This is a genomic window from Pauljensenia sp. 20925_1_34 (assembly GCF_041432775.1).
Lineage (GTDB): Bacteria > Actinomycetota > Actinomycetes > Actinomycetales > Actinomycetaceae > Pauljensenia.
Genome location: NZ_JAPWAG010000021.1, coordinates 1 through 40,581 on the forward strand (window position 1 = coordinate 1; position 40,581 = coordinate 40,581).

Below are 40,581 nucleotides of genomic sequence, written 5' to 3' on the forward strand. Positions count from 1 at the left end.
CCCCTACAGAACGCATCCCCGCGCCCCCTGACATTTGTCATGGCTCCTCCTGCATCAAAGGACACTTCCGGCCCCATTAATACGAGCGCAAACTGGGTGCCATGAACGCACAAGCAACGCCCGCCCTCCAGGCGACGAACATCCACCAGTCTTTCGGCCACGTCGACGCGCTGCGCGGCGTGGACCTGACCCTTATGCCCGGCGAGATCGTGGCGCTCCTCGGCGTCAACGGCGCGGGCAAGAGCACCTTCCTGGACATCGTCCTCGGCCTGGCCACCCCCACGCAGGGGGACATCAGCGTCTACGGCATGAGCCCGCGCGAGGCCGTGCGCCGCTCACTCGTCGGCGCCATGCTCCAGTCCGGGGCCTTGCCGCGCGACGGAAAGGTCCGCAAGACGATCGACCTGGTCGCCGCCATGCACGCCAACCCGATCCCCACCGACGAGCTCCTCGAGCGCACGAACCTGACGAAGCTTGCCAAGCGGCCGCTCAACAAGCTCTCCGGCGGCGAGGTACAGCGCGTGCGCCTCGCCCTCGCCCTGTCCGGCAACCCGGACTTCCTGATCCTCGACGAGGCCACGGCCGGCATGGACGCCCTGGCGCGGCGCGCATTCTGGGACACAATGCACGCCGAGGCCGCGGAGGGCCGCACGCTCCTCTTCGCCACGCACTACCTGACCGAGGCCCGCAAGGAGGCCGATCGCATCGTCATCATCGACGCCGGCAAGGTCCTCGTGGATGCGCCGACCGAGCAGGTCGTCGCCGACAACGAGGACCTCGAAGACGTTTTCGAGCGCATCACCTCCCACGCCGACGCCGAGTGAGCGCGACGAACGCCCACCCCGATGAGCCGGCCCCGGCCTCGTCCCGAGGCCGACGCCGAGGCCCCCGCCCCACGAACCCAGACACGACACACGAAGAAGGAATCATGACCACCCACGCACCCGCGCGTACCACCGACCGACCGATCCCCTCCCCCTTCACGGGGGCCGCGAAGCTGTGGCGCGCGACGTTCCTGTCGCACATCCTTAACCCGTGGAACATGGCGTTTGCCCTGCTCCTGCCCCTGTTTATGTACGCGATGTTCGGGATGACCGATGTTGCGCGCACCACGCAGACTGGGCGCGGCAACGTGGCCGCCGCGATGGTCGTCATGATGACCACGTACGGCGTGATCCTGGTGGGCGGGTCGCTCGGCGCGACGCTGTCCGTCGAGCGCACGACCGGCATTTCGCGTATGTACGCGCTGACCCCGATCCAGCCGTGGGTGATTCTCCTCGTGCGCCTCACGGCCCTGGTGGCGCTCAGCGCGTTCATCGCGCTCATCTGCTTCAGTGTTGGCCTGGCCACCGGCTCGCAGATGACGGCGGGCGCGTGGGCGGCCAGCGCCGCGGTCGTCATCGCGCTGTCGGCCCTGGGTGCGCTCATCGGCCTGGCGTGCGGCTACACGATTAAGGGCGAGAACGCCTACAGTGCCTCGGCGTTCGTCATGGTGTTCGGCGCGTTTGTGTCCGGCATGTTCATCCCGCTGGAGCAGATGCCGCCCTTCGTCTCCCACGTCGCGCCCTTCACGCCCCTGTATGGCGCCGTCCAGGCGATCTACGCGGTCGCCGGTACCGTCCCGATGCCGACGGCGGCGTGGCTCAACATCGTCGGGTGGGTGGTTATCACTGCGGGCATCGCCTGGTGGGGCGCGTCCCACGACACGGCTCGCTAGGCTGGTGTCATGAAGGAGCGCTTGATCTCCCTGGCGTGGGCGGCCCCGTGGATGCTGTTCATGGGGTTTCCCCTCGCCTACGCCCTGGAACTGCCGGATCCGGCCCAGCGCGCGGGCCTCATCGGATTATGTGCCCTTGTCGCGGTCGTGAACTCGGCGACGTGGCTGGCCAATCCCCTGCCCGCGCGCAACTCCTTCACGAGGCCGTTCATCCTCTCCCACGCGGCGCTGGCGGCGGCGACGGTCGCCTACCTCGTGTACGCGGTTTCCGTTGACACGCCTCACGCGTTCATGCTGACGTCGTATCTGCTGGTCGCGTGGGTGTTTCAGGCGCCGGGCAGGTTCATCGTCGCGGGCCTCGTGCCGGTGACCGCTATCGCGGGTGTGGCCGCTTACGCGCAGGGTGAGCCCCTGTGGATGGTCTGGTACCTGGTGCTGCTGTGTGTCTTCGTGGGGGTGGCGCGTTGGCGCATGGAGCGTTCGGCCCGCGAGCATCTGCGCCGCCAGGATGCGATCCAGCGCGCAAAGGCCGCGGAGCGTGCGCGCCTGAGCACGGATCTGCATGACATTCTCGGGCATTCGTTGACGGGGATCACGATGGTGTCCGAGCTGGCGGGTCGCCTCCTGGAGGCTGGGCGCGTGGAGGAGGCGCGCGAGCAGATTCGCGCGGTGACCATGCAGTCGAACGAGGCCTTGGCTGACGTGCGCCGCATCGTGGCGGCCACGCGGGCCTTGTCCCCGGGAGAGGAGCTCGAGGAGGCCCGCGCCCTCCTGGAGGTCGCGCGCATCGACGCGGACATCGCCAGCGAGGGCGAGCCGCCGTCGGGGCCTCGTTCGGCCGCTGCCGCTCACGTGATCCGAGAAGGCGTCACGAACGCGATCCTGCACGCACGCCCCTCGTGGGTGCGGGTACGTCTTTCCCCTGATGGCGTGACGGTCACGAACGACGGCTACTCGGCCACCTACGCCGCGTCGAGCGCGGGATCAGGGTCGGGCCTGGCGGGCCTGACCAAGCTGGTCGGCGACGAGGGCACGCTCACGTGGAGCGCGTCGGGCTCCACGTGGACGCTCGCGCTGTCCTTCGACGCTGCACCCGACGCCCACTCGTCGTGACCTTCGACGCTGCACCCGACGCTCACTCGTCCTGATTGTCCGAGGCCGTGGCCCCATCGACGAGGCCGTGGCCCCTCCCAGGGCCCCGCGCGGTCCCGGAACCACGCCCCCTCCCAGGGCCCCGCGCGGTCCCGGGAAGGTGAGTCGGCCTCGTCCTGAGAGGTGAGCACACCCGAGAGATGATCCTGCGACCTGCGCTAGCCTAGTACCCCAAGCGCAGGCAGACAGGAGGGTGACGTGACGATTCGGGTACTCGTGGCCGATGACCAGGCGATGATTCGCGGGGCGTTGGCTGGGTTGCTGGACCTGGAGCGCGATATTGAGGTCGTCGCGCAGGCCGCGGACGGCGCGCAGGCACTCGATGAGCTGGCGCGCCTGGCATCAGCGGACGCCCCTGCCCACGCGAGTGCCCCCGTCGACGTCGCCATCATCGACGTCGAGATGCCCCGCATGGACGGCATCACGGCCACGCAGGCGATTCGCTCCCGCTTCCCGGGGGTGCGCGTGCTCATCGTGACGACCTTCGGGCGCCCGGGTTACTTGCAGCGCGCCCTCGACGCGGGGGCGACGGGCTTCACGGTGAAGGACGCGCCGGTCGAGACTCTCGCCGAGGGCGTGCGGACGGTGGCCGCGGGCGGGCGGGCGATCGACCAGAATCTGGCGTTGGAGGCGCTGGCGACGGGGTCTTCTCCCCTGACGGATCGCGAGGCCGACGTGTTGCGCGAGGTCGAGGGCGGAGGGACTATCGCGGACATTGCCCACTCCCTGCACCTGAGCCAGGGGACGGTGCGCAACCACGTGTCCTCGTCGATGCTGAAGATGAACGCGCGCACCCGCGCCGAGGCCGCGTCCCTGGCCCGCGCCGCCGGCTGGCTATAAAATCCTGGACCCTACGCACGTGGTATCAGAGTGATACCATGCATGCATGGCTATGACACTCCGCCTCGACGAGGAACACGCGCGCAAGCTGGAAGAGCTCGCGCAACGCTCCGGCACGTCAAAGCACGATGCCGTTCTGCGCGCGATCGACGAGGAATTCAATCGCATGACCCACCGTCAGCGCGTCACCGACGCGCTCAACCAAACCGTCGAGCGCTGGGGAGACGCGCTGGAGCGACTAGGACAATAGCCGTGCAGTGCGAGTTTTTGTCGCTCGAGGACCTGCTCGATATTGTGGCCGCGCTTCGCCTCGGGCCGGTTCGAGACCTCGGTCTCCTCAACGCAGCAGCACTGCGCCCCCAGACCACGCTCATGGGCCACGAGGCATACCCGCCACTCTCGGAGAAAGCCGCGGCCTTACTCGAATCGCTGACGAAGAATCACGCACTCGTCGACGGCAACAAGCGCCTGGCGTGGGCAGCCTGTAGCGTCTTCTTGTCCCTCAACGCAGCCGTCATTCGCGAGTCAGTCTCCAACGACGACGTGTACGAGCTTGTGATTGCGGTCGCGTCGTCTCAGGCGACGCGCGAGCAGGTGTGCGCCGCGTTGGAAGAGTGGACCTCTACGCGCCCATGAAACGCGAGTTGCGCGCGAACAGGGGCAGGAGCCGTACGCCCAGGTAGGTGCCCAGCGTGTTCGTGATGAGGTCGTCGATGTCGACGACGCGGTAGGTGCAGGGCACGAGGCCGAACAGGCCCGTGTACTGCGTGAACTCGATGAGGCAGGAGAGCACCGCGCCGACCAGAAGCCACACGAGCACGCGTCGGCTGGGGATTGCGCGGGCCAGGCGCCCGCCGTCGGTGGGCAGGTTCTCGCTGGCCGTGCGGGAGCGCCGGATCCGCCACGTCATCTCGGCCAGGGCGCCCATCGGCATGAACAGGACGATATTAAGCAGGATCGACAGGGCATACAGGGTCCCGCGCAGCTGCTCGCCATCCCGGAATTGTTCGGCGACGGCGCTCAGCGACCCGAAGGGCGTGTAGTTGTCCCAGTGCAGAATCGCGGCGCACGCCGCCTGCGGGTCGGAGGGGATCGGCAGGAGCACGAAAATCAGCAGGCCCGCCAGGTAGAGGATCCACGCGAGCGGGAGCGCGCGCGGCAGCCTCCACATCGACGAGGCCATGGCTGCGACCACGGGGATCTCCGCGGTCCTGGGGGTATCTGGGTTTTCCTCGCGCTCCAGGAGAGCGCCGGTGTCCCGTGAGCGCCGATAGATGAGGGGAAGGGCCTTAGACACGGTCAAGTGAGAGTGTTTCTGGCTGTCGGTCTCGGCGTCGTGGGCGGAGGCGTGCGCGGCGAGGCGACCGTCGCGCAGGCGCTTGCGGTCGGCGCGCCGACCGAGAATCCACCACAGGGCGCACGTGAGCGCGCTAAATCCTGCGTAGAATCCCAGGTCCATCGCCCAGTTGATTGCCGTATACATGTCACTCCTCTTCCTGAGGCGAACATTACCGGCGTTGCTCGGGAACGTACACGACGTTGCGGGGTGTTCCACATTCGATGGACACATGTTGAGAAATTGCCTGAGATTCGCCTTGAAATCGCTTGGTCAGACGCGCATGAATATCCCTGTCATGTATGTGAGCATCACGCACGTGCCAATACTTCAAACAGGCTGACAGTTTCGGACTAGTAATCACCCCGGACAGGTCGCCAGCTGGGTCGCCAACGCATCCTGTTCGGCCTGGGTGACGCTGAGCCCGTAGGAGTTTTTCACCGCGATCTGGAGTTTGACGTAGTCGCAGCGGAAATCGGCGTTGGGCGGCAGCCACTGGTCGGCTGACGCGGCAGACTTGTCCTGATTCGCCTGGCCGTCGACCGCGAGGAGGTTGTTGGGGTCGTTGGCGAACTCCGTTCGGCGCTGCTCATCCCACTGCCACGCGCCCGAGCGCCAGGCATCGGCCAGGGCGACGACGTGGTCGATCTGGACCAGGGACGACGTCTTCTCCCCCCTCTCGAACTGGATCGTCTGTCCCGTGTATGGCTCGGCGAGAGTGCCGGAAAGGACCACGCAGTCATGCGTCCCGGGCTTGAAGGTGGGCCGCGCCAGGTCACGGGCCAGGATGTCGTTGCGAGTGTCGCAGCCATTGTGATTCGTGTCCGCCCAGCGCTGCCCGAAGGCCTCGCGGTCGTATTCCGGGACGGCCGCGGACTGGTCCGGGGAGCGGATCGTGAGTTCGCGCAGCTGACGCGCCGCCTCGCTGTCGGGCAGTGAGGACAGGGCTTGACCGCTGCGCATCGGCGGCCACCCCAGGCGCGTGCGCAGGTCCAGCAGGTCCCAGCCGACGCCGGGCGCGAACGCCCACACAAAGGCAGCGAGGATCAGCAGGGCACCGACCTTATCCCCGATGTTCCTGCGACGCCGACGTCTGCGTGCCATGAATCCTCCTTACCGTGCGCCATCCCCACGCAGCCAATGTACATGGGGGCACCGTTGCAAGCTAGTTTGTTGTAGCTTGCAGGACGGTCTTGCGGCCGTCCGCTCCAAGTCTTACGCGGTTGTCGCCGCGGCTTGGTTCGCACTTCACTGGGTCCAGCGTTGCACGACCCGACAGGTCGTTCCGTCTTGCGGTCCCTCTATGTGCGTTTAGGGTCTCCGGGGCACTCCCGGCGACCTTGATGTTGATGGCCGCGTTCAGATCACGGTCCATGGTCACACCGCAGTGTTCGCACCTGTAGGTTCGCTCAGTGACGGAGAGCTTGGCTTTCACCCTCCCGCAGCGTGAGCACATCTTGCTACTGGGGTACCAGCGGTCAACAACATGCAGTCTCGCGCCGGTCCTCGCGGTCTTGTACTCCAGTTGGCGGCGCAGCTCAGCGAACGACGCATCGTTTACCGCCTTGGCGAGCCGATGGTTCCTGACCATGCCCGCCACGTTCAGGTCCTCGATACTGATGTCCGAGTATGTGCCAGCGAGCCAGGTGGTGAGCTTGTCCAGCAGGTCGCGGCGTCGGCTTGCGATGCGCGCGTGGATGCGCGCCACCTTGTTCCGCGCCTTGAGGCGACGCTTCGACCCTCTGGTTTTGCGGCTCAACGCCTTGTGCGCGCGCTTCAACCGCCGCTCACTGGCCGCGAGGCAGCGCGGGTTCTCGATGACGGTGCCGTCCGAGAGCGTGGCAAGTGTTTTCACGCCTAGATCAATGCCGACCGCTCCTGCCTTCGGGGCCTGCTTCACCGTCGGGGCGTCACGTTCGACGGTCAAGCTCGCGTACCAGCGTCCCGCACGGCGCGAGACCGTCATGCGCACCACCTTCGCCCCTCTCACGCGGCCCGTCACGTTCTCCATGCAGTGCACGCGGCCGATACGCGGCAGTCGCAAGGCCTTCAGATCGCCCTCGATCAGGCCGAAGCTGCCAGTCGTGTACGCGAACCTTGGTCTCTGCCGATCTTTCGCCTTGAACGTGGGGAACCCGACCCTGCGGCCCTTGCGTTCACCCTTGCGGCTTTTCGACCAGTTCGACAAGGCGTTCGCCAACGATTCAAGCCCGCTACTGTAGGCTTCCTTCGAGTTCTCGCGCCACCACGGCGTCCCGTCCGCATTCACGGCCAGCGTGTCCTTGTTCGCGTTCCACCAGCGGCGCAGCCCATACAGCGACCACTCCGGCTTCTCCTTGGCCTCGATGGCGGCCCTGACATGGGCGAGCCCAGCGTTGTACGCAAACCTGGCCGCTCCCGCGTGTGACAGTAACAGCCGTTCCTGCGCGGGGGTCGGATCCAACGCCACCATGACAGCCTCAAGCATCAAGCGCCGCCTTCAACGCGGCCTCCGCCTTATTTCTCGCCGCGCGCCGCCCATACAGTCGGGCGCACAACGAGGTCAATACCTCGGTCATGTCACGCATCAGATCATCATCCAACTCCGAATCGTCCACGACGATCAGCCGTCGCCCCTGCGCCGCCAATGCGGATTCGACCAGCCCGGCGTTCACGCGGGCCAAGCGGTCACGATGCTCCACAATGATCGTGCCCACCGTAGGGTCAGCGAGAATCCGGTTCAATGTACGGCGTTTGCCGTTCACGCCCGAACCAACCTCCGACACGACCTCAACGCCCGACGCGCCCAGATTCAGGGCGAACGCCTTCAACCTATCTGCCTGACGTTGCAGGTCGACCTTCTGATCGGCAGACGAGACACGCACATAGCACACGGTGCGCGAACCCGCCGCAGGCGCGCCCGAAGCCTCATACTTCGGGTCGTGGACCAGCCACACGCTCCCCGCCTTCTCCACCGCAACGGGCATACGGCCCTCACGGCACCACTTCCACACCGTCTGCTCGTTCAAGCCCTCAAGAGCCGCCCACTCCTTCACACGCATAAACAAAGCATAGCGCATGCCAGCAAATCACAACAAACCAAAACCACAACAGCATACGACCCCGAGCGATTCGTCGGGGTGCCCCCATCATGGACTAGGCCGCCTACATCTGCGTACCGGCCGAGGTCCCGTGCGTTTCCGCTACTTCAACGAGCGCACAAACTGACGCCCGAAGTAGATGGCCACGATGATAAGCGTCAGCGCGCCCATCGAGACCAGCTGAGCCCGCCCCTCGCCACTCATGAGCATGAGGACGGCGATACCTCCCAGCCCCACGAGGACCAGCCACGGCAGCCACGGCCAGCCTGGCATGCGGATCCCCAGGTTGCCAGAACGCTCCAACGAAGGGTGCAGGCGGATCAGCGAGATGATGATGAAGGTCCACACGATCAGCAGGACCATACCGATCGCGTTGATGAGCATCGTCAGGATCGAGCCCGGCAGATACCAGTTGCCCACCACGGCCAGGAGGGCCAGCAGAACGACGAGGCCCACCGCGCGCTTCGGGGTACGCCCGGCCTCAATGTCGCCTTCCAGCTCGGCGGCCAGGACGGCCTCGTCATCCTCGAGGGCGGCCTCGACGACCGTGCGCGAACGCTCCTTCGTGGCCGCGGGCGCCCCGAGCAGCCAGCGCGGGCCCATGTCACGGGCGGACAGGGAGTAGACCATGCGCGAGGACGCGTAGATGTTCGCGGAGAACGCGGAGACAAGCGCCATGAAGATGATGACGTTCATAATCGTTCCGACGGCCCGAATGCCCGCCATCTCGAGGATCGTCTTAAAGGCGTCAGGACCCATGGCCTCGCTATCCCACGGCAGCAGGGCAATCAGCAGAAGGACAGAACCGACGTAGAACACGAGGATACGGGTAACGACCGAGCGGATCGCGCTAGCCATGGCAGCGCGGGGATCCTCGGCCTCGGCCGCGGCAATCGTGACGATCTCGAGGCCACCGAAGGAGGTAATCACCGCGAGCAGCGCGACCGCAATGCCGGACAGCCCCGTGGGTGCAAATCCGCTGTGTCCCAGGATGTTCTGCAAGACGCCCTCATGGCCGGGCAGCGGCCCGACGAAGACTGTTCGCGCTACTAGGAACACGCCGACGGCCAGGAAGGCGATGATCGCAATGATCTTCACCATCGACAGCCAGGCCTCGATCTCGCCGTACTGACCGGCGGCCAGCAGGTTAATGCCGCCGATGACGACGACAATGACGAGGGCGATCACCCACTGGGGCACCTCAGGGAACCACTTGACGAAGTACTCGGCCGCACCCGTGACCTCCAGGCCCGAGACCATAATCAGCATGACCCAGTACAGCCACCCGATCGTAAACCCTGCCCACCGGCCGATCCCGGCCTCGGCGTAGGACGAGAAGGATCCCGTCGACGGCAGGGACGAGGCCAACTCGGCCAGGGCCAGCATGACCGACACGACGATCATGGCGGCGACCAGATAGGACACGAGGACGGCGGGGCCGGCCTGCGCGATCGCGGAACCCGTACCCACGAAGAAGCCGGCGCCGATCGCCAGGCCCAGGGCCATCATGGACAGGTGCCACGTCTTGAACTGCTTGCGTGCAGGGGCGCTAGCCGTCGACGCGGCGGAGGACGTAGAAGGAGATGTTGATTTGGGATTCACACCGCCATACTAACGCCTGCCCCTGCGCAGAGCTTTCAACTGCGAATATGTGAGAGTGATCGTCCATTCACGGGTCTGCGGCAGCCTCCAGCGCCGCCAATGCGCCATACCTGTAAAGACCAGACCCACGACGATGGAAGCACCCATGCCGAGGACCGGCTGACCCATATACCAAAACACGACCGTGACGACCGAGCAGACGAAGGCCGGTGTCGCGTACAGGTTATTGCCTCCGAAAACCCGGGGCACGAGGCCCGCAGAAATGTCGCGAATCATACCGCCGCCGATCGCGGTCATGACGCCCAGCAGGATCGCGGGCATGATCGCGAAGCCGGCATCCAGGGTCTTGATCGCGCCCGTCGCACTCCAGCAGCCCAGCACCATGCCATCCGCGATGACAAGGAGAACCGACCACGCGCGCGAGTTCATGTGGAAGGCCATCGCGATGAGCGCACCAAGAATCGCGAACCACAAATAATAGGGGTCGGTGATCGCCACGGGAGCGCCCGTGCGCGTCGACAGGAGCATGTCGCGGACCATGCCGCCCGCGAGCGCAGTCATGATCGCGAGAATACAGAAACCGACGGCGTCGAAGTTGCGTTCGCGCGCAACCTTGCCGCCGAGGATGCCATTGAGAAGAACGCCCATGAGGTCAATGGCTCGGAAGACCTCGGGCAGGGATTGGTTCAGCGCGTCGAGCAAGTGCATGGCAATCCGAAACGTCGGTGAGTGCGGGTCGTCCTCATGGTACAGTGCCGCCGCCCGCTTCCGCTCGGCCCACCCGCGCCCGGGTCCCGCCCGCTTCCGCTTGGCCCCGCGCTCGCGTCAGCCCGGCCCCGGCCTCACGCCCGGGTCCCGCCCGCTTCCGCTCGACCCCGCGCCCGGATCCCGCCCGCTTCCGCTTGACCCCGCGCTCGCGTCAGCCCGGCCCCGGCCTCGTCCCCGCGCGCCTCGCCCACCCGCCCGGGGTGCGACAATGTCACCATGACTGCTCTCTTCGCTGGGCTGACCACCCTGGATGTCCTTCACCGCCTCGACCACGTGCCGGATGTGGGCGTGAAAGTGACGTCGACGGGGTTCACGATGGCGGCTGGCGGCCCGGCGACGAACGCGGCGGTGACCTACGCGGCACTGAGTGCGGTCGCGCGTTCTCTCTCCATCGACGAGGCCGTGGCCCCCTCCTCGGGTCCCGTATCCTGCGGGGATGGGCCAGTGCTGTTGACGGCACTCGGCTCGGGCCCGGTGTCGGCTTTTCTCGCGGCGGATTTGGCGGCCGCGGGCGTGACAGTCCTGGACGCGACGACGCCTCTCTCGGCCGACGCCGCGTCTCCCGGCGACCACGCGACAGCGTCCCCCGCCTCGCACCTTCCTGAGCCGGGCGAGCGCGGGGCGGCCCAGGCCTCGTCCCCCACGAGTCGGGAGCCCGCCGTCTCGTCGATCATCGAGCACCCGGCCGGGCGCATGGTCGCCTCGACGAACGCGCGGCTGGAGGCCGATCCCGCGCGCGTCGCCGCCGAGCTGCCGCGGCGCGTCGGCGTCGTCCTGATCGACGGGCACAACCCGGCACTGGCGCAGGCGGCGCTGACTCTGGGCGTGCCGGAGGTCGGCGGTGACGATCCTTTCGCCCAGCTCGAGGCCCGCCCGCCGCACCTGCGCGTCCTGGACGGCGGATCGTGGAAGGACTGGCTGCCCGCCCTGCTGGGCTTCGTCGACGTCGCCGTCGTGTCGGAGGATTTCGCGCCGCCGCTCGTCGCGCGCGCCGGCGGGGAGGAGGTCGCGGGCTTCCTGCGCGGCTTCGGCATCACGCGCACCGTGCGCACGCGCGGCGAGCGGCCCGTCCAGTACTGGTGGGACGGGACCCATGGCGAGGTTCCCGTGCGCGAGGTGGCGCACGCCTCGACGATGGGGGCCGGTGACGCGTTCCACGGCGCGTTCGCGTGGGCGCTGGAGCGCGCCGGGGACTCCGACCCGGAGCGCCTTATCCGTTTCGCGTCGGCCGTTGCGGGGGTGTCGGTCTCGTCTTTCGGTACGAGGCAGTGGCTGGCTTCCCCGGACCTGGCCGAGTTGGTGCGCGGCTGGTAGGCGCGCGGCCGACTCTCGCGCGCGGATCATTCCCCGCGAGGCCCAGAAGCGCTGATTACCGCCGGGGCACCACGCCGGAGCACCGCTACGCGGCGCTCCCCAAAAGTCGCACGTAATTTAACTCGGTCAGTTTTCGAGACACCCCACAAACGTTGCAATTCCAACGACGCATTTTCAAAATCTGAAATATTCACGAGGGAATTACGTGCGACATTTTTGGGAAACCATGCCCTTGAGGGCCGAGGAACCCCGACAGCTAGCGCCCCACGGGCACCCACCGACTCGCCCACTGCACGGCGACGTCCGGCAGCTCGGGCAGACTCGCGGCGGAGGAGGCGCGCAGGGCGCGCGCCACGGCCTCGTCACTGACGGGCACGCCGTCGACCGGCGTGTACTCGTCGACGATACCGGCGGGCGGCTCGGTCATTTCGACGAGAGACCCGACGGGCAGCAGATGGAAGGCGTCGCGCGTGCGGTCGACCAACCCGGTTTCCTCATCGAAGCTGTCGTGCGTGATGAGGATGGGCGCGGTCACGCCACGCAGGGCCTTCTCGCCCGAGACCATGGACATGTCGGCCAGGGTGCCCTTGTTGATGGTGAAGTGGCGACGCACCGAGCAACTGTCGTCAGGCACAGTGGTGGTGCCATGGCGCTCGAGGTCGGACAGCTGCACGTCGGAAAACACCAGGTCCCAGTCGTAGGACAGCGGCCCGAGCACCGGTGAGACCAGCACGTAGGTCTGCACGGAGGGCGGGTTGGCGCGCAGAGCGACGGTGGCACCGAATTCGTGGCCGACGCAGATTTGACGCGCGAAGCCCTGGTCGGCCAGCCAACCGGAGGCCGCGCGGAAGTCCTCAATGAGCGGGTCAAAGGTGATGATTTCGTCGCCGGATTCCCCGTGGCCGGAGAAGTCGAAGGCGAGGGTCGCGTAGCCCGCGCGGCGCAGCGCGCGCCCGAGGGAGTCGAACATGCCCGATGCGTGACGATCCGACAAAAAGGTGTGAGAAAAGATCACCGCGGCGTCGCGGGAATCCACCGGGCGCGTGAAAGTCCCGGAGATGAACACTCCCCGGGGCGTCTGAATCGTTATCTGGCTCACGTATTAAACATAGCGCGTTTGCCGCCCTGAAGGAAAGGGGATGCCCACAGTGCGCGCAAATGTGACAAGGGGACGAGGCCTTGGCTGGACTCCGAGAGAAATCTCCCCTAGGCGGCAGGGGCGTGCGTGCGGGGGCGGGCCGCCACTAAGATAAAGGGTGGATATGCGCGGGTGAACAGGCCCGCGCGAGGGCGTTGACCCTGATCGCGGGGCGGCGCCCCCACGCAGCGAGAGAAGGACACTCATGGGAACCAAGACCGGCATCCTCATCGGCGTTGGCATCGGATACGTTCTGGGCGCGCGCGCCGGGCGTGAACGCTACGAGCAGATCCGTGCCGGCGCCTCGAAGGTTCGCCGTTTCCCGATCGTCGCGCGCCCCCTGGACGCCGCGGGCCAGAAGGTGTCGGATATTGTGCGAGCGGGCGGCGAGCAGGTGACCGACAAGGTCGCCGACGCCGTCAAGGAGCGCCTGTTCGGCGCGCCCTCCTCCCAGCCGACGACGGTCGATGCGCAGGCTACCTCCTCGACGACCCAGCGTTGAGCGCACTGGGGAACGAGGCCTCGGCAATGAACGCGGACCAGGTGGCCTCCGACCGGGAGCCGACGCGCGAGCAGATTAAGCGCTGGCGCAAGCACCTGGCGGAGGAGCGCATGGAGGCGCGCACCTACCGTGACCTATCGGAGCGTCGCACGGGCGAGGAGCGCGCGGTCCTCTTGCAGCTTGAGGAGGCGGAGCGCCGCCACGAGGAGTATTGGCTGGCGCGCCTGGGTGAGCGGGCCCTGCCTGCGCCGAAGCCGCCGCTGCGCACGCGCGCCGCGTCCGTCCTCGCCCACCTTTTCGGCACGATCTTCATTCTGGCGATGGCCCAGCGCGCCGAGCAGCGTTCCGCTCGCGACGTGGATGATGACGTGCCGACGCACATGCAGGCGGACGAGCATATTCACGCCGAGGTCATTCGTTCCCTGGCGGCCAAGTCCCGCGAGACGCTGGCGGGCACGTTCCGCGCGGCGGTGTTTGGGGCGAATGACGGCCTGGTGTCGAACTTGGCGCTTGTGCTGGGTGTGGCGGCGTCGGGCATGGAGCCGCACGTCGTGTTGCTGACGGGCGTGTCGGGCCTGCTCGCGGGTGCTTTGTCGATGGGTGCTGGCGAGTGGGTGAGCGTGCGCAGTCAGCGTGAGCTGCTTGACGCCTCGATCCCGGATCCGGACGCGCATCAGGCGGTCCCGGATTTGGACGTGGACGCGAACGAGCTGGCCCTCGTGTTTCGTGCGCGCGGGGAGAGCGAGGAGGAGGCGGAGGCTCACGCGAAGCAGGTTTTCGCGCGTCTCGCTAAGCCGGCGACCGGCGAGTCCGGCGCGATCGCGGTGCGCGCCGCGCTGGGCGGCAGCCCCGAGTTGGACGGCGCGGGCGAGCAGGTGGGCACGCCCATGAAGGCGGCGCTGTCCTCGTTCTGTTTCTTCGCGGCGGGCGCGTTCTTCCCGCTGGTTCCCTACATTCTGGGCCTGACTGGCCTGACGGCTATCGCCGTCGCGGCCGCGATTGTGGGCGTGGCCCTGCTGTTCACGGGCGGCGTGGTCGGCATCCTGTCGGGCCAGCCTCCGATGCCTCGCGCACTGCGCCAGCTCGTCGTGGGTTACGGCGCCGCGGGCGTCACCTACCTGCTGGGCTTGTTGTTCGGCACGACGGTCGCCTGAGTCTTCCACGCCGGGAACGAGGCCGGGGCCGCCTCGTGCTTCCCCTGACCTCAAGGGCGTGGTGAGGCGGCCCAGACCAGCATTCCCGTATCGTCACGCGGTCACATTGGCGCGACTGATTGTCGCGCGAGAGCGCAGGGTGCCGTGTCACCACGGCCAGTAACGCTGATTTTGTGCCGGCTTGGGCTCAACCCTGTGCCCGTGTTCGCCGACGACTTGATCGAAGATGTCGCCGGAATCGACGATGTCAAATTGCCATCCAATACGACGCCCGTGACCGTCAACGGCATCTGGCTCGAACGTCTCTTCCCACGTGTCCGGCTTGATACGGAAGAGGGCACGCGTGACGCCTCGATAGGCGGCGGCGACGTACTCAATTCCTTTCTGCTGGATCGTATCCTCGCTTAATTTCCACCACGAGCAAGTAGACTCACCGATTTCTTGGTAGTGCTGTTTTCGCACGGAGGACTCGAGCCACTCCCGTTTGTAGCCGTATCCCTGACGGGTTCCTCCTCCTGGAATGTCAGACTCATCGTCCACCCAGTCCCCCAGCGGAAAAATGAGGAGCGGCTCGTCATACTCGAGTACGGGAGCAGCCTTCTCCTCGATCAACCTCTCAAGACGCACGATCCCATGTCCACGAGAAGCTTCCTTGCGGAGATTTGTCAGTTGCTTTCGAGCCCCATCGGGATGACGCGACTCCCCCTTGTCTAGCGGCACGACCGGGAAAGACGTCAGGAGGTCGATACACGCGGCTTCCACCTGCGTATATTCAGCCTTGTTCAGCCCATGACGAATAATCCAAATATCAATGTCGCCGTCAAGTTCGCGGATTTTACGCACTTTGTCTGAAAAGGCCTGCTCGTCCACCTCAGTCTCAAGGTCTCCGCCGTCATAGGTCCACAGGGCTTCTCGGCCGTGAGCCGCGAAGCGCTCCCCCGTTCCTTTCCCAATGTAGAAGGGAATTCCGTTGCGAGGGTCGACGAGCGCGTAGACATAGTGCCCGAGTTCGTCGGCAACCTGTCGAAGAACGTCGGGGGATACCTCATCTTTTGTCACAGACACCATTGTTCGCTTCTTTCTTTAGAGGAATAAACACACTTCCAATTTTACATGCAGGCCGAGGCGCTCGTTGTATCTGCGGAGACCGTTAGCGAAGTCGGTGCCGCAGGCCGGGATCCGCATGGAGGTCCCCTGTGCGACACTGGTCGCGCGCGGCGCGCTGTCGGGCCTGGCGGTCGGTGACGCTCTGGGCACTGACACGCCGTTCCACGAACTATGTCGATGAATCCGGATGTCTGGCACGACGTCAAGACGGGGCGCATCAGCCTGCACTCAGACGTGTCATTCACGCGCACCGCCGATCTGGGGAAGATTCGCTTTGCGACGACACCAATCACGCTCGCACCGCACCACATGGATACCATTGATGCGAAAACTGCCGCATGGACTGACGCGGCAGGAAGAGGGGACACCCCATGGATCAGACACGGTTGAATCCCGAGCATGTGCGTGTCACGCCCGAGGGGGCGCGCATGATGACTCCATCGCGCCTCAGCGAGATCCTCGACGCGTGGGAGTCTCTCACATGGCCCGCCAGCCGGGCGGACGCCGCGGCCTTCCGCGATCACTTCGGATGGACTCCCGACCCCAGAGAAAGCCTACTCTTCACCTCCGACGTCGTGCCCGAACGATCATCCTCCTACATCGTCTACAACGCCTTCGACGGCGTCGCAGGCCTTATGTTCTATCTCGCAGCGCACCTAGACCCACATGACAAGAAGCAATGCGAGCAAGCGTTTTCTTACTACAACGAGTACCTCGAACAACGCCTTCATAACCGACTGGCCAGCAAAAGAACATTCGACGAGTCCTGCGTTGAGCTTATCTCCCAGGATAAAATCCTCTACTTCCTCGGCGGCGCCGCAGACAAGATCACACTATCTCTGAACTCTCCATCGGAGACGGGTAACCTGCTCGACTTCCTCGACCGCAAAGCCCGCGGCGAACTGGAAGACTGGGAACGTGAGTAACAGATCCTGACGTTCCATGTGCCCACACCCAACAGATACCCAACAATGTCGCACGTAATTCCCCCACCCCTCTTTCAAACTTTGAAATCAGACCGTTGAAATCATGCGGTTTTCGACCGCACTCAAAAACTGACCCAAGGGAATTACGTGCGACATTTGTCGGTAAGCCAGAGCGCTCCTGGGGGACGAGGCCAGAAACCCGTTGAAGTGCGGCCTGTGGCACACTGTGGGGATGACAGATTTTCTTTCTCGCGCACGCGGTGCCCTGGTGGGCCTCGCCGTCGGTGACGCTCTGGGCACCACGAACGAGTTTCAGCCCGCGGGCTCCTTTGAGCCGATCACGGACATGGTCGGCGGAGGCGTCTTCGGCCTCGAACCAGGCCAGTGGACGGACGACACGTCGATGGCGCTGTGCCTGGCGGATTCTCTGCTGGCATTGAACCGCTACGACTCCTACGACGTCATGGAGCGCTACGACCGCTGGCGCAAGGACGGGTACCGCTCCTCGACTGGAACCTGCTTCGACATCGGCAACCAGGTGATGCGCTCCCTGTGGGACTTCCACGAGAACCCGCGCATCCCCGAGGGCGCGCCCCGCTCCACCAGCGCAGGCAACGGCGCGATCATGCGCCTGGCGCCCGTCGTCATCGCCGGCTTCGAGGAGCGCGAGATCCGCGAGATCGTCGTCACCGCTGGCCTGAGTGCGCGCGAGACCCACTATTCGGTCGAGGCCGAGGCCGCCACCGAGGTCTTCGCCGCCCTCCTCGTGGGCGCACTGCTGGGGTGGGCGCCGGAGCACATCATCAACGTCGGCTGGGCCTCAACGGGTCCCGCCTTCGACGAGATGGCCGCGCGCGTCATCAGTGACGACCCGGCCGAGCGCGCCTCGTGGGAGTCAGAGACCAGCGGTTACATCGTCAACGGCCTGCGCCTCGCTGTTCACGGCCTCCTGGATTTCCCGTCCTTCAAGGATGCGACCCTGGCGATCGCAAACCTTGGCGGGGACGCGGACACGAACTGCGCGATCTACGGCCAGCTGGGCGGCGCTTTCTACGGGATCGAGGCCATCCCGGCCTCGTGGAGGTCCACCCTGTACCAGGGCGAGGAGATCGACGCGCTTGCCCGCGCCCTCGTGGAGCTGCGCCTGGAAGAGCCGCTGACGCGTTTCGACGAGGACCTGTAAGCCCCCGCGGCCCGCGGCACGCCCCCGCGTCGTCGCTTCACCGCCCGCTGCACCCACGCCTCGTCAACCTACACCCAACAGATACCCAACAATGTCGCACGTAATTCCCCCACCCCTCTTTCAAACTTTGAAATCGGACCGTTGAAATCATGCGGATTTAAGCCGCACCCAAAAACTGACCGGAGGGAATTACGTGCGACTTTTGGTGTCTGAGCCCCTTCCGCCGCATCCCACGCGCCACTCAGCCACCGCCTCTGGCCAGCGACTAGACTGGCGGCATCATGCCTGACTCTCGCCCCACGCCTTCGTCCAACCCCAACGCACGCCGCCAACGCGCGCGCAACACGGGTCGCGGTTCCGACGATCAGCACGGCCCCCGCCCCACTCGCCGGACGGGCCGCCCGCAGCGCGAGCACGCGCGCAGCAACGACAGCAACCACGTCGACCGCGCGAACCGAAGCAATCGCCGCCCCCAGCGCGAGCACGCGCGCCCCTTTAAGCCCTTCACGCCGGAGCAGCTAGCCGAGCGCGCGGCCGCGATCCCGGTCATCTCCTTCCCGGACCTGCCGGTGAGCGCCCGCCGCGACGAGATCGCGCGCGCCATCCGCGACCACCAGGTGGTCATCGTGTCGGGCGAGACGGGCTCGGGTAAGACGACGCAGCTGCCGAAAATCTGCATGCAGCTGGGCCGCGGCGTGGCCGGCATGATCGGGCACACCCAGCCGCGCAGGCTCGCGGCGCGCTCGGTCGCGGACCGCATCGCCCACGAGCTGGGCCAGACCGTGGGCCGCGAGCGCGGCCAGGTGGTCGGCTACCAGGTGCGTTTCACGGACGAGGTCGGCCCCACGACCCTGGTCAAGCTCATGACGGACGGCATTCTGCTGGCGGAGATTCAGTCGGATCCGATGCTGCGCCGCTACGACACGCTCATCATCGACGAGGCCCACGAGCGCAGCCTGAACATCGACTTCATCTTGGGCTACGTGGCGCGCCTGCTGCCCGCGCGCCCGGACCTGAAGGTCATCATCACGTCGGCGACGATCGATTCGGACCGTTTTGCGCGCCATTTCGGCACGTGGGAGGGCACTCCCGGCTCGGGTCGCCTGATCGAGCCGGCGCCGGTCATCGAGGTGTCGGGCCGCACGTACCCGGTGGAGATCCGCTACCGTCCCCTCGGCCCGACGACGCCCTCGTCGTACACGTCCGAGGCCTCGGCGCAGCAGGCGAACGATCCCACCGAGACCGTCGAGACCACTGACGTCACCGAGTCCGGCCCCATGCAGTTGGTCCTGGAGGACCCGGACGACGAGCTGGCGACGCTGGGCTACGGCATGGGCGAGGACATCGACGTGGAGACCGCGATCTGCCACGCGGTGGACGAGCTGAGCGCGGAGGGCGACGGCGACATCCTGGTCTTCCTGCCCGGCGAGCGCGACATCCGCGACACGGAGGCGGCCCTCCTCGATCACTTGAAGGGACGAGGCCGGCGCGCGGGAGACGACAAGGGCGCACGCCCGGGGGACATCGAGATCCTGCCCCTGTACGCGCGGCTGACGGCGGCCGAGCAGCATCGCGTGTTCGAGCCGCACCGGCTGCGCCGCGTGGTCCTGGCGACGAATGTCGCGGAGACATCGCTGACGGTGCCGGGCATCCGCTACGTCATCGACCCGGGTTTGGCGCGTATTTCCCGCTATTCCAACAAGACGAAGGTGCAGCGCCTGCCGATCGAGCCGGTCAGCCAGGCCAGCGCGAACCAGCGCGCGGGCCGCTGCGGCCGAGTCGCCGAAGGCGTGGCGATCCGCCTGTTCTCCCAGGCCGACTACCTCTCGCGCCCGCGTTTCACGGAGCCGGAAATCCTGCGCACGTCGCTGGCCAGCGTCATCTTGCAGATGGCGTCCCTCGGCCTGGGCGCGGTCGAAGACTTCCCATTCCTGGACGCCCCGGATCGGCGCGCGGTGCGCGACGGCGTGGCCCTCCTCGTCGAGATCGGCGCGCTCGCGTCCGGCGAGCCGCAGGAGCGCCGAGGCCGTGGCGACCGTTCCCGCACACGCGACGAACGCGGCACACACGACGCAGGCAACGCGCGGGATACCCGCGAGGATCAGGACGCCTCGGGCACCGCGCCCACCGCCCGGGACGCTGAGCAGCCGGACGCGGCCCAGGCCTCGTCCCAGTACAGGCTCACCGGCATCGGCCGGGACCTGGCGCGCCTGCCGATCGACCCGCGCCTGGGGCGCATGCTGCTGGAGGCCGAGCGCCTGGGATGCGCCTCGGAGGTGCTCGTCATCGTGGCGGCGCTGTCGATCCAGGACGTGCGCGAGCGTCCGGCCGAGCATCAGGGCACGGCGGACGCCTCGCACGCGCGTCTGGCGGACCCGCATTCGGACTTCATCACCTACCTGAACCTGTGGCGCTACCTGGCGGTGCAGGCCCGCGACCTGTCGGGCTCGGCGTTCCGGCGCATGTGCCGCGCGGAGTTCTTCCACTACCTGCGGTGGCGCGAGTGGCGCGACGTGGTCGGCCAGCTGCGCCAGATGGCGCGGGCGCTGGGGATCGGCGTGGGGCCGGTGGGCGAGCCGTCGACGGGCGACGTCGTGGAGGCCGCCCGCTTCGGCGGTGCGCAGGACGCGGCCGTGCGCGCGGTCCTGGCCTACGGGCAGGGCACGGCGAGCGTGGACGCGGACCAGGTGCACCGCTCGCTGCTGGTCGGCCTGCTGTCCTACCTGGGGTCGTGGGACGAGACGAAGCGCGACTACGAGGGCGCGCGCGGCACGCACTTCACGATCTGGCCGGGCTCGGGCGTGAGCGGGCACCCCGCCTGGGTGATGACGGCGGAGCTCGTGGAGACCTCGCGCCTGTTTGCGCGCACGGTGGCCCGCATCCGCCCGGAGTGGGTGGAGCCGGCGGCGCGCGGCCTGCTCAAGCGCTCGTATTCGGAGCCGTTCTGGTCGGTCGGCAAGGGCGCGGCGATGGTCCGCGAGCGCGTGACCCTCTACGGGCTGACGCTGGCGGCGGACCGCGAGGTGCTGCTGGGCCGCCTGGGTGACCTCGTCATCGACGAGGCCGTGGCCGCCTCGCGCTCTCACGCTCCGCGCGCGGGGTCGTTGGAGGCGTTGGCGGCCGGCTTGGTGTCGGCGTCGAAGGACCCCCTGTCGTCCGGGTCGTTTGAGCCGCGTCATTTCGAGGAGTTGGCGGCCACGCGCGAGGGGACGACAGCGCACGAGCTGGCCCGCGAGATGTTCATTCGCAACGCCCTGGTGGATGGCCAGTGGAGGGAGAGGCACGGTTTCCAGCGCCGAAACGAGGCCCTGGTGGAGCAAGCGCGCGAGGTTGAGCGCCGCAGCCGCACCCACGGCCTCGTCGCGGACGAGCAGGCGCGCTTCCGTTTCTTCGACGACCTAATCCCCGAGCACGTGACCAGCGCGGCGGCGTTCAACCGCTGGTGGAAGGACGAGCGCCGCGAGCGCCCGGATCTACTCATTTACCCGGCGTCCCTGCTGATGCCGCGCGAGGCGACGTCGGGCGAGGGCTTCCCGGACCGGTGGCAGTGCGGCGAGCTGTCGCTGCCCTTGAGCTACGAGTTCGCGCCGGGCAGCCCGCGCGACGGCGTGTCGATGCGCATCCCGATCGAGGTGCTCGAGCGCGTGAGCGATGCGGGCACGGACTGGCTGGTGCCCGGCATGCGCGAGGACCTGCTGACCGAGGCAATCCGCGCGCTGCCCAAGGGCGTGCGCCGCCTCCTGGCCCCCGCGCCGGACGTGGCCGCGTCGGTCGCGCGCTGGATCGAGCAGGCGGGTGACAAACCGGCCGAGGCCGTGGTGGCGTCGGCGGGTTCCGACGCTGCGGGGTCCGGCGGTGCGGGGTCCGGCGGTGCGGGGTCAGCGAAGGGCGGCGGGAAGAAGACCGCCCAGTCCGACGAGCCTGACCCCCTAAGCCTGGACGCCGCGATGGGCCGCCTGGCCGCGTGGGGCGCGACCTCGGGCCGAGTCTCGACGCGCAATTCTCCCGCAAAGGCCTCCAAGAAGGGCGCGCAGAAGGCCACCGCACAGCAGGTCTCGGCGGGAGCGAGCGCGGGCGCGACGGGCACAGCGGCGCAGCCGCGCACAGCGGCGCAGCCGCGCACAGCGGCGCAGCCGGGCGCGAATCCCACGACCGGCACGATCGTCGGCACTGGGAGTCACGCGGGAGCAGTCGCATCGGGCGCGGCCACGTCGGCCAACGCCTCCGGCACTGCTGCCCCCACGCGTCGCACGCTCACCGACGGCCCCGTCCTGGACGCCCTCGCTCACGCGGTGCGCGTCCTGCGCGGCGTAGACCTGTCCGACTCCGACCTGGCGCACGCGCGCGCCCACCTGCCTGACCATCTGCGCATGACCTTCGTCGTCACCGACGCGTCGGGCAAGGAGCTGGGCTCGGGCAAGGACCTGGCCTACCTGCAACGCTCCCTGGCCAGCGCCGCCAACAAGGCGGTGCGCACGGCCGTGCGCGCGGCCCTCGAGGAGGCCAGTGAGAAGCAGACCCGCAGGAACAAGCGCGGGCGCAGCACCTCAGGGAAGGCCGCCACCGGCGCGAACAACACCGCGAGTGGAGTACCCTCCCCCACGGACACCTCCACGGGATCGCCCGGTGGGGAGAGTCCCTCCACCCGCGCCTCCGACTCCAGCGAGGGCGCGCAGTCAGCACCCGGGGGCGCGCATGCGCCGAAGGGCACCCAGGCCTCGTCCCCGGACCCCACCTTCCACGCCGACGGCATCACGCAGATGCCGACGCTGCCGCGCTCGATCACGCAGACCTCGGGCGCGATGACGCTGCGGGCGTTCCCCGCGCTGGTCCCCCAGGGCAGCGCCGCGGCCCCCGCGGCAGGCGTGCGCGTCATGGCGAGCGCCGCCGAGGCCGACCGCGAGCACCGTGCCGGCCTCGCCCGCCTGCTGCTCACCCGCGTCGCCCTGGCAACGAACCGCGTCACCACGCGGTGGACGGGCCGCGAGGCCCTCATGCTGGCGGCCTCCCCCTACGCGGACACGGCGGCCCTGGTCGCGGACGCGCAGCTGGCCTCGGCCCTCGCCCTGGTCGACGAGCTGAGCACCCCGGCCGACGTGCGCGATCCCGAGGCCTTCGAAACCCTCGTCGCGGCCGCGCGCGACGCCCACGAGGACCGCGTCTACCAGATCCTCTCCCACGTCGTGCGGGCCCTGGAGGCCAGCGCCGAGGCCGACGCCGCCGTGCGCTCCCACCCGCAGGCCTCGCTCGAGGAGACGACGCGCGACGTCGCCCGCCACGGGCGCACCCTCCTGTACGAGGGCTTCGTGTCGGCCACCCCGGCCTCGGCGCTGCCGCACCTGGGGCGCTACCTGCGCGCGGGGGCCGTGCGCATTGAGCGCGCCGCTTCCTCGCCGGGGGCGCTGGGGCGCGACCTGGAGGACATGGACCGCATCCACGAGGCCGAGGCCGAGATCGCCGCCACGCGGCAGGCCCTGGAGCGTCGGCCCTACGACGCCCGCGCCGCCGCCGCGCTCACGCAGGCGCGGTGGATGGCCGAGGAGCTGCGCGTCTCCATGTTCGCCCAGACCCTGGGAACACCCAACAAGGTCTCCATGAAGCGCCTCCTCGGCGTGCTCGCGGGGGCGCGATGAAGCGGGCCAACATGCATGCCTCCATGTTCGCCCAGACCCTGGGCACGCCGGGCAATGGCGCCCCGAAGCGCCTGCTCGGCATGCTCGCGGGGGCGCGATGAAGCGGGACGAGGCGCGCACCCTCGCGCGCTCACTCATGGACGCGGCGGGGTTGGCCGACTGGCGTTTCCGCTTCGACCACGCCAAGCGGCGGGCCGGGGCGTGCACGCACTCCACGCGCACGATCAGCCTGTCCGGGCCTCTCACCGACCTGTACGACGAGGACACGATCCGCGGCGTCATCCTGCACGAGATCGCCCACGCCCTCGTCGGCCCCGCCCACGGGCACGACGCCGCGTGGAAGCGGGCGGCCCGTGCCCTCGGCGCGCCTGACTCCGCGCGATTGTCCTCCTCCCTCCCCGCCCCGGACGCGCCCTGGGTGGGCACGTGCCCTCGCTGCGGCGCCACGCGACGCCTGTACCGCGCCCCGCGCCGCGTCTCCTCGTGCGGGGTGTGCTCGCGCTCCTTCGACCCCGCGCTCATCCTCGCGTGGGAGCATCACGGGAAGGCGGCCTCGCCCGGGCGCGCCTACGAGCGCGAGCTCGCCTCGATCCGCCGCTCTCGCCGCTGACCGCCGCCTGGCACCCTGGAACCCACGCCGCCCGGCACCCACACCACATCCGGCTTCACACCCCGGTTACCCAAAAATGTCGCACGTAATTCCCCCCTCACTCTTTCAAACTTTGAAATCGCACTGTTGGTATTTCAACGTTTGTAGACAGGTTAAAAACTGACTCGACGGAAATTACGTGCGACTTTTGGGAGGGACCCACCAACCACGCACGGACCCCTTCCCCACCCCGGCCTCACACACCCGGTTACCCAAAAATGTCGCACGTAATTCCCCCCTCAGTCTTTCAAACTTTGAAATCGCACTGTTGGTATTTCGACGTTTGTGGACAGGTTAAAAACTGACTCGACGGAAATTACGTGCGAGTTTTGGGGAGGGGCCTCCCAGGCCCAGCCTCGGGCCCAGCCTCGAGGCCAGCCGGGCCTGCCGGGGCCGGAATGCTGCCCGCGGCGTGCATCTGCCCACGTCACAGGCCCGAACACAGCCAAAGGCAAGCAGACACACACCCCCCGGGGATACCCTTGATCCCAACACCCCCCGAGAGAAGGAAGCCATGGGTACCATCGCCAGCCCCGACGCCAGCACCGCTCCCGACCGCGAAGTCCTCACATGGCAGGGCTTCGGCGACGCGTCCCGCGAGCTCACCCAGCAGATCATTGACTCCGGGTGGATCCCGGACCTGATTGTCGCGATTGCGCGCGGCGGCCTCATTCCCGCGGGCGCGATTGCCTACGCGATGGACGTCAAGGCGATCGGCACGATGAACGTCGAGTTCTACTCCGGCATCGGCGAAACCCTCGACGAGCCCATGCTGCTTCCCCCGCTCATGGACGTCTCCGCGATGGACGGCAAGCGTGTCCTCGTCGTCGACGACGTCGCCGACTCCGGCAAGACCCTCAAGATGGTCATGGACCTCATCGACGAGCACGGCCTCACTCTCGACGGCTCCGCCGCCGTGCGCGTCGAGGCGCGCAGCGCGGTGATCTACAAGAAGCCGGTCTCCATCATCGACCCCGACTACGTGTGGGCACACACCGACAAGTGGATCAACTTCCCCTGGTCGACGCTTCCCGTCATCAAGCCCTGAGGCAGGCGCAGATGGGCAACGAGGCCATGGCAGGCGCAGTGGAATCGCAGCAGGAGGGCGGACCCCGGGAGGGCGCGCAAGCCTCGTCGATGACCGCTCGCATTGTCGAGGCCGTGGTGCGCCGCGCACGCCTCGGTGACCCCGTGCGCGTGTTGGGGCTGACCGGCCCGCCGGGGACGGGCAAGACGACGATTGCGGCCGAGCTGGCTCGCGCCCTCCCGCAGGCGGGCATCCCGGTCGCAGGGCTCGCGCCCATGGATGGCTTCCACATGTCGAACGCGCTGCTGGCGGCGCGCGAACTGGCGGACCATAAGGGTGCGCCCGACACCTTTGACGTAGGCGGATACGTAGCTCTCCTGGGGCGGGTGCGCCGCGCGAACGGCGTGGTGTTGGCTCCCGATTATCGGCGCGACCTGCACGAGCCGGTTGCCGCGTCTCTGCCTATCGAGGTCGACGGCGTTGTCATCACCGAGGGCAACTACCTGGGTCTCGAACTGCCCGGCTGGGCCGACGTGCGAGGCCTCATTGACCTGCTCGTTTATATCGACACCCCTTTTGACGAGCTGGCCTCTCGCCTGATTGAGCGGCACATGAGTTTTGGGCGCGATCGCGCGGATGCGGCGCACTGGGTGCGCACGGTGGACGCGGCGAACATGGCGCTTGTGGAGCGCACGAAGGCCCGCGCGGACCTCGTTCTCTCCCTCTAGCGCGCGCCCCCACGCGCCTGCACCCCCGCGCCTCCACGCCTGCACCCCCGCGCCTCCACGCCTGCGAGCCTGCACACCCGCGCCTCCACACCCGGTTACCCAAAAATGTCGCACGTAATTTTCACCGGGTCAGTTTTAGAGTACGGCCGAAAAGCGCATGATTTCAACGATCCGATTTCAAAGTTTGAAGTTCTCGGGAGGGAATTACGTGCGACTTTTGGGTGTCGGGTAATTAACACCAACCCAAGCCCAGGATTTTCACACCTCCAGGCGCCACGTCGCGCACATTTCCACCCTTTACAAGTAAGGTGAACCTATGTTCCTTTTGCTTGGTCTTCTTGGCGGTCTCGTCACGGGCATTTCTCCGTGCATTCTTCCCGTCCTCCCCGTCCTCTTCCTCGGCGCCGCCGGGGGACGCGATTCCGCAAAGGCCGCCACGGCCTCGTCCCCTGAGAACGCGAGCAACAGCGTCGATCCCGGGCTCTTCCGCGTCGCGCCGGGCGTGAACGTCGGCAAGGGCAGCGGCTCCCCCAAGGTCGCCGCACGCAAGGCCGGCGACGACTCGCCGAGCGTCGCGCGCCGCCCCCTGCTGATCGTCGCCGGCCTGATCACCTCGTTCATGCTGATCACGGTTGCAGGGTCGGCGCTGCTGAGCCTGCTGCACCTGCCGCAGACCGCGATCCGCTGGGCGGGCATTGTGCTGCTTGTGGCCGTGGGCATCGGCATGATCGTTCCGAAGGTTATGGAGGTCCTGGAGCGCCCGTTCGCGCGCCTGGCACCCCGCACGACGGGAGATAGTGCGGGCTTCGGCCTGGGCCTGGTGCTGGGCGCGGCGTTCGTGCCCTGCGCGGGGCCGGTCCTGGCCTCGGTGATCGTCGCTTCGAACACGGGCCAGTTCACCTGGCACATTGTAGGCCTGGCGATTTCCTTCGCGGTGGGCCTGTCGATTCCGCTGCTGGCCGTGGCTCTGGCGGGATCGGGCGTGGCCGCGAGCTTCCTCAAGGCCCGCCAGCGCCCGCTGCGCATCGCCGCCGGCGTCGCCATGATTGCCCTCGCGCTCGGCATCGCGACCGACGCGCCGGCCACCCTCCAGCGCATGATCCCCGACTACACGGCGTCCCTCCAGGCGGGCGAGGGCGAGGCGTGCGAAACCGGCGCCTGCGACCCCGAGACCGAGGTCGAGGCCCGCGGCGACTTCGCCCAGTGCGCGCGCGACTCCGGCTCCACCAAGGACTGCGGCGCCCTGCCGACCATCAACGCCTCCGAGTGGATGAACGCCCTCGGACAGCCCTCCGGCACGGTGACGCTCGTGGACTTCTGGTCGAGCTCGTGCACGAACTGCCAGCGTGAAATCCCCGAGCTTGAGCGCATCTACGAGAAGTACAAGGACTACGGCCTGGTCGTGGTCGGCGTGCACTCGCCCCAGCAGCCCCACGACCGCGACGCCGCCGTGGTCAGCGGCGCAATCACGAAGCTGGGCATCACCTACCCGGTGGCGCTGGACCCCGAGCTCGAGGCCTTCCAGGCCTACGGCGCCACCGCCTGGCCCACGCACTACATCGCAGGCGCGGACGGCCAGCTCCGCGAGGTCGGCCGCGGCACCAAGGGCGTCGAGGAGCAGATCCGTGCTCTTCTCGCCGAGGCCGGGGCAGCTCTCCCGGACTGAGCGACCGGCTCACTGCGGTGAGCAACTTAGTGACAGCGGGCGGCTACCCTCTCGGGTAGCCGCCCGTCGCATGTACCCGTACCGTCCTGCCGAGCAGGCGAGCTGAGCACGGTGTCACGCCTCTCGCGCCGACCGTACCCTGCCACCCCCCAGGCCTCGTTCGCCGATCCCTCGCTCCCCAGCCCAGGCCTCGTCCCCCGGCCGCGGCTTTTCTCCACACCCTCAAAGCCCAGTTACCCAAAAATGTCGCACGTAATTCCCCCACAGCTATTTCAACTTTTGAATTCAGATCGTTGAAATTCCGCGGTTTTCAGAGGACTCCAAAACTGACCATTTTAGAATTACGTGCGACTTTCGAGGGCCGCCGAGCATGGCGAACACACGGGATATCAGCCGCACAGATCCACGTCCCACGCGACCTCGCGCCGATCAGTGCCACTCGGCGTTACCGACAGCCCAGGTACCGTCCTCCTGCTCGACGAGGGTCAGGAACACCAGCGCGCGGACCGGCTCGTGCGAGTCGTCCGCGTAGGAGCGCGTGAAGCTGACGAGCCTCACCCACTTATTGCCTTCGCGGCGGGGTGATTCCCTGCCTTCGACGCCGATGTTCTCAATCGTGACAGTCGTGTGGGAGTGGTTCGGCACCAGCGGCAGGAACTCACCCTGCCCTCTCTCCAGCTCAGGGGTCGGCGTGTGTTTACGCTGCAGCTCGGGCGTTTCGTAGACGCTCGCGCGGATGGACGCGAACGCGTCCGTGACGTCGCGCGACGCGTCCCAGGTTTGATTGGTGATAACGTAGGCGGAGCACACCGCGTCGGCATCCTTGCGATCAACGGTGGACGGGTCGGGCAGGAGGTCGTCGAGCCACTGAACCGATGCTGGGTGCAGGCAGGTTCCGTCGGGCGCAGAGGTGCCGTCCTCACACGGGGGCATGCTCGAGGCCGTGGCCTCCGGGGTGGGAGCAGCCGCCTCAGACTGCGGCGCGGTGTCGGGTGCCTGTGAAGTCTCGCTGGGCGAGGACGAGGAGTCGCCACTCATTCCTCCGTTGGAATCGGAGCTCGCCTTCGAGGCCGTGGTTCCCGAGTCCGCGTTAGTCAGGAACGTACGTGCCATAAAGAAGCCACCGACGCCCAGGACGAGGGCAACGGCTGCGACAAGTGCAATGACGATCATTGTCGCCCGCTCGCCACGTGCAACTTTTTTCAGTGCGTTCATATGCTTCCTTAGTTCGTGTCGTGTATGCGCGCGCAATCGCCTGTGGCGTATGACCGCTCAGCGGCGTTGTCGTGCGCGACCAATACTCGTGCGTGAGCGCCCGGCTGACACGCTCGACGAGGTCCCACCAGGTTCCTCGCTACCCGCAGGCCGTGCAGCTGCTGACCGAGAAGTCAACGATCCCACCTTAATCCGTGACGCGAGCAACAAACAACCTCATCCCATTGGCGAGACGCGTTTGTCGACGGCTTCACCAGCCCCGCACTCGGCTCCGCCATGGAGTCGTTTCCAGACCCAGGCCACCCCCTTCACCCTGACCCACGCCCCCCGACCCACGCTTACCCAAAAATGTCGCACGTAATTCCCCCACAGATATTTCAACTTTTGAATTCACATCGTTGAAATTCCGCGGTTTTCAGAGGACTCCAAAACTTACCACCTTAGAATTACGTGCGACTTTCTGAGTTATCCACAGATTTTTCAAACTACACACACAAACTGCCACAAAGGTGCACAATAAGCCCATGGACCTCAACGAAGAGCTTCGTAAGCGACATGGAATCACACGAATCACGAGCCTGCACCACGCAGAGCTCACACCGGCGATGCTGCCACAATCCATCGGACACTACCGAGGCTGGATCTATGACAAGAACAGCTTCACTCTCGATCAGGTACGCGCCTTCGTCTACAACGCGTGCATCTCCTGCGTGAGCGCCGCGCACATGTACGGGCTTCCGATTCTCATGGAGGACCGCCCACACAAGACCCACCTATCGGTTGCATACAACCGAGGAATGCACCCGTCGAAACTACGACGCTTTGACGACGTGCTCATTCACAGGGAACCCATCCTGAGCGCCGAAGAGGAACGCACGCACGTAGCCAGCATCGGCACAGTCTTGGAGCGAGTGCTCGTCTGTATGCCTCTCAAGGTATCCCTACCGATGCTCGACGCCGCACGAAACCAAGGCTTGTACGACATCTCAACCCTGACGTTGCCAACGTCCGGCAGCAGAGTCCCCCACCTGCGCGAGGCCGCCCTGTCGACCGACCGCGCGCGGTCGATCCTGGAGACGGTTGCGCGCCTGATCCTGATCGACATGGGACTGAACCCGCAGGTGGGCGTATGGATCGAGGGGGTCGGCGAGGTCGACATGATCATCCTCGGCTTCATCGTCATCGAGGTGGACGGCTGGGCTTTCCATTCCTCGAAAGAACAGCGTGAGAAGGACCTGAAGCGCGACCGCGAGCTCCTGCGTCGCGGGTACGTGGTCCTGCGTTTCACCTACGACGATGTCATGAACGGCGATTTCGAGAGGGAGGTGCCCGAATCGGTGAAGGCGATCCGAGGCCTCGTGTCGCACGAGGACGCCGAGGGAGCTCGCGCGGCCGCCAAGAACATCGATTTCCTGCAGATCCTGGGCGGGCTCTACCTGCCGAACCACGGCCTCGGACAGGCGTCGTAACGCCCACACACCACGCTTACCCAAAAATGTCGCACGTAATTCCCCCACCGCTATTTCAACTTTTGAATTCACATCGTTGAAATTCCGCGGTTTTCAGAGGACTCCAAAACTGACCGTTTTGGAATTACGTGCGACATTGGGGGGAAGCGCGCTCAGCGGGCCAGGTCGAGGATGACCGGCGTAACTCGCTCGATGACCTCCAGGGTGTCCAGGAAGTCCTGGTGGCCGCCGTACCACGGGTCGGGCACGTCGCCGCGCCCCGCGGGGTCGAGGTCACGGTACAGGCAGATGCGTGGCCCCGCGCCCTCGTCGCTCACCGGAGCTCGGCCAGACAACGAGCCTGCTCCACCCGCAGGTCCCCCGCCTGCGCTCGGCGCGCCCCCGTACTCAACCCCCGCACGATCGGCGAGGCGCTGCAGCACGGTCAGGTGCCGCGAGGTCATGGCCAGGATCAGGTCCCACTCCCCCAGCTCACCCGCGCGGATCTGGCGCGCGCGGTGGTCGGGCACGGTGTATCCGGCGTCGCGCAGGACTCGGGCGGCGCGCCTGTCGATGGGGTTGCCTTGCTCCTCGTCGGAGACACCGGCGCTATCGACGACGATGTCCACGTCGGCGCGCGCGGCGGCCTGCTCGAGGACCGCGTGCGCCATCGTCGAGCGGCAGATGTTGCCGGTGCAGACCATGAGGACGCGGGCGGGGCGGGGCTGGGTCATGTGGGTTCCCTTCTGTGTGGGGCCTGTGGGACGAGGCCTGGGCGTGGCCCCCGTCCCCGTTTCCTTGCGGCGGTGGGACGCCCGCAAGCCCTCTTTACAGCAGGCTCAGGTACGCGCGAACGGCTTCGGCGCTGTGTCCGGCGGCGCGCTGTCCGTCCATGTGGAAGGCCTGGTCGGCGCTGGGCCCGCACAGGTCGGAGACAGCGCGCAGGGAGATCCAGTCGACGCTGGAGGACCAGCAGACTTGGGCCATGGCGCAGGTTTCCATGTCGGCGCCGATGGCGTCGGGGAAGCGCGTCCGCATGGGGTCGGCGACTTGTTCGGTGCAGAAGGAGTCGGAGGAGACGATGCGGCCTTCGCGCACGGTGTGAGCGATCAGCGCGGGCAGTTCGGCCAGTCGTGCGACGGCGGCGTCGGAGGAGGTGTAGTCGACGGGCATTTGGGGGACCTGGCCCATGGCGTAGCCGAAGGCGGTGGCGTCGGCCTGCCCGTAGATGGCGGTGGTGCCGACGGCGATGTCGCCGACGTTGATGTCGCGGGCGAGCCCGCCGGTGGTGCCGGCGGCGATGACGATGGGCGCGTCGACGAGGGTGAGGGCGCGCGCGGTGGCGGAGGCCGCGTTGGCCAGGCCGATGCCGGAGGTGACGACGAGGACGGTCTTGCCGTCGAGGATGCCGAGCGCGAAGCGCTGCGTCTTGTGGGTGCCGGCCAGCACGGCGTGCGGGGTTTCGTCGTCGCCGATGGGGGCGAGCGCGTGCAGGAGGGGCGCGGCCTCCATGTCCATGGCGGCTTGGATGATGGCGTCGACGCAGGTGCGCTGGGGGAAGCTGAGGTTCATGGGTCCATGGTAGGCGACGAGGCCGACTCGGGTCTCGCTCGCCTCGCCCGTGGGGTGCATCGACGAGGCCGTGGCGTGTTTGTCGGGCCCGTCCACTCCTGGGTCCCCCAAAAGTCGCACGTAATTTAACACGGTCATTTTTGGACATAGCCCACAAACGTTGCAATTCCAACGATGCAATTTCAAAATCTGAAATACGCACAGGGGAATTACGTGCGACATTGTTGAGGAACCAAGGGGCCGAGCCCCGGCCTCGTGCCTGTCAAGCGGCGCGGCGACGCTCGCGCGTTTTCGTCGCCCCGAGGGGCGGTGGTGGAAGGGGCCGGGTGGGAGGTCCGTGATCACTGGTCATGTCCGTCGGGGCCCGACTGACAGGCCTGCCGCTCCCACGTCTTTCGGCGCGAGGCTTTTACTCGTGACCGCGTTCCTCGAGCATCTTTCTGAGGGCGGCGGTGCGCCCGGCGTCGATCTCGTCATCGGTCATGGTCGCGGTCTGCGTGATCTGTTCGGCGCCCGAGAGCTCGGAGGGGGCCTCGACCGGCGAAGGCTTGTCCTTCCTGCGTTTGCGGGAGACGACCCACAGGACGGTGGAGACGACGATGATGAGGGCGACGGCGGCGAGGACGGCGATCATCCAGGGCTTCATGACGGCGCCCTTGACCTGCGCGGCTTCGGCGGCAACGGCCTCTTCGTCCATGGGCACGCGCTCGCCGGTGACGAGGAGGCGGTGGGTGTTGATGCCGTAGGGCGTGCAGGTGATGAGGGTGGCCAGGTCCTTGCCTTCGACCTTGTTGAGGGTCTCGGTTTCGTTGGGCAGGACGACGCGGATGTCGTTGATTTGGTATTTGAGGTGGCGGCCGGGGACTTCGATGTAGAAGACGTCGCCTTCCTTGAGGCTGGTGAGCTGGTCGAACATGGTGGCGGTGCCCAGGCCTGTGTGTCCGGTGAGGACGGTGTGCGTGGATTCGCCGCCGACGGGCAGGGCGGTGCCGAAGAGGTGGCCGATGCCCTTGTCGAGGGTCGCGGTTTCGGTGCCGTGGTAGATGGGGAGGTTGACGTCGATGGAGGGGATCTTGACGGTGGCCATGACGTCGTTGATGTTGAGCTGACTCAGGTATTCCTGGTAGGCCTCGGTGCCAGGGCGCTGGGCGTCGAGCCAGGGGTCGAGGATCGGCGACTCGGCAGCGTTGGCGTTGTATTCGTCGGCGCGGCGCAGGTTTTCGGCGACGGCGTCGGGGCCGACGTCTTCGGCGACGGCGCTGAATTGGGAGGCGATGGATTCCTGGCGGTAGTTGTTGTACTGGGTCGCGAAGACGGGGTACAGGAGGACCAGGATGCCGGCGAGGAGCAGGATCGGGGGCGCGATGGCGAGGAGGCGCCGCTTGAGGGGGCTCTTCTGTTTGTCGGGCGCTTGGGTGCTCACGCTTTCTCCGTTCATTGCCGAGGCCGTGGAAGTTTGTCTGGTTACAGGGTAGTACCGCTGGGGGCGGTGTGCGGGCAACGCGAGGGGGTGTGGACCCGCGGGTCCACACCCCCCTGTGTGTCGCTAGCTAGCGAGGATCAGGCGTCGGCCTGCTCCTTGCGGCGCTTGTTGGCCAGCGCGATCGCACCGGAGCCGCCCACGAGGAGGGCGCCAGCGCCGATCAGGACGCCAACACCGGCAGCACCGGTCAGCGGCAGGTTGAAGCCACCGTTCTTCGGGACGTCCTTGACGGTCGTCGCGAGGGTGTAGGTGTTATCCTCGGTGGAGTTGGTCTGCAGGACCTGGAAGGCGATCGGGCGGGTCTGGAGCTCGAAGCCGTCGGGGGCCTTGGTCTCAACGAGGCAGTAGTAGCCGGGGTTGGCGACGGCCTCGTTGTTCTCCCAGTCGTTGTTGCGCAGGCCGTCGATGGTGACCACACCGTTGGCGTCGGTGGTGAACGAGGTCTCGCCCTTGACGGTGAGCTTATCGCCCAGCGTGGCGTTGTTCGACTCGAAGTTCGCGGCGGGCGTGCCTTCAGGCGTGCACTTGTAGACCTCGAAGGTGGCGCCCGCGAGCGTCTTGGTGTCGTCCTTGGCGTTGACCTTCGTGATCTTCACCTTGCCGAACTTGGAGACGACCTCGGAGTTCGGGTAATCCGGCGGGGGAACGGTGCCCGAGTTGGGCTTCCAGCCGTTGGAGGGGGCGTTGGGGAGCAGGATGGCCTTGTTCTTGAACAGGCCGTCAGCCTCAACCTTGTCCTTGACGGTGCCGGACAGGTCCATCTGGACCTTGGTGGTGTCGTCCTTGCGGTTGTCGAGCAGCTTCTTGCGGCCGTCCGCGGTGAACTCGGCGGTCCAGAACATGGTCTTGCCATCGGTGCCGGTGGCGGAGATCAGCTTGTAGTCAGTACCCTTGGCCAGGGCGACCTCGCCGGTCTTGCCGTCGATGATCTTCAGGGCGACGTTCGCCTCGGGCAGCTCAACGCGCTTGTCGTACTGGTCGACGACGTCGTAGAAGTCGAGGGCCTCAGCGGCGGGGATGTCCGACTTGATGGTGTAGGAGATCTCGGAGCCGATGGCCGGGGTGGTATCGTCCTTAACCGTCTTGTCGACGCCAGCCTTGGAGTTCTTCGGGTAGGCGTGGACGTCGTAGACCCACTTGTTGAGGTCGGTCGGGTGCGTCATGGGCACCGTGATGATGAAGGGCTTGGAGCCGACGTAGCCGGCGGGGGTCACAGTCTCGGTCACGATGTAGGCGCCGAGGGGGAGGCTGTCAAACTTAGCCACGCCGCCGCCGGAGGTGGTCACGGTGAGGGCAGCGTCGGTGCCCCCAGCCTTCGCAGTATCAACGTTGCCGTTGTAGCCGGCGAGCTTCTCCCAGCCGGCCTGCGTTTTGAGGTCGACGTTGGTCAGCTTCTCGACGGTGAAGGTCACGCCGTCGAGGGGGGTACCGCTCGCGTCGGCGTCCTCGAGGCCGTTACCAGCGGTGGTGCCGTTGGTGTTGTCCTTGACCAGCTTGTGGATGGTGATGGAGCCGGTCTTGGTGGGGTCGAGGTCGACCAGCGAGGGGACGGCGGTGGCAGCAAGGCCGAAGGCGGGGGCGGCCTGCGTCGCGGAGGTGGCGGCGGGCAGGGCCAGCGCGCCGGCGGCGACGGCGAAGGCTGCGAGCAGGCTCAGGCTGCGGCGGGTCTTCGTGGTGCTCATGGGTTTTCTTTCTCCTGTGTGTGTGATTTCGGGAGTTTTTCTTGATGGTGGGTCACCGTGGTCACGGGACCTCATGGGTGGCTCAGGCGAGTGCCTTGCGCCTCTTGGTGGTGACCACGGTCATCACCATCGCCCCGGACATGAGCGCCGCTGCGACGCCGATGTAGGGGAAGATTCCGGTGCTGCCTGCCTTGGGCAGCTCACCAACCTCGGTGTCCTTGACAACGATGGTGGCTTTGCGGGTTCCGGCAGCCATGAAGCCCTGGGGGCCGGAGGCGCCGGTGGCCTCGGAGGAGAACGCCTGGACGGCGCTCCTGGCCCACTTGGACTGGTCCGTGAGGTCGGACGCGAGCTCAACGTTCGTGCCGGATCCGTCCGCGCGGGCGGTGGTCAGCTTGAACTCGAGGGGCTGGGGCAGCAGGGAGTGTCCCGCGGGGGCCTTGGTCTCGACCAGCCAGTAGGCGGTGTCAAGATCGAGGTCGTTGACGCTCCAGTAGTATCCGTCGGTCGCGTTGGCCTGGGTCAGGGTCTTGACCACGGTGGCATTCGCATCCGTGTTGGGGTTGGACTTGTAGATCGCGAACTCGGCGCCCTTCAGGGGGTACATGGCCGCGTTGTTCGGACCGATGTACTGGTTCGAGGCATCCGCGAAGGTGGAGCCGGTGTTCTGCGTGCCGGCCTTCACGATCACGAAGTCGTGGGGGACGGTCGGGCCACAGGCCTTGTTGTTGCTCGTACCGTCACTGTCCTTGCCGTTCTCAGCCAAGACCTCGTTAAAGAGACCCTTGCCGGGAGCGAGCTCGTTGTTACCGTCGACGGAGCAGGCCAGGTCGGCTTCCGAGTATCCGGCGGCCGCGGGGTTGCGGGTCACCGAGAAGCGGATCCAGTATTCCTTGGTGGCCCCGGCGCCGAGCTCGACGCCGTCGGTCAGCGTGTAGACGCCGCCGGTAGCGGTCGCGTCGGCCGCGGTGTCCAGGCCAGCCTGGGTCTCGGCGATCTTCGCGGACTGGATCTCCAGGCCCTTCGCGAAGTCGGGCTTGTCGGTGAGCTTGCCGGTGTTGGCGGCCAGCGAGCCGTCGTTGGTGGCGACGATCTTGTAGTCCACGTTGAAGGTGGTGGCGCCGCCGGCGCCGCCGTTAGCCTCGATGGACTTCTGGACGCGCAGCTTGGGAGCCTGGTATTCGTTGACGAACGTACAGGTGATGGGGGCTGCCTCGTTGGAAGCGGCGCCTCCGACGTTCTTGAAGTTGACGCCGCGCTCGGTCTTGGTCACGGCGACGTCTTCACCGATGCCGTTGACGCACTTGATGTCCTTGAGGTTCCACTTGTCCTCGCCGCCGGTCGAGATATCCTTCTCCGTGATGGTGAAGTCGGAGTTGCCGACCTCGAAGGGGATGAAGGTCGAGTCGTACTTGGCGTTCGCCGCACCGAAGCCGGTGGGGGTGAGCGTCGCGGCAGGGTCGGCTGCGGAGATGTACGAGGTCTTGGCCGGGGCGGAGGAAGCCGTGGGCTTCGTGACGGACACGGTGCCGGTGGTTGCCGGGGTGCGGCTCGTGTTGTCCGCCCAGGTGGAACCCGTGGTCACCGCGAAGTTGGCGGCCGGGATCGTCGGGTTGGCACCCGCCGGGTCCTCGACGGACTTCACGATGCGCACGGAGCGTTCCTCGGTGATGACGCCGTAGAGGCAGGCGTAGTTGACCGAGAGCTCCTGCGTCACGAAGTAGTCGGTACGCTTGGCGTCCGCCGGAGGCGTCGCCGGGCAGTTGGCGGTCGGGATAGACCTGAAGTTATCCGGGGTCAGGAAGTTGGTCGCGTTCGTCGCGGGGACAAAGCCCCACAGCTGCAAGCGATAGGTGCGGCCGTTCTTCGTAAAGGTACGATCCGAGACGGTCTTCTCCAGCTTGACGGTGTCGGAGACGTAGGGGTTCTCGTTGACGTTACCCTTCGCGTCCGGCCAATAGCGAGGCGTGACCTGTTCCTTCACGAGCTGGTTGTGAGGCTGCTCTGCACCGCCGTTGTAGTACTGGCTGTACAGGTCGTAGTCGCCGTTGCCCTCACCCACGTGCTTGACGCAGTACATGCGTCCGGAGCGAGACTCGGGCTTGTTAACGTAACCCTGCGAGCGATCCGCCGCGTTCACCGGGTCCGGCTCATAGGCAGGACCGATGAAGGCGCCGGAGGGCGTGTATCCGGGGCGACCGTAGGTACCATCGAGGACCAGGTCACGGACCCGCTTTCCACCAACCAGCTGATTCACATCCCAGCCAGTAGTACCGAAACTGGTAGAACAGGTACCCGTACCAGCCTCGCCCGGTGTCTTCACGTAGGCACCGCCCTTGCGGTAAATGATCGTCGAGGCCAGGGTGTTGAAAGTCTCGTGGTTGACGAAGGGGAAAGCTTCTCTCTGCTGACCCGCGGGGAGTCCAGCAAATTCCAGGTTGATGTTGGCCTGAAGGTAAGGCTGCCCCAATTTGTGCGGCGCATCAGCCTGCCCGATGGGCAGGTTATTATGGCGGATCGCGCCAAGCAGGAAGGTCTGGCCGGGCTCGACCTCACCGGGTGTATTCGGCTTGAAGCCAATGGCCGACTGGCCATCCACCCAGATCGTCGTATCTCCACCGTTCTTCCACAGGTTGTAGTGCTCCTGCATCCAGTCCTTGGAGGCCTGCGTATCACCGGGGCCAGTGTTGTCCTTTTGGTCATCCCACTTCCACGGCACACCTCGAGCAATGTACGCCCACGCATCGTTATTCTTTGCAGTTGTACCACTCAGCCACGCATCTACGGGCTGATTACCCGTGCGCAGGCGATTCCGCGACATTCCGGTAACAACACCGTACCTGATGCTGTCATTCAGGTGCGCACCACCCTCGGTTTCGCTCGTGTAGCCACCGTTAATCCATGCGGAAACCTCGCCAATATCAATCTTGGTGGCGGCGGGCTCCTGGGCGGCCTGGGCGGCCTCGGGGGCGGCGACCTGGGAGACGACCAGCGTGCTGGCCGCAGTAGCCACGACGGCCAGGGCGGCCAGGGCGCGAGTTGCGTACCCCGTTCGCGTATGCCGCGCGTGTCCTGCACGTGCTCGACTCGTTGCCATTGATCGTTCTCCTCGGTCCCTTGCTTCTGTGTTGTCCCGGTGGGATGTCCGGTTCAGTTTTTCCACAACCTTGATGACACCCAGCCTACGACGCGGTTACTGAAAAATGCAACCCGATTTTCACGACTTTCTTCGTGGCTTACGTTACAGACTAACAGTCAAGACAGCTTTCCGCAAGATTCTGCGGTTCTACCAACTGGTATCAATTCAGATTGTTACGACGAACGTCGCCACTTTGTTATTTTTAACGGCTGGCAACAAATAACATTGCGGAACTATACAGAGCTTGACACCCTATAAAAAATCGGCACCACAAGGCCTTTCATCCCCCCCACTCGCCCCCCGGACGCCACCCGCCCTCGCCCACACCCGCCCAGGCCTCGCCCGGCCCCCTTCATCGCCCCACCCCAAAAGTCGCACGTAATTCGGCTACCCGAAAATTCAACACCGCCCACAAACGTTGCAATCCCAACGGTCTGGTTTCAAAGTTTGAAAGGTTTACATGGAATTATGTGCAACATTTCCGGGCAACCACCCCGATACTCGGACGCTGCCCGCCCGACACCCAGGCCTCGTCACACGCGAGCGCCCGCCCGACGCCCCAGCCTCGCCCACACCCCGCCCAGGCCTCGTCACGCGCGAGGGACGACAGACCTGCACAATGGTGCGCATGGATCTTCGCCCTGTCGCCCTCGGCGCGCCCGTCACCGCCTACGACCCGTCGCGCCCCACGCCCGCCGCCATCGTCTCCGGCGAGGTTGCCGCGCACGACGCGCCGCACCCCCTGTCGGTCTTCGACATGTTCCGCATCGGGATCGGGCCCTCGTCGTCGCACACGGTGGGGCCGATGCGCGCGGGCCTGGCGTTCACGACGGAGCTGACAGCGCTCACCCCGCCGTCGCACATCACGATTGACCTGTTCGGGTCGCTCGGCGCGACGGGCCGCGGACACTCGACGGACCGCGCGGTGCTCCTGGGCCTGGCGGGCTACGACCCGGAGACCGCGGACATCGACACGGTCGAGGCGATCCTGCCGACCCTGGCCAGCACCGGCACGCTGACGCTGCCGTCGGGCACGCGCGTCCCCCTCAGCGTCACCGACGACATCCGTTTCATCCCGCGCACGGTCCTGCCCTACCACGTGAACGCGCTGACGATCACCGCGAGCGGCGGCGACGGCGAGACGATCCTGCAGCGCACCTACTACTCGGTGGGCGGCGGCTTCGTCATGCTCCAAACCAACGAGGACCCCCAGCATCCCGAGGTCTCCTCCCTCGCATCCAGCCAGGCCGGCGTCGGCATCGACATTCCGGCACCCTACCCCTTCGCGTCGGGCGCGCAGCTGCTCGCCCAATGCGAGGCATCCGGCATGTCCATCGCCCAAGTCGTGCGCGCCAACGAGGAGGCGGTGCGCCCCCGCGAGGCCGTCAACGCCTACCTCGACCGCATCGCCGACACGATGTTCGACTGCGTGGACGCGGGCACCTCGGCGGCAGGCATCCTCCCGGGCGGCCTCGACGTGCCGCGCCGCGCCCGCGCGCTGGCGGGCAAGCTCGCGCGTCGCCTGACGAGTGCGCCCGTTTCTATGGACGAGGCCGGGGCTTCCCAGGGCGGTCACGTGTCCTCTTCGGGGACGTCCGAGGCCCGGGCGTGGGCCGCCACAACAGCCGATCCCATGCGGGCCATGGATTGGGTGAACCTGTTTGCCCTGGCCGTCAACGAGGAGAACGCGGCGGGCCACCGCGTCGTGACCGCACCGACGAACGGCGCGGCGGGCGTGATCCCGGCGGTCCTGGGCTACCTGGTGACGCACTGCCCGGAGACCGGTTCGACGCCGGGCGTGGCGGCGGGGCCCTCGACGGACGATGGCGCGGTCGCGCCGCTGTGCCACATTCGCATGACACGTGACGCGGCGTCTTGTTGCAACCCCGCGGAGGGCGCGGATTCCGAGGACGCAGCCCAGGCCTCGTCCCACGCGTGTGCCGCTCAGCGTCGCGCCATCGTGCACGAGTTCCTGCTGGCCGCCACGGCGATCGGCGCACTCATTAAGACGAACGCGTCCATCGCGGGCGCGGAGGTGGGCTGCCAGGGCGAGGTCGGGTCGGCCTCGGCGATGGCGGCCGCGGGCTTGGCGCAGGCGCTGGGTGGCACTCCGCAGCAGGTGGAGAACGCGGCGGAGATCGCGATGGAGCACTCGCTCGGGCTGACGTGCGACCCGGTGGCCGGCCTCGTGCAGGTGCCGTGCATCGAGCGCAACGCGATCGCGGCCGTTAAGGCGATCAATGCGGCGCGCATGGCGCTATGGGGCGACGGTCGGCACACGGTGAGTCTGGACGTCGTCATCGAGACGATGCGCCAGACCGGCAACGACATGCTCTCGAAGTACAAGGAGACCTCGGAGGGCGGCCTGGCCGTCAACGTCGTCGAGTGCTAACCGCGCCGCCCCGAGCCACCCCAAGCCACCACGCCGCCCCGAGCCACCGAGCCGCCCCAAGCCACCGAGCCTCCCCAAAAGTTGCACGTAATTCGATTGCCTGAACTTTCAACAAAGCCTAGAAACGT

General features: G+C 66.7%; 32 protein-coding genes. 18 read left to right on the top strand and 14 right to left on the bottom strand.

The annotated features are described in order from the left end of the window. Nucleotides 1-101: 101 nt before the first annotated feature. The 6 genes from O3669_RS08085 (at nucleotide 102) to O3669_RS08110 (ending at nucleotide 4,345) form a co-directional block, all read left to right on the top strand. Nucleotides 102-824 (top strand): ABC transporter ATP-binding protein, encoded by a 723-nt coding sequence (locus tag O3669_RS08085; RefSeq protein ID WP_371524316.1) that lies wholly within the window; start codon nucleotides 102-104, stop codon nucleotides 822-824. 104 nt (nucleotides 825-928) lie between these two features. Next, nucleotides 929-1,717 carry an ABC transporter permease gene (locus O3669_RS08090; protein ID WP_371524317.1) on the top strand — a complete coding sequence of 263 codons (789 nt, stop codon included), beginning with the start codon at nucleotides 929-931 and terminating at the stop codon, nucleotides 1,715-1,717. Between the two features lie 9 nt (nucleotides 1,718-1,726). Beyond that, nucleotides 1,727-2,830 carry a sensor histidine kinase gene (locus tag O3669_RS08095; RefSeq protein WP_371524318.1) on the top strand — a complete coding sequence of 368 codons (1,104 nt, stop codon included), beginning with the start codon at nucleotides 1,727-1,729 and terminating at the stop codon, nucleotides 2,828-2,830. Between the two features lie 237 nt (nucleotides 2,831-3,067). Next, nucleotides 3,068-3,709, top strand: coding sequence for a DNA-binding response regulator (locus O3669_RS08100; protein WP_295921053.1), 642 nt, complete (start codon nucleotides 3,068-3,070; stop codon nucleotides 3,707-3,709). A gap of 46 nt (nucleotides 3,710-3,755) precedes the next feature. After that, nucleotides 3,756-3,959, top strand: a complete 204-nt coding sequence (locus O3669_RS08105; RefSeq protein WP_295968964.1) for a type II toxin-antitoxin system VapB family antitoxin — start codon at nucleotides 3,756-3,758, stop codon at nucleotides 3,957-3,959. Nucleotides 3,960-3,961: 2 nt separating this feature from the next. After that, nucleotides 3,962-4,345 carry a Fic family protein gene (locus O3669_RS08110; protein WP_314768978.1) on the top strand — a complete coding sequence of 128 codons (384 nt, stop codon included), beginning with the start codon at nucleotides 3,962-3,964 and terminating at the stop codon, nucleotides 4,343-4,345. Here the strand turns inward: O3669_RS08110 and O3669_RS08115 are convergent. From O3669_RS08115 to O3669_RS08140, 6 genes are all read right to left on the bottom strand, one after another. Beyond that, the gene (locus tag O3669_RS08115; RefSeq protein WP_371524319.1) at nucleotides 4,332-5,192 is read right to left on the bottom strand and encodes a VanZ family protein; all 861 of its coding nucleotides are present in this window, start codon (nucleotides 5,190-5,192) and stop codon (nucleotides 4,332-4,334) included. The two genes, O3669_RS08110 and O3669_RS08115, sit on opposite strands and share 14 nt — an antisense overlap. Nucleotides 5,193-5,405: 213 nt before the next feature. Further along, nucleotides 5,406-6,149, bottom strand: coding sequence for an HNH endonuclease family protein (locus O3669_RS08120; RefSeq protein WP_295968959.1), 744 nt, complete (start codon nucleotides 6,147-6,149; stop codon nucleotides 5,406-5,408). Between the two features lie 61 nt (nucleotides 6,150-6,210). Next, entirely contained in the window at nucleotides 6,211-7,512 is a 1,302-nt protein-coding gene (gene tnpB, locus O3669_RS08125; RefSeq protein ID WP_371524320.1) for an IS607 family element RNA-guided endonuclease TnpB, read from the bottom strand. Further along, entirely contained in the window at nucleotides 7,505-8,086 is a 582-nt protein-coding gene (locus tag O3669_RS08130) for an IS607 family transposase (protein ID WP_371524321.1), read from the bottom strand. Before O3669_RS08130 ends, tnpB begins: the two co-directional genes overlap by 8 nt. Before the next feature lie 141 nt (nucleotides 8,087-8,227). After that, nucleotides 8,228-9,727, bottom strand: coding sequence for an amino acid permease (locus O3669_RS08135; RefSeq protein ID WP_371524322.1), 1,500 nt, complete (start codon nucleotides 9,725-9,727; stop codon nucleotides 8,228-8,230). A gap of 9 nt (nucleotides 9,728-9,736) precedes the next feature. Further along, nucleotides 9,737-10,435 (bottom strand): trimeric intracellular cation channel family protein, encoded by a 699-nt coding sequence (locus O3669_RS08140; protein WP_295921071.1) that lies wholly within the window; start codon nucleotides 10,433-10,435, stop codon nucleotides 9,737-9,739. Nucleotides 10,436-10,711: 276 nt separating this feature from the next. On the opposite strand from O3669_RS08140, the gene O3669_RS08145 reads away from it, so the two are divergent. Then, complete coding sequence (locus O3669_RS08145) at nucleotides 10,712-11,809, top strand: PfkB family carbohydrate kinase (protein ID WP_371524323.1); 1,098 nt, start codon at nucleotides 10,712-10,714, stop codon at nucleotides 11,807-11,809. Nucleotides 11,810-12,065: 256 nt separating this feature from the next. Here O3669_RS08145 and O3669_RS08150 read toward each other — a convergent pair whose 3' ends face one another. Next, nucleotides 12,066-12,908, bottom strand: a complete 843-nt coding sequence (locus tag O3669_RS08150; protein WP_371524324.1) for an alpha/beta hydrolase — start codon at nucleotides 12,906-12,908, stop codon at nucleotides 12,066-12,068. A gap of 244 nt (nucleotides 12,909-13,152) precedes the next feature. Here O3669_RS08150 and O3669_RS08155 point away from each other — a divergent pair, with 244 nt between their 5' ends. Together O3669_RS08155 and O3669_RS08160 are read left to right on the top strand one after the other, a co-directional pair. Then, entirely contained in the window at nucleotides 13,153-13,449 is a 297-nt protein-coding gene (locus O3669_RS08155) for a YtxH domain-containing protein (protein ID WP_371524325.1), read from the top strand. Next, the gene (locus O3669_RS08160; RefSeq protein ID WP_371524326.1) at nucleotides 13,446-14,603 is read left to right on the top strand and encodes a VIT1/CCC1 family protein; all 1,158 of its coding nucleotides are present in this window, start codon (nucleotides 13,446-13,448) and stop codon (nucleotides 14,601-14,603) included. The genes O3669_RS08155 and O3669_RS08160 overlap by 4 nt, the downstream gene beginning before the upstream one ends. A 147-nt stretch (nucleotides 14,604-14,750) precedes the next feature. Here the strand turns inward: O3669_RS08160 and O3669_RS08165 are convergent, their stop codons facing one another. Continuing rightward, nucleotides 14,751-15,662, bottom strand: coding sequence for a hypothetical protein (locus tag O3669_RS08165; protein ID WP_371524327.1), 912 nt, complete (start codon nucleotides 15,660-15,662; stop codon nucleotides 14,751-14,753). 419 nt (nucleotides 15,663-16,081) lie between these two features. Here O3669_RS08165 and O3669_RS08170 point away from each other — a divergent pair, with 419 nt between their 5' ends. From O3669_RS08170 to O3669_RS08200, 7 genes are all read left to right on the top strand, one after another. Continuing rightward, complete coding sequence (locus O3669_RS08170; RefSeq protein WP_371524328.1) at nucleotides 16,082-16,636, top strand: DUF6301 family protein; 555 nt, start codon at nucleotides 16,082-16,084, stop codon at nucleotides 16,634-16,636. Between the two features lie 232 nt (nucleotides 16,637-16,868). Then, on the top strand, nucleotides 16,869-17,819 hold the full coding sequence (locus O3669_RS08175) for an ADP-ribosylglycohydrolase family protein (RefSeq protein WP_371524329.1): 951 nt from the start codon (nucleotides 16,869-16,871) through the stop codon (nucleotides 17,817-17,819). A gap of 281 nt (nucleotides 17,820-18,100) precedes the next feature. Continuing rightward, nucleotides 18,101-23,452: a DUF3418 domain-containing protein gene (locus O3669_RS08180; protein WP_371524330.1), complete on the top strand. Its 5,352-nt coding sequence runs from the start codon at nucleotides 18,101-18,103 to the stop codon at nucleotides 23,450-23,452. A gap of 97 nt (nucleotides 23,453-23,549) precedes the next feature. After that, nucleotides 23,550-24,062, top strand: a complete 513-nt coding sequence (locus O3669_RS08185) for a SprT-like domain-containing protein (RefSeq protein WP_371524331.1) — start codon at nucleotides 23,550-23,552, stop codon at nucleotides 24,060-24,062. Between the two features lie 553 nt (nucleotides 24,063-24,615). Further along, nucleotides 24,616-25,149 (top strand): phosphoribosyltransferase, encoded by a 534-nt coding sequence (locus O3669_RS08190; protein ID WP_371524332.1) that lies wholly within the window; start codon nucleotides 24,616-24,618, stop codon nucleotides 25,147-25,149. A 26-nt stretch (nucleotides 25,150-25,175) separates the two neighbouring features. After that, nucleotides 25,176-25,856 carry an AAA family ATPase gene (locus O3669_RS08195; RefSeq protein WP_371524341.1) on the top strand — a complete coding sequence of 227 codons (681 nt, stop codon included), beginning with the start codon at nucleotides 25,176-25,178 and terminating at the stop codon, nucleotides 25,854-25,856. A 316-nt stretch (nucleotides 25,857-26,172) separates the two neighbouring features. Further along, nucleotides 26,173-27,522 (top strand): cytochrome c biogenesis protein/redoxin, encoded by a 1,350-nt coding sequence (locus O3669_RS08200; protein ID WP_371524333.1) that lies wholly within the window; start codon nucleotides 26,173-26,175, stop codon nucleotides 27,520-27,522. A gap of 429 nt (nucleotides 27,523-27,951) precedes the next feature. Here O3669_RS08200 and O3669_RS08205 read toward each other — a convergent pair whose 3' ends face one another. Further along, complete coding sequence (locus O3669_RS08205) at nucleotides 27,952-28,737, bottom strand: hypothetical protein (RefSeq protein ID WP_371524334.1); 786 nt, start codon at nucleotides 28,735-28,737, stop codon at nucleotides 27,952-27,954. A gap of 524 nt (nucleotides 28,738-29,261) precedes the next feature. Here O3669_RS08205 and O3669_RS08210 point away from each other — a divergent pair. Next, nucleotides 29,262-30,206: an endonuclease domain-containing protein gene (locus O3669_RS08210; RefSeq protein ID WP_371524335.1), complete on the top strand. Its 945-nt coding sequence runs from the start codon at nucleotides 29,262-29,264 to the stop codon at nucleotides 30,204-30,206. Nucleotides 30,207-30,358: 152 nt separating this feature from the next. Here the strand turns inward: O3669_RS08210 and O3669_RS08215 are convergent, their stop codons facing one another. The 5 genes from O3669_RS08215 to O3669_RS08235 form a co-directional block, all read right to left on the bottom strand. Then, complete coding sequence (locus tag O3669_RS08215; RefSeq protein ID WP_371524336.1) at nucleotides 30,359-30,919, bottom strand: low molecular weight protein-tyrosine-phosphatase; 561 nt, start codon at nucleotides 30,917-30,919, stop codon at nucleotides 30,359-30,361. Between the two features lie 94 nt (nucleotides 30,920-31,013). Beyond that, nucleotides 31,014-31,757 carry a 5'-methylthioadenosine/S-adenosylhomocysteine nucleosidase gene (gene mtnN, locus O3669_RS08220; protein ID WP_371524342.1) on the bottom strand — a complete coding sequence of 248 codons (744 nt, stop codon included), beginning with the start codon at nucleotides 31,755-31,757 and terminating at the stop codon, nucleotides 31,014-31,016. A 409-nt stretch (nucleotides 31,758-32,166) separates the two neighbouring features. Further along, the gene (locus O3669_RS08225) at nucleotides 32,167-33,180 is read right to left on the bottom strand and encodes a class C sortase (RefSeq protein ID WP_371524337.1); all 1,014 of its coding nucleotides are present in this window, start codon (nucleotides 33,178-33,180) and stop codon (nucleotides 32,167-32,169) included. A gap of 137 nt (nucleotides 33,181-33,317) precedes the next feature. Beyond that, entirely contained in the window at nucleotides 33,318-34,922 is a 1,605-nt protein-coding gene (locus O3669_RS08230) for a SpaH/EbpB family LPXTG-anchored major pilin (protein WP_371524338.1), read from the bottom strand. An 82-nt stretch (nucleotides 34,923-35,004) separates the two neighbouring features. Then, nucleotides 35,005-38,019 carry a SpaA isopeptide-forming pilin-related protein gene (locus tag O3669_RS08235; RefSeq protein WP_371524339.1) on the bottom strand — a complete coding sequence of 1,005 codons (3,015 nt, stop codon included), beginning with the start codon at nucleotides 38,017-38,019 and terminating at the stop codon, nucleotides 35,005-35,007. A 670-nt stretch (nucleotides 38,020-38,689) separates the two neighbouring features. On the opposite strand from O3669_RS08235, the gene O3669_RS08240 reads away from it, so the two are divergent. Continuing rightward, complete coding sequence (locus tag O3669_RS08240) at nucleotides 38,690-40,453, top strand: L-serine ammonia-lyase, iron-sulfur-dependent, subunit alpha (RefSeq protein WP_371524340.1); 1,764 nt, start codon at nucleotides 38,690-38,692, stop codon at nucleotides 40,451-40,453. The last annotated feature ends 128 nt before the right edge of the window (nucleotides 40,454-40,581 follow it).

Excerpts from the sequence above, each read along its gene's own strand:
- O3669_RS08085 (WP_371524316.1), top strand. The coding sequence starts at position 102 with ATGAACGCACAAGCAACGCCCGCCCTCCAGGCGACGAACATCCACCAG.
- O3669_RS08090 (WP_371524317.1), top strand. The coding sequence starts at position 929 with ATGACCACCCACGCACCCGCGCGTACCACCGACCGACCGATCCCCTCC.
- O3669_RS08095 (WP_371524318.1), top strand. The coding sequence starts at position 1,727 with ATGAAGGAGCGCTTGATCTCCCTGGCGTGGGCGGCCCCGTGGATGCTG.
- O3669_RS08105 (WP_295968964.1), top strand. The coding sequence starts at position 3,756 with ATGGCTATGACACTCCGCCTCGACGAGGAACACGCGCGCAAGCTGGAA.
- O3669_RS08115 (WP_371524319.1), bottom strand. The coding sequence starts at position 5,192 with ATGTATACGGCAATCAACTGGGCGATGGACCTGGGATTCTACGCAGGA.
- O3669_RS08120 (WP_295968959.1), bottom strand. The coding sequence starts at position 6,149 with ATGGCACGCAGACGTCGGCGTCGCAGGAACATCGGGGATAAGGTCGGT.
- tnpB (WP_371524320.1), bottom strand. The coding sequence starts at position 7,512 with ATGCTTGAGGCTGTCATGGTGGCGTTGGATCCGACCCCCGCGCAGGAA.
- O3669_RS08130 (WP_371524321.1), bottom strand. The coding sequence starts at position 8,086 with ATGCGTGTGAAGGAGTGGGCGGCTCTTGAGGGCTTGAACGAGCAGACG.
- O3669_RS08140 (WP_295921071.1), bottom strand. The coding sequence starts at position 10,435 with ATGCACTTGCTCGACGCGCTGAACCAATCCCTGCCCGAGGTCTTCCGA.
- O3669_RS08145 (WP_371524323.1), top strand. The coding sequence starts at position 10,712 with ATGACTGCTCTCTTCGCTGGGCTGACCACCCTGGATGTCCTTCACCGC.
- O3669_RS08155 (WP_371524325.1), top strand. The coding sequence starts at position 13,153 with ATGGGAACCAAGACCGGCATCCTCATCGGCGTTGGCATCGGATACGTT.
- O3669_RS08170 (WP_371524328.1), top strand. The coding sequence starts at position 16,082 with ATGGATCAGACACGGTTGAATCCCGAGCATGTGCGTGTCACGCCCGAG.
- O3669_RS08175 (WP_371524329.1), top strand. The coding sequence starts at position 16,869 with ATGACAGATTTTCTTTCTCGCGCACGCGGTGCCCTGGTGGGCCTCGCC.
- O3669_RS08180 (WP_371524330.1), top strand. The coding sequence starts at position 18,101 with ATGCCTGACTCTCGCCCCACGCCTTCGTCCAACCCCAACGCACGCCGC.
- O3669_RS08185 (WP_371524331.1), top strand. The coding sequence starts at position 23,550 with ATGAAGCGGGACGAGGCGCGCACCCTCGCGCGCTCACTCATGGACGCG.
- O3669_RS08190 (WP_371524332.1), top strand. The coding sequence starts at position 24,616 with ATGGGTACCATCGCCAGCCCCGACGCCAGCACCGCTCCCGACCGCGAA.
- O3669_RS08195 (WP_371524341.1), top strand. The coding sequence starts at position 25,176 with ATGGCAGGCGCAGTGGAATCGCAGCAGGAGGGCGGACCCCGGGAGGGC.
- O3669_RS08200 (WP_371524333.1), top strand. The coding sequence starts at position 26,173 with ATGTTCCTTTTGCTTGGTCTTCTTGGCGGTCTCGTCACGGGCATTTCT.
- O3669_RS08205 (WP_371524334.1), bottom strand. The coding sequence starts at position 28,737 with ATGAACGCACTGAAAAAAGTTGCACGTGGCGAGCGGGCGACAATGATC.
- O3669_RS08210 (WP_371524335.1), top strand. The coding sequence starts at position 29,262 with ATGGACCTCAACGAAGAGCTTCGTAAGCGACATGGAATCACACGAATC.
- O3669_RS08215 (WP_371524336.1), bottom strand. The coding sequence starts at position 30,919 with ATGACCCAGCCCCGCCCCGCCCGCGTCCTCATGGTCTGCACCGGCAAC.
- mtnN (WP_371524342.1), bottom strand. The coding sequence starts at position 31,757 with ATGAACCTCAGCTTCCCCCAGCGCACCTGCGTCGACGCCATCATCCAA.
- O3669_RS08230 (WP_371524338.1), bottom strand. The coding sequence starts at position 34,922 with ATGAGCACCACGAAGACCCGCCGCAGCCTGAGCCTGCTCGCAGCCTTC.
- O3669_RS08235 (WP_371524339.1), bottom strand. The coding sequence starts at position 38,019 with ATGGCAACGAGTCGAGCACGTGCAGGACACGCGCGGCATACGCGAACG.
- O3669_RS08240 (WP_371524340.1), top strand. The coding sequence starts at position 38,690 with ATGGATCTTCGCCCTGTCGCCCTCGGCGCGCCCGTCACCGCCTACGAC.